Origin of the sequence: Bradyrhizobium tropiciagri, from assembly GCF_018130545.1 — a bacterium.
Classification (GTDB): domain Bacteria; phylum Pseudomonadota; class Alphaproteobacteria; order Rhizobiales; family Xanthobacteraceae; genus Bradyrhizobium; species Bradyrhizobium tropiciagri_A.
The window spans coordinates 1,008,496-1,066,166 of record NZ_JAFCKF010000001.1; the positions used below are offsets into that span (position 1 = coordinate 1,008,496).

General features: G+C 65.0%; 49 protein-coding genes (2 of these 49 only partly in view). 25 read left to right on the top strand and 24 right to left on the bottom strand.

Translation table 11 applies throughout. The features are described 5' to 3' along the window. Positions 1 to 636: the 3' portion of an acetyl-CoA C-acetyltransferase gene (locus tag JQ616_RS04935; RefSeq protein ID WP_212012641.1), read on the top strand. It extends 537 nt beyond the left edge of the window; the window shows 636 of its 1,173 coding nt (coding positions 538–1,173); its start codon lies off the left edge, out of view; its stop codon occupies positions 634 to 636. A 222-nt stretch (positions 637 to 858) separates the two neighbouring features. After that, positions 859 to 2,403, top strand: coding sequence for an acyl-CoA synthetase (locus JQ616_RS04940; RefSeq protein ID WP_212012642.1), 1,545 nt, complete (start codon positions 859 to 861; stop codon positions 2,401 to 2,403). Positions 2,404 to 2,634: 231 nt separating this feature from the next. Here the strand turns inward: JQ616_RS04940 and JQ616_RS04945 are convergent, their stop codons facing one another. Continuing rightward, entirely contained in the window at positions 2,635 to 3,141 is a 507-nt protein-coding gene (locus tag JQ616_RS04945) for a hypothetical protein (protein WP_212012643.1), read from the bottom strand. Between the two features lie 102 nt (positions 3,142 to 3,243). On the opposite strand from JQ616_RS04945, the gene JQ616_RS04950 reads away from it, so the two are divergent. Together JQ616_RS04950 and JQ616_RS04955 are read left to right on the top strand one after the other, a co-directional pair. Beyond that, complete coding sequence (locus tag JQ616_RS04950) at positions 3,244 to 4,392, top strand: alpha/beta hydrolase (RefSeq protein ID WP_212012645.1); 1,149 nt, start codon at positions 3,244 to 3,246, stop codon at positions 4,390 to 4,392. A 107-nt stretch (positions 4,393 to 4,499) separates the two neighbouring features. After that, complete coding sequence (locus tag JQ616_RS04955) at positions 4,500 to 4,877, top strand: hypothetical protein (RefSeq protein ID WP_212012647.1); 378 nt, start codon at positions 4,500 to 4,502, stop codon at positions 4,875 to 4,877. Between the two features lie 71 nt (positions 4,878 to 4,948). Here JQ616_RS04955 and JQ616_RS04960 read toward each other — a convergent pair whose 3' ends face one another. After that, entirely contained in the window at positions 4,949 to 5,671 is a 723-nt protein-coding gene (locus JQ616_RS04960; RefSeq protein WP_212012649.1) for a DUF6065 family protein, read from the bottom strand. Between the two features lie 167 nt (positions 5,672 to 5,838). On the opposite strand from JQ616_RS04960, the gene mbfA reads away from it, so the two are divergent. The 3 genes from mbfA (at position 5,839) to JQ616_RS04975 (ending at position 9,007) form a co-directional block, all read left to right on the top strand. After that, positions 5,839 to 6,810 (top strand): iron exporter MbfA, encoded by a 972-nt coding sequence (gene mbfA / locus JQ616_RS04965; protein WP_212012651.1) that lies wholly within the window; start codon positions 5,839 to 5,841, stop codon positions 6,808 to 6,810. 101 nt (positions 6,811 to 6,911) lie between these two features. Further along, positions 6,912 to 8,384 carry an amidase gene (locus tag JQ616_RS04970; RefSeq protein ID WP_212012653.1) on the top strand — a complete coding sequence of 491 codons (1,473 nt, stop codon included), beginning with the start codon at positions 6,912 to 6,914 and terminating at the stop codon, positions 8,382 to 8,384. Between the two features lie 269 nt (positions 8,385 to 8,653). Next, complete coding sequence (locus JQ616_RS04975) at positions 8,654 to 9,007, top strand: nuclear transport factor 2 family protein (RefSeq protein WP_212012655.1); 354 nt, start codon at positions 8,654 to 8,656, stop codon at positions 9,005 to 9,007. Positions 9,008 to 9,119: 112 nt separating this feature from the next. Here the strand turns inward: JQ616_RS04975 and JQ616_RS04980 are convergent, their stop codons facing one another. Then, on the bottom strand, positions 9,120 to 10,208 hold the full coding sequence (locus JQ616_RS04980; protein WP_212012657.1) for a Zn-dependent alcohol dehydrogenase: 1,089 nt from the start codon (positions 10,206 to 10,208) through the stop codon (positions 9,120 to 9,122). Between the two features lie 52 nt (positions 10,209 to 10,260). Beyond that, positions 10,261 to 12,042: an acyl-CoA dehydrogenase family protein gene (locus JQ616_RS04985; RefSeq protein WP_212013145.1), complete on the bottom strand. Its 1,782-nt coding sequence runs from the start codon at positions 12,040 to 12,042 to the stop codon at positions 10,261 to 10,263. Between the two features lie 71 nt (positions 12,043 to 12,113). On the opposite strand from JQ616_RS04985, the gene JQ616_RS04990 reads away from it, so the two are divergent. Further along, positions 12,114 to 12,815: an SDR family NAD(P)-dependent oxidoreductase gene (locus JQ616_RS04990; RefSeq protein ID WP_212012660.1), complete on the top strand. Its 702-nt coding sequence runs from the start codon at positions 12,114 to 12,116 to the stop codon at positions 12,813 to 12,815. Positions 12,816 to 12,976: 161 nt separating this feature from the next. Beyond that, the gene (locus JQ616_RS04995) at positions 12,977 to 13,807 is read left to right on the top strand and encodes an enoyl-CoA hydratase (protein ID WP_212012662.1); all 831 of its coding nucleotides are present in this window, start codon (positions 12,977 to 12,979) and stop codon (positions 13,805 to 13,807) included. Between the two features lie 153 nt (positions 13,808 to 13,960). Here JQ616_RS04995 and JQ616_RS05000 read toward each other — a convergent pair whose 3' ends face one another. Next, positions 13,961 to 14,875 carry a LysR family transcriptional regulator gene (locus JQ616_RS05000; RefSeq protein WP_212012663.1) on the bottom strand — a complete coding sequence of 305 codons (915 nt, stop codon included), beginning with the start codon at positions 14,873 to 14,875 and terminating at the stop codon, positions 13,961 to 13,963. A 119-nt stretch (positions 14,876 to 14,994) separates the two neighbouring features. On the opposite strand from JQ616_RS05000, the gene JQ616_RS05005 reads away from it, so the two are divergent. Then, complete coding sequence (locus tag JQ616_RS05005; protein WP_212012665.1) at positions 14,995 to 15,825, top strand: oxidoreductase; 831 nt, start codon at positions 14,995 to 14,997, stop codon at positions 15,823 to 15,825. Between the two features lie 126 nt (positions 15,826 to 15,951). Here JQ616_RS05005 and JQ616_RS05010 read toward each other — a convergent pair whose 3' ends face one another. Both JQ616_RS05010 and JQ616_RS05015 read right to left on the bottom strand, forming a co-directional pair. Continuing rightward, the gene (locus JQ616_RS05010; RefSeq protein ID WP_212012667.1) at positions 15,952 to 16,575 is read right to left on the bottom strand and encodes a GNAT family N-acetyltransferase; all 624 of its coding nucleotides are present in this window, start codon (positions 16,573 to 16,575) and stop codon (positions 15,952 to 15,954) included. A gap of 69 nt (positions 16,576 to 16,644) precedes the next feature. After that, entirely contained in the window at positions 16,645 to 16,848 is a 204-nt protein-coding gene (locus JQ616_RS05015; protein WP_212012669.1) for a DUF1127 domain-containing protein, read from the bottom strand. A gap of 117 nt (positions 16,849 to 16,965) precedes the next feature. On the opposite strand from JQ616_RS05015, the gene JQ616_RS05020 reads away from it, so the two are divergent. The 5 genes from JQ616_RS05020 (at position 16,966) to tcuB (ending at position 23,121) form a co-directional block, all read left to right on the top strand. Next, a complete protein-coding gene (locus JQ616_RS05020; RefSeq protein ID WP_212012670.1) occupies positions 16,966 to 17,865 on the top strand; it encodes a transcriptional regulator GcvA in 900 nt (299 codons plus the stop codon). A gap of 223 nt (positions 17,866 to 18,088) precedes the next feature. Further along, complete coding sequence (locus JQ616_RS05025; RefSeq protein WP_212012671.1) at positions 18,089 to 19,399, top strand: MFS transporter; 1,311 nt, start codon at positions 18,089 to 18,091, stop codon at positions 19,397 to 19,399. A gap of 79 nt (positions 19,400 to 19,478) precedes the next feature. Then, positions 19,479 to 20,879: an FAD-dependent tricarballylate dehydrogenase TcuA gene (gene tcuA / locus JQ616_RS05030; RefSeq protein WP_212012672.1), complete on the top strand. Its 1,401-nt coding sequence runs from the start codon at positions 19,479 to 19,481 to the stop codon at positions 20,877 to 20,879. A 24-nt stretch (positions 20,880 to 20,903) separates the two neighbouring features. Next, positions 20,904 to 21,938 carry an esterase gene (locus tag JQ616_RS05035; protein ID WP_212012673.1) on the top strand — a complete coding sequence of 345 codons (1,035 nt, stop codon included), beginning with the start codon at positions 20,904 to 20,906 and terminating at the stop codon, positions 21,936 to 21,938. A gap of 67 nt (positions 21,939 to 22,005) precedes the next feature. Then, on the top strand, positions 22,006 to 23,121 hold the full coding sequence (gene tcuB, locus JQ616_RS05040) for a tricarballylate utilization 4Fe-4S protein TcuB (protein ID WP_212012674.1): 1,116 nt from the start codon (positions 22,006 to 22,008) through the stop codon (positions 23,119 to 23,121). Between the two features lie 250 nt (positions 23,122 to 23,371). Here the strand turns inward: tcuB and JQ616_RS05045 are convergent, their stop codons facing one another. Continuing rightward, positions 23,372 to 24,559 (bottom strand): ABC transporter substrate-binding protein, encoded by a 1,188-nt coding sequence (locus JQ616_RS05045; RefSeq protein WP_433995953.1) that lies wholly within the window; start codon positions 24,557 to 24,559, stop codon positions 23,372 to 23,374. Positions 24,560 to 24,764: 205 nt separating this feature from the next. Here JQ616_RS05045 and JQ616_RS05050 point away from each other — a divergent pair, with 205 nt between their 5' ends. From JQ616_RS05050 to JQ616_RS05060, 3 genes are read left to right on the top strand one after another with little or no spacing between them, the layout of a single operon-like run. Beyond that, entirely contained in the window at positions 24,765 to 25,424 is a 660-nt protein-coding gene (locus tag JQ616_RS05050; protein ID WP_212012676.1) for a helix-turn-helix domain-containing protein, read from the top strand. Positions 25,425 to 25,427: 3 nt separating this feature from the next. Next, entirely contained in the window at positions 25,428 to 25,865 is a 438-nt protein-coding gene (locus JQ616_RS05055; RefSeq protein ID WP_212012677.1) for a cupin domain-containing protein, read from the top strand. Positions 25,866 to 25,891: 26 nt separating this feature from the next. Further along, complete coding sequence (locus tag JQ616_RS05060) at positions 25,892 to 27,019, top strand: iron-containing alcohol dehydrogenase (protein WP_212012679.1); 1,128 nt, start codon at positions 25,892 to 25,894, stop codon at positions 27,017 to 27,019. 69 nt (positions 27,020 to 27,088) lie between these two features. Here JQ616_RS05060 and JQ616_RS05065 read toward each other — a convergent pair whose 3' ends face one another. The 3 genes from JQ616_RS05065 to JQ616_RS05075 are packed head-to-tail and all read right to left on the bottom strand — an operon-like array spanning position 27,089 to position 29,685. Further along, entirely contained in the window at positions 27,089 to 27,502 is a 414-nt protein-coding gene (locus JQ616_RS05065) for a Rieske (2Fe-2S) protein (RefSeq protein WP_212012681.1), read from the bottom strand. Next, positions 27,503 to 28,612: an amidohydrolase family protein gene (locus JQ616_RS05070; protein ID WP_212012683.1), complete on the bottom strand. Its 1,110-nt coding sequence runs from the start codon at positions 28,610 to 28,612 to the stop codon at positions 27,503 to 27,505. Next, complete coding sequence (locus JQ616_RS05075; protein ID WP_212012685.1) at positions 28,609 to 29,685, bottom strand: amidohydrolase family protein; 1,077 nt, start codon at positions 29,683 to 29,685, stop codon at positions 28,609 to 28,611. Before JQ616_RS05075 ends, JQ616_RS05070 begins: the two co-directional genes overlap by 4 nt. Before the next feature lie 182 nt (positions 29,686 to 29,867). On the opposite strand from JQ616_RS05075, the gene JQ616_RS05080 reads away from it, so the two are divergent. Next, complete coding sequence (locus tag JQ616_RS05080) at positions 29,868 to 30,350, top strand: CinA family protein (protein WP_212012688.1); 483 nt, start codon at positions 29,868 to 29,870, stop codon at positions 30,348 to 30,350. A 45-nt stretch (positions 30,351 to 30,395) separates the two neighbouring features. Here the strand turns inward: JQ616_RS05080 and JQ616_RS05085 are convergent, their stop codons facing one another. Next, entirely contained in the window at positions 30,396 to 30,614 is a 219-nt protein-coding gene (locus tag JQ616_RS05085) for a hypothetical protein (protein WP_212012690.1), read from the bottom strand. A gap of 22 nt (positions 30,615 to 30,636) precedes the next feature. On the opposite strand from JQ616_RS05085, the gene JQ616_RS39210 reads away from it, so the two are divergent. The 4 genes from JQ616_RS39210 (at position 30,637) to JQ616_RS05100 (ending at position 37,620) form a co-directional block, all read left to right on the top strand. Further along, positions 30,637 to 32,466 carry a hypothetical protein gene (locus tag JQ616_RS39210; protein WP_249136392.1) on the top strand — a complete coding sequence of 610 codons (1,830 nt, stop codon included), beginning with the start codon at positions 30,637 to 30,639 and terminating at the stop codon, positions 32,464 to 32,466. 9 nt (positions 32,467 to 32,475) lie between these two features. Beyond that, positions 32,476 to 33,789 (top strand): hypothetical protein, encoded by a 1,314-nt coding sequence (locus JQ616_RS39215; protein WP_249136394.1) that lies wholly within the window; start codon positions 32,476 to 32,478, stop codon positions 33,787 to 33,789. Continuing rightward, positions 33,786 to 35,456, top strand: coding sequence for an SWIM zinc finger family protein (locus tag JQ616_RS05095; protein ID WP_212012692.1), 1,671 nt, complete (start codon positions 33,786 to 33,788; stop codon positions 35,454 to 35,456). Before JQ616_RS39215 ends, JQ616_RS05095 begins: the two co-directional genes overlap by 4 nt. Positions 35,457 to 35,808: 352 nt before the next feature. Then, complete coding sequence (locus tag JQ616_RS05100; RefSeq protein WP_212012694.1) at positions 35,809 to 37,620, top strand: reverse transcriptase family protein; 1,812 nt, start codon at positions 35,809 to 35,811, stop codon at positions 37,618 to 37,620. 150 nt (positions 37,621 to 37,770) lie between these two features. On the opposite strand, the gene JQ616_RS05105 is transcribed toward JQ616_RS05100, so the two are convergent. From JQ616_RS05105 to JQ616_RS05115, 3 genes are all read right to left on the bottom strand, one after another. After that, entirely contained in the window at positions 37,771 to 39,081 is a 1,311-nt protein-coding gene (locus tag JQ616_RS05105) for an HlyD family type I secretion periplasmic adaptor subunit (RefSeq protein ID WP_212012696.1), read from the bottom strand. An 8-nt stretch (positions 39,082 to 39,089) separates the two neighbouring features. Beyond that, the gene (locus JQ616_RS05110) at positions 39,090 to 40,841 is read right to left on the bottom strand and encodes a type I secretion system permease/ATPase (protein WP_212012697.1); all 1,752 of its coding nucleotides are present in this window, start codon (positions 40,839 to 40,841) and stop codon (positions 39,090 to 39,092) included. A 149-nt stretch (positions 40,842 to 40,990) separates the two neighbouring features. Next, positions 40,991 to 41,785 (bottom strand): acyl-CoA thioesterase domain-containing protein, encoded by a 795-nt coding sequence (locus JQ616_RS05115; protein ID WP_212012698.1) that lies wholly within the window; start codon positions 41,783 to 41,785, stop codon positions 40,991 to 40,993. Positions 41,786 to 41,894: 109 nt separating this feature from the next. On the opposite strand from JQ616_RS05115, the gene JQ616_RS05120 reads away from it, so the two are divergent. Beyond that, positions 41,895 to 42,803, top strand: coding sequence for a LysR substrate-binding domain-containing protein (locus JQ616_RS05120; RefSeq protein WP_212012699.1), 909 nt, complete (start codon positions 41,895 to 41,897; stop codon positions 42,801 to 42,803). On the opposite strand, the gene JQ616_RS05125 is transcribed toward JQ616_RS05120, so the two are convergent. The 7 genes from JQ616_RS05125 to JQ616_RS05155 form a co-directional block, all read right to left on the bottom strand. Beyond that, the gene (locus JQ616_RS05125; protein ID WP_212012700.1) at positions 42,800 to 43,777 is read right to left on the bottom strand and encodes an ABC transporter ATP-binding protein; all 978 of its coding nucleotides are present in this window, start codon (positions 43,775 to 43,777) and stop codon (positions 42,800 to 42,802) included. The genes JQ616_RS05120 and JQ616_RS05125 overlap by 4 nt on opposite strands. Further along, positions 43,774 to 45,186, bottom strand: a complete 1,413-nt coding sequence (locus tag JQ616_RS05130) for an amidase (protein WP_212012701.1) — start codon at positions 45,184 to 45,186, stop codon at positions 43,774 to 43,776. The genes JQ616_RS05125 and JQ616_RS05130 overlap by 4 nt, the downstream gene beginning before the upstream one ends. Next, positions 45,183 to 45,380 carry a hypothetical protein gene (locus JQ616_RS05135; protein WP_212012702.1) on the bottom strand — a complete coding sequence of 66 codons (198 nt, stop codon included), beginning with the start codon at positions 45,378 to 45,380 and terminating at the stop codon, positions 45,183 to 45,185. Before JQ616_RS05135 ends, JQ616_RS05130 begins: the two co-directional genes overlap by 4 nt. Further along, the gene (locus JQ616_RS05140) at positions 45,377 to 46,450 is read right to left on the bottom strand and encodes an ABC transporter ATP-binding protein (protein ID WP_212012703.1); all 1,074 of its coding nucleotides are present in this window, start codon (positions 46,448 to 46,450) and stop codon (positions 45,377 to 45,379) included. Before JQ616_RS05140 ends, JQ616_RS05135 begins: the two co-directional genes overlap by 4 nt. Before the next feature lie 4 nt (positions 46,451 to 46,454). Next, positions 46,455 to 47,342: an ABC transporter permease gene (locus JQ616_RS05145; protein WP_212012704.1), complete on the bottom strand. Its 888-nt coding sequence runs from the start codon at positions 47,340 to 47,342 to the stop codon at positions 46,455 to 46,457. 65 nt (positions 47,343 to 47,407) lie between these two features. Continuing rightward, positions 47,408 to 48,361 carry an ABC transporter permease gene (locus tag JQ616_RS05150; RefSeq protein ID WP_212012706.1) on the bottom strand — a complete coding sequence of 318 codons (954 nt, stop codon included), beginning with the start codon at positions 48,359 to 48,361 and terminating at the stop codon, positions 47,408 to 47,410. Between the two features lie 199 nt (positions 48,362 to 48,560). Then, on the bottom strand, positions 48,561 to 50,180 hold the full coding sequence (locus JQ616_RS05155) for an ABC transporter substrate-binding protein (RefSeq protein ID WP_249136518.1): 1,620 nt from the start codon (positions 50,178 to 50,180) through the stop codon (positions 48,561 to 48,563). Positions 50,181 to 50,424: 244 nt separating this feature from the next. Between JQ616_RS05155 and JQ616_RS05160 the strand changes: the two genes are divergently transcribed. Further along, a complete protein-coding gene (locus JQ616_RS05160; RefSeq protein WP_212012709.1) occupies positions 50,425 to 52,032 on the top strand; it encodes an ABC transporter substrate-binding protein in 1,608 nt (535 codons plus the stop codon). Between the two features lie 183 nt (positions 52,033 to 52,215). On the opposite strand, the gene JQ616_RS05165 is transcribed toward JQ616_RS05160, so the two are convergent. Both JQ616_RS05165 and JQ616_RS05170 read right to left on the bottom strand, forming a co-directional pair. Next, positions 52,216 to 54,450, bottom strand: a complete 2,235-nt coding sequence (locus tag JQ616_RS05165) for a CHASE2 domain-containing protein (protein WP_212012710.1) — start codon at positions 54,448 to 54,450, stop codon at positions 52,216 to 52,218. Between the two features lie 208 nt (positions 54,451 to 54,658). Continuing rightward, positions 54,659 to 57,671, bottom strand: partial view of a VCBS domain-containing protein gene (locus tag JQ616_RS05170; protein ID WP_212012711.1) — the 3' portion only. It continues 1,160 nt past the right edge of the window; only the last 3,013 of its 4,173 coding nucleotides appear in the window; its start codon lies off the right edge, out of view — the gene reads right to left on this strand; the stop codon is at positions 54,659 to 54,661.

Here is a 57,671-nt window from a genome sequence, read left to right on the forward strand (position 1 = left end):
AGCCATCAGCGCGCGATCGCGGCAACGCAAGCCGGTCGCTTCAAGGACGAGATCGTGCCGGTGCAAATCACCCGCGCCGACGGCTCGACCGACACCCACCACATCGACGAAGGCATTCGTTTCGACGCCAGCCTCGACGGCATCAAGGGCGTCAAGCTGATCGCCGAGAACGGCAAGCTGACCGCCGCCAGCGCCAGCCAGATCTGCGACGGCGCCTCCGGCGTCATGGTCGTCAACGAGAAGGGCCTCAAGGCGCTCGGCGTCAAGCCGATGGCGCGCATCCATCACCTCACCATGATCGGCGGCGACCCCGTGATCATGCTGGAAGCGCCGCTGCCGGCAACCCAGCGCGCGCTGCAGAAGGCCGGCATGAAAATCGACGACATCGACCTGTTCGAGGTCAACGAGGCGTTCGCCTCGGTGCCGACCGCGTGGCTGAAGACCACCGGCGCCGATCCGGCCCGGCTCAACGTCAATGGCGGCGCGATCGCGCTCGGCCATCCGCTCGGCGGCAGCGGCACCAAGCTGATGACGACGCTGCTGCATGCGCTGAAGCAGCGCAACAAGCGCTATGGCCTGCAGACCATGTGCGAAGGCGGCGGCATGGCCAACGTGACGATTGTCGAGCGGCTGTAAGGGGCGCTTGACCTTTAGGATGTGTTTGAGAGGCCGCAAGAGCCTCCGTACAAAGGGTGTCGTCCCGGCCTTGAGCCGGGACCCATAACCACAGGTCGATGTGGTTATGGCGAGCTGAGGCCCCAGCTCATTTCAATAAATAAGATCGGTGGTTATGGGTCCCTGCTCCCGTGCGCAATTGCGCACTAGGCAGGGACGACCACCCTGTTTGAGGAAACATCTTTGACCCATCCGTCGATCCACGCGCGTAACCATCCGAACAAGATCGCCTATCAGATGGCGGCGTCCGGCAAGGCGATCACCTATCGCGAGCTCGACGAGCTCTCGAACCAGGGCGCACACCTGTTCCGCTCGCTCGGCCTGAAGCCAGGCGACCACATCGCGCTGTTGATGGAAAACCGTCTCGCCTTCATGGAGATCTGCTGGGCCGCGCAACGCTCGGGGCTCTATTACACCGCGATCAGCCGCTATCTGACCGAAGAGGAAATCGCCTACATCATCAGGGACTGCGGAGCCAAGGTGTTCATCACCACCCCGCAATGCGCCGATAAGGTGAAAGGCCTGATCAAGGGCGAGCCGGGCGAGCCGCTGTTCTACATGATGGACGAGCCGGCACCGGGCTTCCGCTCCTATGACAAGGAAGCCGCCGCGCAGCCGACCACGCCCGTCGCCGACGAGGTGGCCGGCTACGACATGCTGTATTCCTCCGGCACCACCGGCCGGCCCAAGGGCATCAAGAAGGAGTTCGAGGGCAACCGGATCGACGTGCCGAACCCGTTCCTGCGGATTCTCACCGCCGACATGTGCGGCATGAACGCCGACTCCATCTACCTGTCGCCGGCGCCGCTCTATCACGCGGCTCCCCTGCGCTTCAACATGATGGCGACGGTGCTGGGCGGCACCTCCGTCATCATGGAGCATTTCGACGCCGAGGATTTTCTGAAGCAGGTCGAGACGCACAAGGTGACGCAGTCGCAGCTGGTGCCGACCATGTTCGTGCGCATGCTGAAGCTGCCCGACGAGGTGCGCGCCCGCTACAACGTCTCGTCGCTGAAGGGCGCGATCCACGCCGCGGCGCCCTGCCCGGTCGACGTCAAAGCCAAGATGATCGACTGGTGGGGCCCGATCCTGATCGAGTATTACGCGGGCTCCGAAGGCAACGGCGTCACGGTCTCGACCTCGCAGCAATGGCTGACCCATCGCGGCACGGTCGGCCGCGCCGTGGTCGGCAAGGTCAAGATCCTCGACGAGAACGAGGCGGAGGCGCCGACGGGGCAGATCGGCCAGGTCTATTTCGCCGACGCGCCTGTGTTCAGCTATCACAATGATCCCGAGAAGACGAAGAAGGCCTACAACGCCAAGGGCTGGTCGACGCTTGGCGACGTCGGCTATCTCGACGAAGAAGGCTTCCTCTATCTGACCGACCGCAAGAGCTACATGATCATCTCCGGCGGCGTGAACATCTACCCGCAGGAGACCGAGGACGTGCTGATCACGCATCCCGCGGTCTCCGATGTCGCGGTGTTCGGCGTGCCGAACGAGGAGATGGGCGAGGAGGTCAAGGCCGTGGTGCAGCCGCACGACATCACCAGGGCCGGCAAGGCGCTCGAGGCCGAACTGATCGCGTTCTGCCGCCAGCACTTGTCGCCGATCAAATGCCCGAAAAGCATCGATTTCGAACAGGAGCTGCCGCGAACGCCGACCGGGAAGCTCGTGAAGCGGCATCTGCGCGACAAATATTGGCCGAAGGCTCCGGCGAAGGTGTGATTCCTCTTATCCTCCCCTGGAGGGGTCGAGACGAGCGAAGCTCGCTCTGGGATCGGTTCGCATGAAATGCGAACCGAGGTGGGGTGAAGGTCTCTCATATCGGGCGCTGCCCGGGTGGAGAGATCACCCCACCCCGCCTCACATCTCGCTTCGCTCGCTGTGAGCCGACCCTCCCCCTCCAGGGGAGGGCTAAGCGCGCGAGCTCACCTCGTCCAACAAATCCAATCTGACCTACAAATCCGCGGCCGGCTCGCACGCCGCAGAAGCCGCAGCGCGCAAATGGAGTTGGCCGTGCTTGCCATTGGCCGTGGTGGTCCACTGCGCATCGATCTGCTGAAGATCGTCCGACAGCTTGCCGCGATGGCTGCCCTCGGTCTCGAACGTCCCATTGCCGTCGGGCGAGCGCTCAAAAATCTCGACCTCGAGATCGGACAGCCGGATGAACATCTCCACACCGATCTTCGTCACCACACGCCCAGCTTCATATGAGCCGCAGCCGCGCGCTTCCGCATTCTGCTCGTTCAGCGCCTTGACCTTATCGAAGGTGATGACGACGTTCTGCACCGTGGTATCGCCGTCCCACAGGAATTCGCCGATATAGGCGCGCGGCAGTTTTTCGGTGAGCTCCTTGATGTCGGCCGCACGGGCCGCAGACATCAGTAACAGGCCAGCGGCCACGATCATCACGCCGAGACGCGACATCCAGCCGGTCAGCTCTGCAATCCTCGCGTGACGCATGCGGTATGCATCCCCTGGGCAAAGTTGCTATCGTGAATCAATGGCCGCCAGCATACAGCAAAATACGCTGGTTGTGCGGCGATGCCCAACAGGTGATCTCAGATGGAAACGCTCCCCGACGTCCCGCTCCCTTCCACAATCCGCTCGCGTTATGTCGACGAGATCAACGGCCTGCGCATGCATGTGCTCGAAGCCGGCTTCGAAACATCAGGCCGTCCCTGCCTGTTGCTGCTGCACGGCTTTCCCGAACTGGCATTTTCCTGGCGCAAGGTGATGCCGAAGCTCGCTGCTTCCGGCTATCACGTGATTGCGCCAGACCAGCGCGGCTATGGCCGCACCACGGGCTGGAGCGCTGATTACGACGGCGACCTCGCATCGTTCCGGCTGCCTAACCTGGTGCGCGATGCGCTCGGGCTGGTCGCAGCGTTCGGCTACACCCATGTCGATGCGGTGATCGGGCATGATTTCGGCTCGTCGGTCGCGGCATGGTGCGCACTGATCCGGCCCGACGTGTTCCGTGCGGTGGTGATGATGAGCGCCCCGTTCTCGGGCCCGCCGTCGTTGCCGTTCAACACTGCGAACGGGCCGGCGAAGCAAGCGGGCGAAGACCCCGTACATCGCGAGCTCGCCGCACTGCCGCGACCGCGCAAGCACTACCAGTGGTACTATTCGACGCGTCCTGCCAATGACGACATGCACCGCGCACCACAGGGCGTGCACGACTTCCTCCGCGCCTACTATCATCACAAGAGCGCAGACTGGAAAGACAACAAGCCGTATCCGCTGCAATCCTGGTCCGCGGGCGAGTTGGCAAAGCTGCCGACCTACTACGTGATGGATCTCGCCAAGAACATGGCTGCGACCGTGGCCGAGGAGATGCCGTCACGCGAGGCGATCGCCGCCAATCTTTGGCTGCCGGATCGCGAGCTCGCCTATTACAGCGCCGAATATCAGCGCACGGGATTCCAGGGCGGGCTGCAATGGTACCGCTGCGGGACGTCCGGCGCGTTCACGCCGGAATTGCAGACCTGGAGCGGCCGCAGCATCGACCAGCCGTCGGCGTTCATCTCGGGCAAACAGGATTGGGGCACCCATCAGCGACCGGGCGTGTTCGAGGCGATGCAGACCAAAGCCTGCACCAACATGATCGGCTGCCACCTGGTCGATGGCGCCGGCCATTGGGTGCAGCAGGAACAGCCGGACGAGGTGAGCCGGCTGCTGCTTCAGTTCCTCGCGCGTGCGACGCAATAAGAGCGGACGCAAGATGACATGTTCCGGACATTTCAAGGAACATTCCATGGAACCCAGCGTTGCGCTCAGCCGGTCCTTTGTCCGGCGGCCTGACCTGGAGGAGGACTATGGAAAAGAAGATTGCCGGACTGTTGGGCGCGGTCGCGTCGCTCGGTGCGCTCGGAACGGTGCAAGCCGCACCGGCGCCTGCGCCGACCGACGTATTGCGGGCGAATTCCTACGCAGAACTGCTGGAGCCGATCTCGAACGCTTCGGCGAAGCTGCAAGCGCTTGACGAGACGGCGTCGCCGCAGGCACGCGAGAACGTGCAGCTCGCGCAGTTCTACCATCATCATCACCACCACCATCACCATCATCACGGTTACTATCGCGGCCATGATCGCGGCTACGGGCCTCCCGTCATCGTGGTGCCGCGCTATCGGCGATATCATCACCATCATCACCACCACCATCATCACCACAGCTTCTATCGACGCGACTACTGAGCGTCGACCGACGTGCGATACGACAACGGGGCCCGCAGGCCCCGTTGTTTTGGTTCAAAATTCTGTGCAACTCAGTCGCCGCGCGCCTTCTCCTTCGCCGCGCGGTGGAGATGGCGATAGGTGCCGTCGAACACCGTGTCGGTCGACGATGTCCATTCCGTGCCGGAGGCCAGTTTCGGCCGGCTGCTGTAGATGCGGCGCGCCTGCAGCTCGCGTTCGGCGGCCTCCTCCTCGCCCATTGGCTCAAGCTGAAAGTTCGCCTCCTCCGGGATCACGATGATCTGCGCGAACGGCTCGTTCGGCCGGAAGATGTGCGTGCGGCCTTCGGCCGGCGCCTTGAACACGCAGAAGAACATCATCGGCCACCAATTGCGGATCAGCGCCGGAACGGCGATCGGCACAGTGTCGGTGCGGTCGGTGTAAAAGCGCGGATGCGGCTCGGTGCGGACCGCCATGCCCGGTTCGACCTTGAGGTCGAGCAGGATCTGGTAGGTGTAGAACGTCGTGCCGAAGTTGCGGAACGGAGGCCACTGCACGCCGCTGTCTGGCGGCGCGCCCCAATCCGCATCGAGATGCAGCTGACCATCCCGCGTGGTGACGTGCAGTTCGAAGTCGTACGGGTAGAACAGCTCGATGCCGTATTGCGCGCCCTCCGAGAACGGCACGCAATGCCAGACCTGCTCGCGCGAGCCGTCGGCGCGCGGCTCGCGCTGACCCGCCCAGCCCGGAATCTCCAGCTTGGTCCGCCGCGGCGCCAGGCGCGGATCGTTCAGGCGATATTTGACCGTGCTCATGGAGTCCCCTGCTGATCAGCACCGGAACTCGAACGGGTGTGGCGCCGCCCGGTTCCCTTCATCGTGATCACAAACGGTGCTGGCGCGCGGCCTACCGGCTTGACCTCGGCAGGAGGGATTAATATTAGAATTATTCTAATTCTAAATTGGGTAAAGAAGGCGTTGCCGTGAAGAATTTCGCCGATCTGACCGAGCGCGAAGTGCTCGCGGTCGCGATTGCCTCCGAGGAGGAGGACAGCCGGATCTATATGTCCTTCGCCGAGGACCTCGCCGGCCGCTATCCCGATACCGCGAAGATCTTCGAGGAGATGGCCGAAGAGGAGCGCGGCCATCGCCACCGGCTGCTCGAAACCTACGAGCAGCGCTTTGGTCCGCATCTGCCGCCGATCCGGCGCGAGGACGTCAAAGGCTTTCTGCGCCGGCGCCCGATCTGGTTGACCAAGAACCTGCCGCTCGACACCATCCGCAAGGAAGTCGAGACCATGGAGCTGGAGGCCGAACGCTTCTATGCCAAGGCAGCCGAGAAGGCCGAGGATACCGGCGTACGCCGGCTGCTCGGCGATCTCGCCGAGGAGGAGAAGGGTCACGAGAAACTCGCGGTCAAGCTGACCGGCGAGATCCTCAAGCCCGACGTGCGCGCGGAGGAAGACCGCACGCGGCGAAGGATGTTCGTGCTGCAATATGTGCAGCCGGGTCTCGCCGGATTGATGGACGGCTCGGTCTCGACATTGGCGCCGCTGTTCGCCGCCGCCTTCGCCACCCATCACAATTGGCAGACCTTCCTGGTCGGCCTCGCCGCCTCGATCGGCGCCGGCATCAGCATGGGCTTTGCCGAGGCGCTGTCCGACGACGGCTCGCTGACCGGGCGCGGCTCGCCCTGGCTGCGCGGCATCACCTGCGGCTTGATGACGACACTCGGCGGCCTCGGCCACACCATTCCCTATCTGGTGCCCGATGCCTGGCCGAACGCCTTCTGGATCGCGACCGCGATCGCCGGCATCGTGGTGTTCTTCGAATTGTGGGCGATCGCTTTCATCCGCTCGCGCTACATGGACACGCCGTTCCTGCAGGCAGTGTTCCAGATCGTGCTGGGCGGCGCGATCGTACTCGCAGTCGGCATCTTGATCGGCGCGGCGTAGCAATTCCAATCAAGCATGGCGGCGGTGCCACGGTTACAGCGCTTGCGGGCGGCAGCCAAACTGCCCATCATCGCGCCAACAACCAGAACCGGGAGCACGCCGTGGCCAAATCGCAATACAGTTTCAAGACCGCCGTCGAACTGTCCGAGGCGCTGCGTAACAAGCAGGTCTCCGCCGTCGAGCTCGCGGAAGATGTGATCGGCCGCATCGAGCGCCATGACGGCAAGGTCAACGCGGTCTGCGTGCGCGATTTCGAGCGTGGCCTTGCGGCGGCCCGCGCCGCGGATGCGGCAATCGCGCGCGGCGAGCACAGACCGCTGCTCGGCATTCCCATGACGGTGAAGGAATCCTTCAACGTCGCGGGATTGCCGACCACCTGGGGCTTCCCCCCGCACAAGGATTTCGTGCCGACTGAGGACGCGCTCGCGATCACACGGGTGAAAGACGCCGGCGGCGTGATCCTCGGCAAGACCAACGTGCCGGTCGCCCTCGCCGACTGGCAGAGCTACAACGATATCTACGGCACCACCAACAATCCCTACGACCTCGGCCGCACGCCGGGCGGCTCTTCGGGCGGATCGTCCGCCGCGCTCGCTGCGGGCTATGGCGCGCTTTCGCTCGGCTCGGACATCGGCGGCTCGCTGCGCGTGCCGGGTTTCCACTGCGGCGTCTATGCACACAAGCCGACCTACGATCTGCTGGCGTCTCGCGGCCACACTGCACCGCCGGCGCCGCCCATCATCTATGAGCGCGACCTCGCGGTGATCGGCCCGATGGCACGCGGCGCAGCCGACCTGGCGCTGCTGCTCGACGTGATGGCCGGTCCCGATCCGCTCGATGTCGGCAAGGCCTACAAGCTCGACCTGCCGGCGGCACGGCATACCAACCTGAAGGATTTCCGCATCCTCGTTATCGACACCGATCCGGTGCTGCCGACCGACAGAGCGGTTCGCGGCAGCATCGACAAGCTCGCCAGCAATCTCGACAAGGCCGGCGCGAAGGTGTCGCGTTCGAGCCCGCTGCTGCCGGATTTCGCGGCGTCCACGCGGCTCTACATGCGGATGCTGCTGTCGTTCCTCGCGGCGAGCTTCCCGCCGGAGGTCTATGCCGGCGCCTGCGCAGCAGCAGCCGCGCTGCCGGCTGACAACACCAGCCTACAGGCCGAACGGCTGCGCGGCATCGCGCTCAGCCATCGCGACTGGGTGCAGGCGACCTACGCCCGCTCGCGGCTGCGCGCGCAATGGCGCGAGCTGTTCAAATCGTTCGACGCGGTAATCTGCCCGATCATGCCAACGCCGGCCTATCCGCACGATCATGCGCCCGATCAGGAGCAACGGCGGATCCTGATCGACGGTGTGCCGCATATCTACACCGACCAACTTGCCTGGCCCGGCATCGCGACGTTGCCCGGCCTGCCCTCGACCGCGATCCCGACCGGCTTCGCGCCCGACGGATTGCCGGTCGGCGTGCAGATCGTCGGCCCGTCGCTCGAGGACCGCACGCCGTTGAAGCTCGCCGAGCTGATCGAGCGCGAGTTCGGCGGGTTCGTGCCGCCGAAGATGTTTGACGACTAGGTGAATGCTGCCGTTATTGCGGATCAATGACGCGCGCCTAACTCTATCACCGTCACCCCCGCGCAACGGCTTTGCCGTTGTCGCTGGAGGAGGCCGCGAAGCGGCCGTCTCGAAGGGTCGACAGCTGTGGCCGTGCATCCTTCGAGGCTCGCAGGAGCTCGCACCTCCAGCGACAAAGGCAAAGCCTTTTGCGCGGGGATGACGGTATGAACAGCATTGCTACGGCGCTCCCGTAGCAATGACAAACAACAGAACCGGGGAGAAAACCAATGAGCAAGGATCTCGAAGAACTCACAAAGCTCAACAAGGACTACGTCGACTCGGTTCAGAACTGCGACGTCAAACGTTTCGATGAAATCCTGGCGCAGGACTTCTACGCCACCAATCCCGACAAGAGCCTGGTCGACCGCGCTGCTTTCCTGAAACAGACGGCGATCCCGGTGAAGATCAAGGGGTTGAAAGCCGAGGACGTCAAAATTCGCATCCTCGGCGATTTCGCCATCATCCACGCCCGCACCAGCTATCTCAACGCCGACGGCGAGCAGGCCTATGGCCGCTACACCGATTGCTGGGCGCGGCAGAACGGGAAATGGCTCGCGGTGTCCGCGCACGTGGCGCGGTAGTTTGAACCGTCATTGCCGGGCTTGACCCGGCAATCCATCGTCTTGGATAGACTCACTTGAGGATGGATGCCCGGGTCAAGCCCGGGCATGACGAGTAGTGCAGTGCGTCGCCTCAGCTATCGAACATGATCACGCTGCGCAGCGTCTTGCCGGCTTTCATATTGGCAAAGCCCTCGTTGATCTCGGAGAGCTTCAGCTTGGCCGAGATCCAGTCCTCCAGATGCAGCTTGCCGCGCATGTAGAAGTCGACGAGACGCGGCATGTCGACGCGGAAATGGTTCGAGCCCATCGACGAGCCCTGGATGCGGCGCTCGCGCAGGAAGTCGAAACCGTGCAGCTCGATCTTCTGGCCGAACGGGATCATGCCGACGATGGTCGCAGTGCCGCCCGCCGCCAGCATGGCGAAGGCCTGCTCGGCGGTTTCCTTGCGGCCGAGCACCTCGAAGGAATGATGCACGCCGCCTCCGGTGAGCTCGCGCACCTGCTGCACAACGTCGCCGCGGGAGGGATCGACGATGTCGGTGGCACCGAGTTTTGTGGCGAGTTGCAGCTTGGCCGGATTGGTGTCGATCGCGATGATGCGGCCGGCGCCGGCGATCTGCGCGCCGTTGATCGCGGCCATGCCGACGCCGCCGCAGCCGATCACGGCCACGGTCTCGCCGGCGGTGACCTTCGCGGTGTTCACCACGGCGCCATAGCCGGTGATGACGCCGCAGCCGATCAGCGCGGCGAGATCGAGCGGCATCTCCTTCTTGATCTTCACGATGGCGTTCTCGTGCACCAGCATCTGCTCGGCGAACGACGACAGGTTGAGAAACTGGTTCAGCTTCTCCTTCCTGCCCCAGGACAGCCGATTGGACGCGCCGGGCAGCATCTTCACCGTGGTGTCGGTGCACAGCACGGTGCGGCCGGTGGTGCAATTGTCGCAGGTGCCGCAGAACACGGAGAGACACGTCACGACGTGGTCGCCGGGCTTCACATAGTTGACGTCGGAGCCGACCTTCTCGACCACGCCGGCCGATTCATGGCCGAGCACGGCGGGCAGCGGATGCGGATAAAGGCCTTCCATGAAGTGCAGATCGGAATGGCAGAGGCCTGCGACCGCGGTGCGGATCAGGACCTCGCGCGGCCCCGGATTGGGCACGCTGACATCCTCGATCACCAGCGGCTGATTGACTTCATGCAGGACGGCGGCCTTCATCGGGGTCTCCCTTGACGTTTTTGTTTGTTTGAAAAGTTCGCTCGCACGCAGCCTACGCTGCGACGAGCAATTCGCCAACCTCGGCCATGCCGACGGCGTGATCGCCGAGCAGATGTTCGGTCATCCTGCGTTGAACGGTATTTTCCGCAAGCCGGAACGGATCGCCGGGCATCACGCGGTGATCGATCACCATCCGCGACAGCAGCAAGCGGCGTGCGTCGCCGCGCATCTCGTGGATGCGCCCGCCTTCCCACGCCAGCGCGACTGCGCTTGCGACATGATAGAGCAGGCTGGTGGCGCGCCGCGCATCGCCCTCATTGTCGATGCGGCCGGCGACCTCGCGCGCAAACGCGATCGCGCGGTCGCTGAGATCGCGCAGCCGGCTGCGCCAGGCCTCGGGCACATTCGGGCTGTCATCGAGCCGCGCGTGCAGATCGGCAGCGAGCGCGTTGTCGGCACCGTGGCGTCCGACCGCGCGCTTCAGCGCATCGATCGCGACGATGTTGCCGGTGCCTTCCCAGATCGAACCGAGATGCGCATCGCGCAGCAGCCGCGGCGTGACGAATTCCTCGATGTAGCCGATGCCGCCGCGCATCTCCATCGCATCGCCGCAGACCTTGCGGGCGTCGCGGGTGGCGCGAAATTTCAGGGTCGGCGTCAGGATGCGCAGCAGCGCTGCGGCATCCTGGCTGCCGGCCTCGGCGCGGTCGAGCGCATCAGCGGTCAGGAAGCTCATCGACAGCGCCTGCTCAGTCGGCAGCATGATCTTCATCAGCTGGCGCCGCGCCAGCGGCAAATCGATGATGCGCTGGCCGAAGACGACGCGGCCGCGCGCAACCGTAATCGCATCATGCCAGGCGCGGCGCATCAGCGCGGTCGACTTCACGCCATTGGAGAGCCGCGACGAGTTCACCATCTCGGCCATCTGCACGAAGCCGCGGTCGAGCTTGCCGACGGCATAGGCGATCGCGCCATCGAACTTGATTTCGCCCGAGGCCATCGAGCGGGTGCCGAGCTTGTCTTTCAAGCGCACGATCCGGTAGTGGTTCTGCGAGCCGTCGTCTAGGAAGCGTGGCATCAGGAACAGGCCGACGCCTTTGGTACCCGGCCCCGCGCCCTCGGGGCGCGCCAGCAGCATCACCACCTTGGCATCGGCGTTCGAGCAGAACCACTTCTCGCCATAGAGCCGCCAGCGGTCGCCCTCCTGCACGGCGCGCGTGGTCAGCGTGCCGACATCGGAGCCGCCTTCCTTCTCGGTCATGAACTGGCCGCCCTGCGTCAGTCTGCTCATGTCGGTCTGGGTCAGGCCGTCCAGATATTTCGCCTTCAACGCCTCGCTACCGAAATTTGCCAGCAACTTTGCGCAGCCGTCGGTGACGTTGATCGGGCAGCCCATGCCGAATTCGGTCTGGTTGAACAGGAAGGTGAAGGCGTGTTTTGCAACGACAGGATATTTGTCGGGCCAGCCCATGATGCCTTTGCGCAGCGACAGCGCGTGAATGCCGAACTCGCCGAACGCGGCCTTCTCGATCTCGCGATAGGCCGGATGGTATTCGATTGTTTGCACGTCGCGGCCGAACTTGTCGCGCTGGTGCAGCACCGGCGTATGCCGGTCGGCGAGCCGCGCGCATTCGTCGAGAGTGCCGCCGGCCAATCCGCCGAGTCGGTCGAGATGCGGCTCGATGTGACGGAACAACGCCTCAGGCAGATGCAGCTTCAGAATATCCGTCAGCGCCGGATCGGCCCGGTAGAAATTCATTCCGGTGGTGTCGGGCGCCAACAGGCCCGGCTGGCTGGTGGACGAGGTTTTCGGACCCTGCTTGTGCGGCTGCATTGAATTCCCGGCTGCGGTGCTCATTTGTTTGGGCACGACTATCCTCCTCCGGCCGAGCAAAGGAAAGCCCAATGGATATTCCAAAATACAAGATCGCTCTGATCGTCGGTGCCGGCGCGGGCCTCAGCGCCTCGCTGACACGGCTATTTTCGCGGGAGGGAATTCGCGTGGCACTGGGCGCCCGCAGCATCGAGAAGCTCGGCGCGCTCTGCACCGAAACCGGCGCGAAGGCCTATGCCTGCGACACCACCAAGGCCGAGGATGTCGAACGTCTCTTTGGTCTGGTCGAACGCGAGATCGGAACACCTGATCTCGTGGTCTACAATGCCAGTGGCCGCAGCCGCGGGCCGTTCGTTGAACTCGTGCCTTCAGAGGTCGAGCAGGCGATCGCGGTCTCCGCGTTCGGCGGCTTCCTGGTGGCGCAGGAGGCGGCGAAGCGCATGCTCCCCAACAAGAAGGGCGCGATCCTGTTCACCGGCGCCTCCGCCAGCGTCAAGGGCTATGCGCAATCGGCGCCGTTCGCGATGGGCAAGTTCGCGCTGCGCGGCCTGGCGCAAAGCATGGCGCGCGAATTGTCGCCACAGGGTATCCACGTCGCGCATTTCGTGATCGACGGCGGCATCCGCAGCGCCGCCCGCACCGAATCTGCCGACAAGCCGGACTCGATGCTCGATCCGGACGCGATTGCGTTGAGCTACTGGAACGTGCTGCAACAGCCGCGCAGCGCCTGGACCTGGGAGCTGGAACTGCGGCCCTGGGTTGAGAAATTTTGAGATGACGGAGATCATGTAAGCGGCGTAACGTTCAGTAAGACTGTAGAGTGGGCAAAGGTGCCGCAACGCCGTGCCCACCATCGGCACTCTGATCGCGAGGGTGGGCACGCTTCGCTTTGCCCACCCGACGAAGCCAAGAAGCAAGCAGCATGGGGAGCGAAATGACCGCTGACATCAAGATCGAGACCGGCACCGACGAACTGCTCTGCGTGATCCGCGACCGCGTCGCCGTCATCACGCTGAACCGCCCGGACGCCCGCAACTCGCTGTCGGACACGCTGACGCCGGCGCTGCGCACCATGATCCGGACCTGCGGCGAGAACCCCGAGGTCGGCGTGCTGCTCGTCACTGGCGCCGGCAAGGCGTTCTGCGCCGGCGGCAACGTCAAGGGCATGGGCGCGCATCGCGACCCGAAGAAGCTCGAAATGTCTTATGAGGACAAGGTCGCGGATTTGCAGGAACGGCAGCGTCTGCTCACCGGCGCGCTCGCCTCGGTGCGCAAGCCGACCATTGCAGCACTTCCCGGCCCCGCGGTCGGCGCCGGGCTTGCGATCGCGATGGCCTGCGACATCAGGATCGCGGCGCAATCAGCCTTCATCTCGACCGGCTATTTGCGCGTGGCGCTGAGCGGCGATTACGGCATGGCCTGGCTGCTGACACGCCTGGTCGGCACCTCGCGCGCCCGCGAATTGATGTTCACCTCGGAGAAGGTCGACGCCACCAGATGCGAGCAGATCGGCCTCGTCAACCGCGTGGTGCCGGACGAGACGCTGCACGACGAAGCCTTTGCGCTGGCGAAGTCGATCGCCGAGGGCCCGACGCTGGCGCTGCGCTACATGAAGGACAATCTCGACGAAGCGCTGCAGTTCGACTTCGCCACCGCGCGCGACCACGAGGCCGAGCGGCTGATCCGCCTCACCACGACCGCCGATCACAAGGAGGCGGTGCAGGCCTTCATCGAGAAGCGCAAGCCGGTGTTTCGGGGGAATTGAACGGAAGCTCGCGCTGCCTTGTGATTGCCGGGCTTGCCGCCTTCGCGAATGCTTCGGCGCGCCTAAGACCGTTAGCCTCGTCGAAGCCTTGGCGTAGACGTGACCCGGCAATCCATCGAGGAAGGATGCGCTTTCGCTTGATGGATGCGCGGGTCAAGCCCGCGCATGACGATCCCGTAACACGGATGGAGCGCGCGAAAAGTCCACAAACGCCCGCAGCGCGGCCGGCAATTGGCGACGGCTCGGATAATAGAGAAAAAAGCCCGGATAGGCCGGACACCAGTCCGCCAGCACACGCACCAGCTTCTTTTTCGCGATCAACGCCTCGACCTGCGCCTCGAACACGTAAGCGAGCCCTGCTCCGTCGAGCGCGGCATCGACCATCAGATCCTGGTCGTTCAGCGTCAGCGGACCCGCGACATCGATATCGACCTCGATGCCGCCGCGCTCGAACTCCCAGCGATAGATCGCGCCGGAGGTGAAGCGATAGCGGATGCAGGGCAGGCCTTTCAGGTCGTGCGGCGTAACCGGCGGCTTATGGGTCTTGAAATAGCCCGTCGAGCCGACCACGGCAAAGCGATGCCGCGGCCCGATCGGGACTGCGATCATGTCGGCGGCAATGGTCTCGCCGAAGCGCACGCCGGCATCGAAGCCCGCAGCGACCATGTCGATCAGCGCGTCATTGATCATGATCTCGACGCTGACATCGGGAAACGCCTTCAGGAAGCGCGTGACGATCGGCAGCAGCACCAGCTGCGCCGACTGGCGCGCCGCGGTGAAACGCAGCATGCCAGCGGGACGCCCGCGCAAATTGTTGAGGTCCTCCAGCGCGTCATCGATGTCGCGGAACGCCGGGCTGATCCGCGCGAACAGAAGCTCGCCGGCCTCGGTCAGCGCCACGCTGCGGGTGGTGCGGTTGACGAGGCGCAGATCGAGCCGCTCCTCGATGTTACGCAGCGCATGCGACAGCGCCGACGCCGTGACGCCAAGCTCGGTCGCCGCCGCGCGAAAGCTCCTGTGGCGGGCGATGGCGAGGAAGGTGGCGAGGTCGGAGGGATCGATCCGCATTGATGAATTCTGCTCAGTAGCTTGTGTATCTTATAGCGGGTTATCTCATCTATTGCGAGACGCTATTCCTTGCCCATCAGCCCGGCAGCACGCCGGGCCTGCCAGGAAAGGGCAAGATCATGCGTGTCTGGTTCATCACAGGAGCTTCGAGGGGATTTGGCGCTCTGATCGCGGAAGCCGCGCTCAAGGCAGGTGATGCGGTGGTTGCCACCGCCCGGGATCCCGCAACCGTCACGGCACGGCTCGGCCAGCACGAGCGGCTGCTGGCCACCCGGCTCGACGTCACCAGCGAGACCGAGGCCCACGCTGCGGCCGGCGAAGCGGTCAAGACATTCGGCCGCATCGATATCCTGCTCAACAATGCCGGCTACGGCCTGCTCGGCGCGATCGAGGAAGCCAACGCTGAGGAAACCCAGCGCCTGTTCGGCACCAATGTGTTCGGCCTGCTCGGCGTCACCCGCGCCGTGCTACCGCATATGCGCCGGCAGCGCGCCGGCCACATCATCAACATCTCCTCGGTCGGCGGCTACACCGGCTATCCCGGCTGGGGCGTCTACGGCGCGACCAAGTTTGCGGTGGAAGGCATCAGCGAGGCGCTGGCCGCCGAAGTCGCGCCGCTCGGCATCAAGGTGACGGTGGTCGAGCCCGGCTTCTTCCGCACCGATTTCCTCGACGATGCTTCGCTGTCGCGCACCGCGCATCAGATCGAAGATTATCATGCGAGCGTCGGCAAGACCCGCGCCGCTGCCGTCGACTTCAACCACGGCCAGCGCGGCGACCCGCGCAAGCTTGCGGGTGCGATGCTCAAGCTCGTCAACGCGGAGACCCCGCCGCTGCGGTTGCCGCTCGGCAGCGACACGGTGGAGCGGATCGAGGCGAAGAACGCGTTTGTCGCGAACGAACTCGCGGATTGGCGCGCGGTTGCGACATCGACGGATTTTGCAGAGTGATCGCGGCGCCGCTCGCTCCTCTCTGCCTCTCCCACGAGGGGAGAGGCAGCGGAGCAAGCTGTAACGATAGCGAGATCAAAAAGAAAAGGGCCCGGTTCTGGAGGGGCCAGAACCGGGCCTAGTCAGTCAAACCGCAAGCGAGGACATCGCGGCCAAGCGGGAAATGGCGGCAAGCCGCCAGCTGGCACAGGGAATGTCTTGCGGTTCGACGTGGATCTCCTTGGCAAAGCGCACCAGCTTCCAGTCGCCGGGGCTTGCAGCGAAAGCGTAGTCCGACTTGCGGGCGAGGCCGATCATCGCCGCATTCGACCGCAGCGTATCGCCGAAGATGCGCTCGGCTCCAAAGGACGCCGCGCGGCATTCGAGATTCTTCAGCAGCGCCTTGCCAATGCCGTGGCCCTGCCACCGGTCATCGATCGACAGGCCGAACTCGACGCTCGACGTATCGGCATGGAAAGCGTAGCGGGCTTCGCCGACGATGGTCTCAAAACCATCGACCAGCATCGTCGCGACCACCGTGAACCGGTCAGCCTCGCCGACATGGATGAAACGCTCGAGCTCAGTCTTCGGCAGCTCGCTCAGTGCGCCCAGAAAGCGGTTGTAACGAGATGCCGCGGAGAGCGAGCGGATGTAGTTCTGCAGCTCCTCGCGGTCGCGCGGCTCGACGAAGCGCACCTTGATCTCGCTGCCGCTCTTGGCGCGCAGCACGTCAGAGTATTGCTTGAGATCGTCGAGACGCAGCGCCGTCATGACACGCTCCCCGGGTGAAGAAATTGGCCGGCGCCCCTCGATCGAGGCGGCGCCGGCGACGGCGGCCCATCAGGCCCGCCAGAACGGCTTCTCGGTCTCGAAAACGATGTCGCTGCGGGACATGCCGATGTCGTGCAGGTCGCGCTCGGTCCACTGCGACAGTTCGCGGCGGCGCTCGTAGCGGTCCCACCACACATGCAGGGTCTCGCCGACCTGGTGCATAAGGCCCGGCGTATGATGATTTGTCATCGATTCATGGGTGAAAATGGACATTTGCGGCTCCTATCGGTAACCTGTTGGCGGTAATATCTGCGCCATTCGGCCTGTTCACAAACGACACTTTGTACCGTTTCGCATGAATTAAAGTCATGCATTGGAGGCAAATCAGGGATGACCAGCCGGCTGCCTTCGCTGAACGGCCTCAGGGCTTTTGAGGCCGCCGCGCGGCACATGAGCTTCACGCTGGCGGCGTCCGAACTGAACGTGACGCAGACCGCGATCAGCCATCAGATCAGACGACTCGAGGAGGAACTCGGCGTCCGCCTGTTCATCCGCCAGAACCGCTCCCTGAGCCTGACGCCGGAGGCTACCGAATACCTTCCCGGCGTCCGCGCCGCCTTCAACGACCTGAGACTCGCGACCGATCGCCTGCTGCGGCGGGACGACGATCACGTGCTGACGGTCTCGACCTTGGCATCACTCGCAGCGAAATGGCTGCTGCCTCGGCTGTCGGCATTCCAGGAGGCACATTCCGGTATCGACGTCCGCATCACCACCTCGACCAGCCTGGTCGACTTCCAGCGCGACAAGGTCGACGCGGCGATCCGCTATGGCCGCGGCCAATGGGCGGGCCTGCGCGCCGACTGGTTGATGGCGGACGAGCTGTTTCCGGTATGCAGCCCGTCGCTGCTGCAGGGAAACAAGCCACTCAAATGCCCCGAGGATCTCAGGGATCACGTGCTGCTGCACACCAGCAACGCCAATAGCGACGATTGGCGGCTGTGGCTGACCGCGGCGGGATTGCCGACCGATATCTCCAAACAGCCGGGCGTGACCTTCGACCTGCTGTTCGTGACGATCCAGGCCGCGATCGACGGCATCGGCATTGCGATGGGTCGCACCTCCTATGTGCAGGACGACGTCGCCAAGGGCCGCCTTGTGGTTCCCTTCAAGATCGCCCTGCCGGCCGATGCGGGCTTCTATCTGGTCTCGCCACAGGGACGCGCCGATTCACCCAAACTCTCGGCGTTCCGATCCTGGCTTGGCGCTACCGCGCATACGACGCCTTGATGCGGCGCACGCAGCTCTTGGTTTTGAAGCGTTTTCTTCACGCGAACCGGCCTCCACTTCGCTCGAAAACGCTCTCGCCTACGGCTTTTTTCCGATAGCAGCGGCGCGATTTCGGGTTGGTCGCGCCGGACGGCCGTGCCAAATTGCCGCATATGGCAGTTAACTGCCTTGGCCGGCGAGGCAATTTGCGCCGGCCGTTTTGCCACGGGGAGGAAAGGGCGTTATGTCGCAGTCGAGTTCATCGCAAGTCCCGCAAATCAAATCGCGCCTCGGCGCCATTCTGCGCGCGACCAGCGGCAATTTCCTCGAGCAGTTCGATTTCTTCCTGTTCGGCTTCTATGCGCCCCTGATCGCCAAGGCCTTCTTTCCCTCCGAGAACGAGACCGCCGCACTGCTCAACGCGTTCGGCGTGTTCTGGCTCGGCGCCCTGATGCGCCCGGTCGGCGCGATCGTGCTTGGCGCCTATATCGACCGCATCGGCCGCCGCCAGGGCCTGATCGTGACGCTCGCAATCATGGCGGTCGGCACCGTGGTGATCGCGATTTGCCCGACCTATGCGTCGATCGGCATTGCCGCGCCGATCATCGTGCTGCTCGCACGCCTGCTGCAGGGCTTCTCCGCCGGCGTCGAGCTCGGCGGCGTCTCGGTTTATCTCGCTGAAATCGCTACGCCCGGCAATCGTGGATTCTACACCTCGTTCCAGTCGGCCAGCCAGCAGGTGGCGATTTTCGTCGCCTCGATCCTCGGCTACATCCTGAACGAGAGCATGCCGGCCGCAACCGTTGCGGCCTGGGGTTGGCGCATTCCGTTCTTCGTCGGCTGCATGATCATTCCGGTGATCTTCTTCCTGCGCCGTACGCTGGAGGAAACCCCGGCATTCCTGGCGATGAAGAAGCATCCAACCGCAAGCGAGGTGTTTGCGTCGGCGATTGCCAACTGGCGCATCGTCATCCTCGGAATGATGATCGCCGTGCTGACCACCACCACGTTCTACTTCGTCACCGTCTACACGCCGACCTTCGGCAAGACCGTGCTGAAGCTCTCGACCCACGATGCACTGCTGGTGACGCTGCTGGTGGCGGTGACCAACTTCATCTGGAATCCGGTCGGCGGCGCGCTGTCCGACCGGGTTGGCCGCAAGCCGGTGCTGCTCGCGATCGCCGGCCTGTCGCTGGTGACGGCCTATCCGGCGCTGCACTGGCTGGTCACCAATCCTACGTTCGGAAAGATGCTCGCGGTCGAGATGATGTTCTCGTTCTATTTCGGCGTCTACAGCGGCACCATGCTGGGCTGCCTGGTCGAGATCGTGCCGGCGCATGTCCGCACCACGTGCTTCTCGCTGGCCTTTGCGCTGGCGGCCGGACTGTTCGGCACCTTCACGCCGTTCGCCTCGACCTGGCTGATCCAGCACACCGGCGACAAGGCCTCGCCCGGCTACTGGCTGATGTGCGCCGCGGTCCTCGGCATCGTCGCAGCGCTGATCGTCTATCGTGGCGGCCAGACCATCGAACAGCGCGAGACCGTCGCAGCCTGATATCGCGCATGCAATCGGGGCAGGCCGATGGCCTGTCCCGGCATGTTGCTTTCCATGCCAACAACGATAACAAGAGCGCATGGTTGATCTGACGCGCAGGTTCGACGTCTTGGTGATCGGCGGCGGCAACGCCGCGCTTTGCGCTGCGATCAGCGCACGGCGCGCCGGCGCCTCCGTGCTGGTGCTGGAAGGCGCCCCGAAATTCTACCGCGGCGGCAACACTCGCCACACCCGCAATATGCGCTGCGCCCATGACGCAGCGACCGAGATCCTTACCGGTCCCTATACCGAGGAGGAGTTCTGGAAGGATTTGCTGCTGGTGACCGGCGGCCAGACCGACGAGGAACTGGCCCGCTTCATGATCCACGAGTCCAAGGACATCCTGAACTGGATCGTCGAGCAAGGCGTGCGCTGGCAGCCCTCGCTCGGCGGCACGCTGAGCCTCGGCCGCACCAACTCGTTCTTCCTCGGCGGCGGCCGCGCGATGCTGAATGCGCTCTATCGCACCGCCGAGGAGCTCGGCGTCGACATCCTCTACGATGCCGAAGTGATCGACCTCAACATCGAGGACGGCATGTTCCTCTCGGCGCAGCTGAAGCAGCCGGTCGGCGGCCGGACCGAAGTGCGCGCCTCGACGCTGGTCGCGGCGGCCGGCGGCTTCGAGGCCAATATCGAGTGGCTGAAGGAGTATTGGGGCGAGGCCGCCGACAATTTCCTGATCCGCGGCACGCCCTTTAATCGCGGCGCGATCCTGAAAATGCTGCTGGCCAAGGGCGTGCAGGAGATCGGCGATCCGACGCAATGCCATGCGGTAGCGATCGACGCCCGCGCGCCGAAATTCGACGGCGGCATCATCACCCGCCACGACTCGGTCGTGTTCGGCATCGTCGTCAACAAGCATGCCGCACGCTTCTACGACGAGGGCGAGGACATCTGGCCGAAACGCTACGCGATCTGGGGCCGCCTGGTCGCCGCCCAGCCGGACCAGATCGCCTACATCATCTTCGACTCCACCGTCGTAACCAGCTTCATGCCGACGTTGTTTCCGCCGATCGCGGGCGCGACCATTGCCGAACTCGCCGGCAAGCTCGAGCTCGATGCCACCGCGCTGGAAAAGACCATCACCGACTTCAACGCCGCGGTGCAGCCGGGGACGTTCGACCACACCATCCTCGACGACTGCCGAACCGAAGGCATCACGCCGGCGAAGACCCATTGGGCGCGCAGGATCGAGACGCCGCCCTATCTCGCCTATCCGGTACGACCCGGTATCACCTTCACCTATCTCGGCACCCGCGTGAACAAGCAGTCGCGGATGCTGATGAAGGACGGCAGGCCATCCGCCAACATGTTCGCCGCCGGCGAGATCATGGCCGGCAACGTGCTCGGCAAGGGCTACGCCGCCGGCATCGGCATGACCATCGGCAGCGTGTTCGGCCGCGTCGCCGGGCGGGAAGCGGCAAAGAATGCGCGGAACTGAACCGAGCGCGCTTCGGGAGGAGCGATGTCACGTCTTGCGATGTTCGCCGCAGCCGCTGCGCTGATGGCATCGACCACGGGCCACGCCGCCGAGCCGATCGCCCTGCGCGACATGGGCTCGTTCCATGTCGGCGGCCGCTTGGTCGAGATCACGGGCAAGCCGGTCAAGGACGTCACCTTCACGCCCGGCGGCGTGCCCGCCAAAGTCGACCCGAACGGCACCTATCAGGTCGAGCAGATGTACGTGCAGTACTTCCTGCCGCAAAACGAGAAGGGCGCCTATCCGCTGCTGCTGTGGCACGGCGGCGGCCTGACCGGCGTCACCTACGAGACGACGCCGGACGGCCGCGAAGGCTGGCTCAACTATTTCCTCCGCAAGGGCTGGAGCGTCTACAATTCGGACGCGGTCGAGCGCGGCCGTGCCGGCTGGGCGCAATACCCTGACATCTTCAAGGGCGAGCCGGTGTTTCTCACCACGTCGAATCCGTTCCAACGGTTTCGCATCGGCGACGGTCCGGACTCCTACGATCCGGATCCGGCCAAGCGCAAGCTGATGCCAGGCAGCCAGTTCCCGAACGAGGGCTACGAGAACTTCGTCAAGCAGAACGTGCCGCGCTGGACCACCACTGACGATGCGACGATCGCGGCCTACATTGCCGAGATCGACCGGGTCGGTCCCTGCATCATCCTGTTCCACAGCCAGGCCGGCACATTCGGCTTCAAGGTCGCGCAGGCGCGGCCCGACAAGGTCAAGGCGCTGATCGCGATCGAGCCGGCCGGCGTCGGCGATCCCGCCAAGGTCGACGCGTTGAAGAACATCCCGACGCTGATGGTGTATGGCGACTATATCGAGCGCGACACGCGCTGGCCGAAGATCCGCGCCACCGGTGGCGCCTTCGCCGACGCCATTCGCGCGGCAGGCGGCAGCGTCGATGTGGTCGATCTGCCCAAGGTCGGGATCAAGGGCAATTCGCACATGATGATGATGGACAAGAACAATGCCGAGGTCGCCGGCCTGATCCAGACATGGCTGGAAGGCAAGGGACTGACGAAGAAGTAGCGTAGCGTTTTCAGGCGAAGTGGGAACCGGTTCGCGTCAAGACAACGCGTCAAGAGAGTAGAGAGCGATGCACGGGACGAGGACATTGCAGGAAGCCGACCGTCTGATGACGGTGTGCAATTCCTGCCGCTATTGCGAGGGCCTGTGCGCGGTGTTTCCCGCGATGGAGATGCGCCGCGCCTTCTCCGACGGCGACCTCAACTATCTCGCCAACCTCTGCCATTCCTGCGGTGCCTGCTACACCGACTGCCAGTTCTCGCCGCCGCACGAATTCAACGTCAATGTGCCGAAGACGCTCGCGGTGGCGCGCGCAGAATCCTATGCCGCCTATGCTTGGCCGCGCGCCTTTGCCGGCGCGTTCGCGCGCAACGGCCTCGTCATCAGCCTGATCGCGGCGCTGAGCGTCGCCGCCTTCATCTTCGGCTTTGCCGCGATCAACGACCGCGGCGTGCTCACCGGCATCCACACCGGGCCCGGTGCGTTCTACAAACTGATGCCGCACAATGCGATGGCGCTGTTGTTCGGCCTGGCCCTGCTCTACGCCATCCTGGCGCTGGTGATGGGCGTGCGCGCGTTCTGGCGCGATATCGGCGAGCCCGTCGGCATGACAACGGATGCGAAATCGCTGTTGCAGGCGGTCCGCGATGCCGGCGAGCTGCGCTATCTCGACGGCGGCGGCGTCGGCTGCTTCAACGAGGACGATCATCCGACCGACCGCCGCAAGCTGTATCACCATTTCACGTTCTACGGCTTCCTGCTGTGTTTCGCCGCGACCTGCGTCGGCACGCTGTATCACTACCTGCTGGCGCGCGAGGCGCCCTATGCGTGGTGGGACCTGCCGGTGGTGCTCGGCACGCTCGGCGGCATCGGCCTCGTGGTCGGCCCGATCGGGCTGCTCAGCGAGAAATGGAAGCGCGACCGTGTGCTGGTCGATGAGCAGGCCATGGGCATGGACACGGCGTTTATCCTGATGCTGTTCCTGACCAGCATCACCGGCCTTGCCCTGCTGCTGTGGCGCGAGACCGCCGCGATGGGCCCGCTGCTGGCGCTGCATCTCGGCGTGGTGTTCGCGTTGTTCATCACCATGCCCTACGGAAAATTCGTGCACGGCATCTACCGCTTCGTCGCCCTGGTGCGCTATGCGCGCGAACGGCGGATGATGGCGCAGGGGAAAGCGGAGTAGCAACAGCGTAAAGTGGGCAAAGACGCGGAGCGTCGTGCCCACCATTCGCGCCGTGCTCATGAGGGTGGGCACGCTGACGCTTTGCCTACCCTTGAACTGCCAGCCTTCGTCATTGCGAGCGAAGCGAAGCAATCCATCCTACGGCATATGCGGAGGCATGGATTGCTTCGTCGCTATCGCTCCTCGCAATGACGGGGCCCAAGCTTCACAAGCTCTCAGGGTGAGGGGAAATAGCGGCAGCGCCGCATCGTCACTGCGAGACCAGTTCGCAACCGCCCTCACTGAGCGGACGGAACGCTTGCTCGGCTGGAACCGTCGCGACGATGTCGTAATAGTCCCAACGCCGGCTTGAGGCCGCCGGCTTCTTGACGCGAGCAAGATACATGTCGTGGACGAACTGGCCATCGGCACGGACCGTGCCGTGGGCGAATGCGTCCGACACCGGCAGCTCGCGGATCTTGGCGGCGACGCTGAGGCCATCGTCGGTGTTCGCCGCCTGCGCCGCACGCAAATAGTGACGCACGGCGGAATAGACCCCGGCCTGCGTCATGGTCGGCATCCGCCCGTATTTCTCGAAGAACTTGTTCGCCCAGGCTCGCGACTCCGCGTCGCGATCCCAGTAGAACGCCGTCATGAATTGCAGGTTCTGCGCGGCCGCAAGGCCCATCGCATCGACGTCGGTGAGGAACACGGTCGGTGCCACCAACGTCTGCCCGCGGGTTATGCCGAATTCAGCCGCCTGCTTCACCGAGTTGGCCATGTCGGCGCCGGCGTTGGCCAGCGCGATCACTTTGGCGCCGGACGCCTGCGCCTGCAGCAGCACTGAACTGAAGTCGGCGGTATTGAGCGGATGGCGCACCTCGCCGATCACCTTGCCGCCGCCGTTCTCGACCGCGCGGCGCATGTCGGCGGCGAAGGCGTGGCCGAACGAATAGTCCACCGTGATCAGGAACCAGCTGTCGAGCTTCTCCGCCGTGAGCGCCCGCGCGAGGCCGTAGCCGTTGGTATAGCTCGTGTAGACCCACTGGAACGAGGTCCGGGTGCAGGCCTTGCCGGTGAAGTCCGAGGACGCCGACGCGTTCAGCACGATCTTGTTGCGTTCCTTGGCGAGAGCGGTCACCGCGAAGCCGACGCCGGAATTGGAAATGTCGGCAACGGCATCGACTTTCTCCGTGTCGAACCAGCGTCGCACGATGCCAAGTCCGATATCCGGCTTGTTCTGGTGATCGGCCGAGACGATCTCGACCGGCACGCCGCCGATGCTGTTGCCGAATTCCTCCGCCGCCATCTTCGCTGCGATGACCGAGCCTTCGCCGCCGAGGTCGGCATAGGCGCCGGAGCGGTCGTTGAGGACCCCGATGCGGATCACATTGTCGGACATCGTGGCGTGCGCAACGTGAATGTGCAGCAATGTCGCGGTCATTGCCGCGCATAGGATCCTGAGAGTGGTCGTCATGGTCGGGTACTCCTCCGGAGGTCGTGTTGTTTGCGGTTTGGTTTTGTTGCGTGATACGCAATTCACTTGTGCATCGATGCGGAGATCCACCGGAATTTCCTGCGATCTCAACATCAGGCAGCAATAGAAATTGCTTATAGAGCAATTTTTATTGACAAGGAAGCAAATTAAGGAGAGGGTTGAGGCAATGAAGACGCAGGACGAGACGCTGGCGAGGCTTGGAGCGCGCATTCGCCTGCTGCGGGAGGAGCGTGGCATGAAGCTGAAGGATCTGGCCGACACCACCGGGCTGTCCGACGCCTTCGTGTCGCGCCTCGAGCGCGGGCAGGTGTCCAGCTCGGTTGCCAATCTGATCCAGATCGCGCAGGCGCTCGACATTGGCGTCAGCGAATTGTTCGCCGCGCCGCAGGACCAGTCGCGCAGCCACGTCACCGTGCATCGCCATGGCGACGGTGGTGAAGACCAGAGCATCCCGAGCACCGGTTATCGCTGGCGATTGTTCGCGGGCGGCATGCCGAACGACGATCTGGAGGTGTTTCACCTGGCGTTCCCGCGCAAGAACCGGATGGACCTGATGGTGTCGCATCCGGGACAGGAATATTGCTACGTGATCAGCGGGCGCATCCGCTTCCATGTCGGCGCCGAGGTGTTCGATCTCGCGCCCGGTGAAGGCATTTTCCTCAATTCCGAGCTGCCGCACCGCGCCGACAACATCAGCGAGGACGAAGCGCGCATCCTAATGGTGGTCGCGAAGTCGCCGCAGAAGGCCGAGCATTTCGACTGGTGGCGCGTGCCGAGCGCCGCCGCTCCACCGCGATCAACCAAGAGCAAACCCCAAGGAGACTGATCCATGCAGACCGCAACCGAGACCGGCAAGCACCTGCCCTATGAGGCGAAGCACATTGACGATGTGGAGTGGGAGACTATCCGCTGGCCTGGTGAGACCGGCAAGATGCTGTTCCACCCGCGGCCGGAGCGGCCGACCGAGCCGAACGCGGGCATCCTGCGGCTCGAGCCGGGCGCGCATCATCCGATCCACAACCACGAGTTCGCGCAGGTCTGGTACATCCTCAGCGGCGAATTCAGGATCGACGACAATGTCTATACGCCGGGTACGATGATCTTTCATCCGGACCCGCATTTCGAAGGCAAGTTCGAGACCGCGACCGGCGGCGATATCCTGATCGTGCAATATCCCGGTCCGACCACGGGCGGGCGGCCGATCTATGCGGGGCGCTTCAACATGGAGCAGCGTCGCGACATCGCCGAAGAACGCACTGATCTCTGATCGATCGGGGCAACGGACGATAGGCCATGGCGCTGATCACCTATCTCACCACCATTCGCTTCGGCTTCGGCGAGGCGGACGCGCTCGGCGATGAGATCGCAGCGCTCGGTATCCGCCGGCCGATTGTCGTCACCGACCGCGGCATTGTCGCGGCAGGCCTGGCGGAGCGTGTGACCGCCCCGCTGGGCATTGCGCCGGTGGTCTTCGACGCGACGCCGCCGAATCCGACCGAGCGGGCGACGCTGCAGGCGCTCGCGCGCTATCGCGAGGCCGGATGCGACGGAATCATCGCGCTCGGTGGCGGCTCGCCGATCGACCTCGCCAAGGCGGTGGCGCTGCTCGCCACCCATGCCGGCCCGCTGGCGCGATATGCCGCGATCGATGGCGGCGTCGCACGGATCACCGCCGCGGTCGCGCCGGTGATCGCGATTCCGACCACTTCCGGCACCGGAAGCGAGGTTGGCCGCGCTGCCCTCATCACGCTCGAGGACGGCCGCAAGGTTGGCCTGATCAGTCCGCATCTCATCCCGGCGCGGGCCATCTGCGATCCGCTACTGACGCTCGACCTTCCACCGGCGTTGACGGCCGCGACCGGCATGGACGCACTGTCGCATTGCGTCGAGACCTATCTGTCGCCGCGCTTCAATCCACCGGCGGATGCGATCGCCCTTGATGGCGCGGCGCGCATCGTCGGCCATCTCAAACGGGCCGTGATGCGCGGTGATGACCGTGAGGCCCGCGCGGAATTGATGATGGGCGCGCTGCAGGGCGGCCTGTGCTTCCAGAAAGGCCTTGGCGCGGTGCACGGGCTGTCCCATGCGCTCGGCAGCCTTGCGTCGCCGAGCCTGCATCACGGCACGCTCAACGCCGTGCTGATGCCTGCGGTGATCCGTTACAATGCCCCGGCGATCGGCGACAAGCTGCCGCGGCTGAGGCAGGCGCTCGGCCTGCCCGCCGCCGCCGATGTCGCGGCGTTCTTCGATGCGCTCAATGCCGAACTCGGCCTGCCGCAGGGCTTGCGCGCGATGGGCGTGCCGGCAACCGTGCTGGATGAGATGGCGGAGAAGGCCGCGAAAGATCACTCGACCGCGACCAATCCGCGTCCGGTGGATGCAGACGGCTATCGCGCCATCTTCCGCGCCGGCTGGGAGTGAGCGGCCGGGTCGATACCATTATTCCGTCATTCCGGGGCCCGCGCAGCGAGAGCCCGGAATGACGAGCGGCTACAACTCCACCACCACGTAATCGCTCTCCACCGCGACCTTGATGGTCTCGGCGACATACGGCCCCTTCACCACATTGGTGCCCGGCTCGACGCTGACCGGATAGGCGCGCACGCGGAAGCGGCGCGGGTCGCAATAGGACTGGCCGGTGCGGATGTCGAACTCCCAGCCGTGCCAGGGGCAGCGCAGGATCTCGCCGAGCTTGGTGTATTCGATCTCGCCGGGGTCCGACGACGAGGCGAGCCCGATCAGCGGCCCCTCGCACAGCGCCGCGCCCTGATGCGGGCAGCGGTTCAACAGACCGAAGAACTCGCCCTTGACGTTGAAGATCGCGATCGGCCGCCCGTCGATCTCGAGGAATTTTCGCGACCCCGGCGGCAACTCATCCACCGGAGCGATCACATGGCGCGCCATCTAGGAGATACCGTAGAGCTGCTTGGCATTGTCTAGATAGAACGCCTGGCGATTGGCGTCGCTGACGCCGGCCGGCAGCACGCGCGACGGCTCGTCATAGTCCCAATGCGGATAGTCGGTCGCGAACAGCAGCTTGTCCCAGCCGATCCATTCGATGGTCTGGAATAGATGGTCGCGGCTCTCCGGATCCTCCATCGGCTGCGTCGTCCACCAGATGTGGTCGCGGATGTACTCCGACGGTTTGCGCTTCAGATACGGCACCTCGGCGTGCAGCCGTGTAAACACCTTGTCGAGCCGCCACGCCAGCGACGGCGCCCAGCCGAAGCCCGCCTCGACCATCACCATCTTCAGTTTCGGGAAGCGTTCGAACACGCCTTCGAGCACAAGGCTCGCCAGCGCGGTCTGCTGGCACTGCGAATGGCCGACCATCTCTTCGATGTAATGGCTCGGCCAGCCCGACGCGGTGATCGGGTTACCGCCGAAGCCGAAGGCGTGCACGCCGATCGGAAGTCCGACCTCCTGCGCCGCCTCATAGATCGGCCAGTAACGGCGCTGGCCGAGCGGCTCGACATTACGGCTCAACAGCAGCACCTGGACAAAGCTCCTGTCGCCCGCACGCTTGCGGATTTCCGCCGCGGCCGACACACCGTCCTCATTGGCGACGACGACCGAGCCTTTCAGCCGCGAATCCTTGCTGGTCCATTTCTCGATCTGCCAATCGTTGATCGCCGAGCAGACAGCACCGGCGAGGTCCTGATTGCGCAAGCCCTGCCCGGTGGCGAGCGGGTTGAGCACGCCGAGCGCGACATTGTTCGGATCGAGATGCTGCTTCTGCATGAAGGACAGCGACGAGCCCTGCGGGCCGCCTTCCGGCGGATAGGCATCGCGGCGCGACGCGTTGGGCTGCGCCTTCGGATAGGGCGGGCCTTCCATCATGCCCTGATAGGCTTGGATGCCGAAGGTCTCGAGATGCGCGTGCCAGCGCTTGGCGAGATAGGGATACAGCTCGTCCTTGGTCGCACGTGCCGGATGGATATCGCAATCGGCGATCGCGGTCTTGATGCTGGTTGACGATGCCGCTTCCGGGCGTTCACGAATCTGCACGTTCATCGCGTCGTCTCCTTCAACTTGAGGCGCGGATAGGTCGCATGCGGATTGTCGATCATGATCTTGCGGACCAGAGCCTGCGACAATCCCTGCGGCAGCACCTCGTCACCGTCGAACTGCCAGTGCGGATAGTCTGACGAGAATAGGATCAATTCGTCCGACTGCATATGGTCGAACAGCCGGTTCAGCGTGTCTCCTTCCGGCGGCGCGTCGACCGGCTGCAGCGAAAAGCGGATGTTGCTCCGCACAATTTCCAGCGGCGCGCGATCGACCCACGGCGTCTCCATGCGTATGCCGCGCCAGAACTTGTGCAGCCGCCACAGGAACGGCGGCAGCCAGGTGAAGCCGGACTCCAGCATCACCATCTTCAGGTTCGGATGGCGGGCGAACACGCCCTCGACAATCAGGCTGGTGAGCTGGGTCTGGAACGCCTGCGCCTGCGCGACATAGTCCTCGATGTGATAAGAACCCCAGCCGACCGAGCTCGGCGGGTTGTGATAGGCGCTGCCGGCATGAATGCCGATCGGCAGGCCGAGCCGTTCCGCCGCGGCATAGATCGGCCAGTAGTGCCGCTTGCCGAGCGGCATGTCGCCCATGACAAGCATCAGCACCTGCACGAAGCGCTTGTCCTGCGCGCAGCGCTCGATCTCGGCGACCGCCTTCTCGATGCTCTGCACCGGGATCACGATCGAGCCGCGCAGGCGATCGTCCCTGTCGAGCCATTCCTTGACCAGCCAGTCGTTCAGCGCGCGGCAGAAGGCGTCGGCCATGTCCTCGGAGAACACCATCTGCACGCCGTAGAGCGGATTGCAGATGCCGTACGCTGCGCCGAACCGATCGAGCGCCTGGCTTTGCATGTCGGCGAGACTCGAGCCCGGCTTGCCCTGCGCGGGCCGCCAGTCCGGCCGCGACGAGATCGGCGAATTGGTTGGGTAGGATTGCGAGATCAGGTCGGTCATGCCGCGCGTCGTCACCTGGTCGCGCCAGTAGTCGTTCATATACGGCAGCAGGCTGGTGAGGTGAGGCACGGCGGGATGCAGGTCGCAATCCACACCGCCCGCGATCGGCGACGTCATAAGATTTCCTCGCGAGTTTCCTCCGCGCGCGCTCGCGACAATCTGCCGGGCGGCGCTTGGTTCTTGTCCGGCATTCAAGCAGCCTGGGCCGCGCTTCGCAACTCGGCAGAAGCCAATGTGGTGTGCTAGGAAGGCAGAACGCCCCACGGGATTTTCATGGCAGATAACGAGAAAGAGCGCCGATGAACGCACTCACATCCATCGCCGAACAGGTCGCCGCAAAACTGATCGCCAATAAGCAGACCATTGCGGTCGCCGAATCGTCAACCGGCGGACTGATCTCGGCATCACTGCTGGCCGTGCCCGGCGCATCGGCCTATTTCCTCGGCGGCGGCGTGATCTACACCCGCGATGCACGGCGCGCGCTGATGGATATTTCCGACGACGCCATGCGCGGCTTCCGTTCGTCGTCGGAACCCTACGCACAGCTGCTGGCGCGGCAGATCCGCGCGCGCCTTTCGACCGACTGGGGATTGTCGGAAACCGGAGCCGCCGGCCCGACCGGCAACCGCTACGGCGACGCCGCCGGCCACAGCTGCATGGCGGTCGAAGGTCCCCAGCAACAAGTGATCACGCTCGAGACCGCCAGCAGTGATCGACAGGCTAACATGCAGGCGTTCGCAAAGGCGGCGCTGGAACTGTTGCTGAAGAATTTGGCGCGGTAATTCGATAGCCATCGTCCCAGCCAGGCGAGGCGCGGCCCGGATCCATCACCGCAACTGCCGGCGACGCCGCGATGGCTGTACCAACCAGCTCACCAATTGGAGCGGCGCCACCACTCCGGAATATTCGCCGATCGAGCCTGCGACATCGTGCCCAGAGTTTGCAAGCAAGAGGGCTTCGTAGACAACACCGCTTGCGGGATCGCTATATTCGGCCGCGCCGGTCGCCCCATTGACGCGGCGCGGCCAGCTTGCCATGTAGGTCAACCCGGACATCCTAGGGTGGTCAATGCAAGTCGTTCGTTCCGTTCGCCTCTGGATGAAGGAGGGCAGATCCGACAAGCTCTATGAAGTCGATCTGGTCGATCTGGAACGCGCAGATAACGACGCACGGTATCTCGTCAATTTTAGATACGGCCGTCGCGGCACCTCGTTGAGGGACGGAACCAAGACTCCATCGCCGGTCACCCGCCCGAACGCCGAGAAGCTGTTCGATAGTGTCGTGGTGTCCAAGATCAACGATGGCTATCGCCGCATCGACGGCGACGCGCCTCCGCAGCCGCTTCGCGATCTCGATGCCGAGGGACGCGATGCGGAAATGCTGAGGAAGCTCGCGCTCTGTGCGCGAAGCGCGTGGCCCGAAAAGGATCGCGACCGCCTGTTCTGGCGCCTCGGCGTGATCCGCCTGGCCGCCGCCTATCCTCAGCTCGCCGTCTTCGCCGAGAAGATGGGCGCGGCAAATGTGAGTTACAGCCTCGTCTATGCGCTGGCGCGCTGTGGCGGTGCGGACGCCGCCGATCTGCTGCGCGACAGCGCCGACCATAATGTCAGTCTTGTGACACGTGACTATGCTGCCTACGCACTCGCCAGTGACCTGATGGGTGCGCGGCGGCTGCCGCCGCGCCTGTCACTGCCGCGATCGACGGACGCTGCCGTGACCCGCGACATCGAGATGGCGCTGGCCAACGGCAATGGCGCAGGCTTGACGCAGGCCCTGCTCGCGGCGAACTCGACGCATCCAGGCTTCACCAATCAGTTCGTCGTTGCTCTCGCCCACCATGCGCTCGCGGACGGCGCCGCGCGCAAGACCCTGCTCGCGGCCGTGCACGCGATGAGCCCACGCCCACCCTACGTGCAGGTGCTGCGGCGCCTGTTCAAGTATGCCGATCTCACCGACGACGGCCCGCTGTTCGCCGCAACCGCGCGACAGTTCGAGCTGGCGACGCCGATGTATTATCGTGGCCGGGTCTACAATGACCGCGTCTGGTTGCCCGGCTCGCGCCAGCCGCTGAAGCTCAGCGAGGAGCGGCAGAGCGCGGCTCCACGCCTCGCGCTGTCCGACCAGACCCTGCTCTACTTCAAACGGCGCGCCTGGCGCATGCTGCGCAAGCGCGCCGAGCTCGGACAGGACGCCTTCACGGCGATGGCCAGCGAGCTCCTCCTCGTCTTCACCGACGCCGACGGCATCAAGCCGGCGACGTGGACCGAGCATATCCGCATCGACGGCAGCTACCGTGCCGTCCCCCATACCACAGAGACGCTGAGCCGGGTTTGGAGCGTCAGCCACCTGCTGCATGCCACGGCCGCGGCCAGCCGATTCAATGACAAGGGGCTGACCCATCGTTATGTCGGCCCGCGGGCGGCTGCGCAGCGGGAAGAGGCCTTCCCGGCGCTGTGGGATGCCCAGCCGGAGCGGCTGCTGCGCATTGCGGCCTTCGCGCGCAATCACGCGGCGGCGCGGTTCGCGGCAGAAGCATTGCGGCAAGGGCCGTCACGCCCCGATGCGATGGACGTGGCCGCGATCGGTGGCCTGCTGGCCTCCCCGTATTCGGAGGTCACCTCGCTCGCAACCGACATCGCGCGGCGCTTGATCGATGCCGGCCGTGCCGATGCGACCTTGATCGCCGCGCTGCTCGAGGCGAGTGCGCCGGACAATCGCGATCTCGCCATCCGCGCCATCGACGACCGCGCCGACTGGCCGTGGGCGGATCCCGGCCTTGCGCGCGCGGTGCTGACGAGCCCGCATGACCACGTGCAGCGCCGCGCGCGCGGCTGGCTGCGCGACCGCGCATCCTCACGGGACCAGCGCGCCCGCGCGACGGAAGCGTTCGCGGCCTAGCTCGCGCAGTTGCCGTCCGCACTCGACGACGCACAACGCACCGGCCTTGCCGCGGCCCTCGCGCTGCTGCCGGAGCTCTGGCCCGATCACGACTGTCCGCTGCAGCCGGAGGTGATCGAAAGCCTGACCGGCCATGCCAGCCCCAGCGTTCAGGCGGCGAGCATCCAGCTCATCGCCGTGACCCCGACGCGGCCAAGCGACCTGCCGGCCGCATTCTGGCAGGCGATCCTGCGGGCCGATGCGCCGGAAATCCGGATCGCCTCGATGAGGATGCTGGCGCGGCTCGAGGACGCCGCGCTCGCCGATCATCGCGACAGCATCGTGCTTGCAGCCACCGGCGCCCATGCCGGTCTGCGCGCGGCAGCGCGGCCGCTGGTCACTCGCCTCGCGGCGAGCGATGAGGCTTTCGCCATCCGGTTGCGCGACATGCTGATGGCCGGCTTCTTCCGCACCGAGCCGGTCGAAGGTCACGCCGCCGACATGGTCGCGCTGTTCGCGGAAGCCCTGCCGCAATCGGCGGCCGCGATCGACGACGGCACGTTGTGGCGCTTGCTGCAGGCACGCGCCACCGGAGCCCGCATGCTGGGGGCAAAGCTGCTGGAGAGCCGCGACGCGTCGCACTTCTCCGTCCGCCAGCTCGCGCGTCTCGGCAACCATTCGTTCGCCACTGTCCGGCGCTTCGCGCTTCATGCGTTTGCGACCGATGAGGCCCGCTTCCGTGCCGATCCGCAGAATGCCGTGCTGCTGGTCGAGAGCGAGTGGGACGATGTCCGGACGATCGCTGTGAACCGCCTCACCGCATGGCCCAGCGATGCGCTGCCAGCCCCGGCCCTGGCTGTGATGGCGGACTCAACCGTGCCGGCTGTGCAGGACGGCGCCCGCCTGCTGCTGCGGCGCAGCCTTGCCGATGGCGATATCGCCGAGGTGCTGGGACGCGTGCTGGAACACCCCTCGGGCAGCTTCCATCTCTTTGTCACCGAGCTGATAACTGGCGGTTCGCTGGCCGATCCGGCGATCTTCGCCAAGTTCCTCACCCAGGCCCGCATCATCCTGATGCAGATCAACCGCGGGCGCATAGCCAAGGACCGCATCTTCACGGCGCTGCGCAACGAGGCGCTGGCACAGCGCCACCGCGCCGAGCCCATCGCGCAGTTGCTGTACGACTTCACCCTCAGCGTGACGCTTCGCGACAAGGCACCGGCGCTAATGATCCTGCGCGATATCGCCCATGCCTGGCCGGATCTGCCGCTCAACTTCACCGTGGCCCGCGCCGGGCGCACGCCGTCGGACGCCGGCTCACAGACCAGCGGAAGCGCTGCATGAATTTCGCATATCGCTTTCTCGGCAGCACCAGTGCCTCGTCCGACGCTGCGTCGTCGTCGTTCGCCTTCGCGCCCGACACGCTGCGCCAGCCGACATTCTTCACCGGCAAGGTCGCGCGACATCTTGCGTTTCGCGAGGCGATCTCCGCGCTGCATCATGTCGTCGTGTCGGACCTGCGCTTCAAGCCGCGTGACCGCACCGCCTATTTCGAGTGGCTGAAGCAGAACGAAGCCAACTTCCTCGCCGAGGCAACGGCGCAGTCCGTGGCGCTCAGGCCGCGCATCGCGGAATTGCAGGACCGCATCCGCGGCTTCGACCGCGAGCGCGATCGGCTGATGAAGCCGTTCTGGGCGGCGCGTCAGTCTTACTTCAACTACATCTACAAGCAGAATCGCGACGCCTGGATCGTGCTTGATCCGGTGATCACCGTGCATCCGGACGAAATCTTCTTCGAATGCTTCAGCCTCGACGAATCGAGCTACGGGCGCCTGTCCTGCGACCACGACGTGTTCGAGGGTCTTGGCGAAATGGCGTACGGCACCACCAATATCGACTACAGCCACGCCCTCTACGACGAATTCCAGAAGATCCGCTCCTACCGCGACACCACGCTGACCATTGATCCGTCCGGGTTCGAGGTCCAGACCGACGACGACCTCGACTTCCGCGAGGAGAAGATCGACCTGCCGGACAGCTGGGTGCGCGGCTTCCTGCAAGTGTCGAGCGCCATGACCCTGCCGGCGCATGTATTCGACCTGCATCCGGTGGATATGGCCAACATACTGACCCGCCTCGCGCAGCGGAAGGAACAGGCCGGCCCGCGGTCGCTGCGTTTCGAGCTCAAGCCGGATGCGCCCGTGCAGGTGGTCATCGAGCCGTGGGGCGACAGGCTGACCTTCCGCCGCTCGATCTATCGCGGCAAATCCCCCGCCGAGATTCGCATCTGGGGCCGGCGGCGGCTTGCGATCCTCGGGCGCGCGCTGCCGCTGGCGCGGTCGGTGCGGGTGCATCTGACCGGGAGCGGCCTGCCGTCGTTCTTCGTCGTCGACTTCGGTGGCCTGCGCTTCACGCTCGGCCTGTCCGGCTGGACCGCGAACGACTGGTCGTCCGCCGGGCAATTCGACCTGCTCGCGCCGCGCCACAAGATCGACCACGACACCGCTCAGCGCATTCTCGCAGCCCTCGGCAAATCCCATGCGGCGACCGCCGCCGAGCTGGCGCGGCAAACCAGCGTCGACGAGGTGCTCGTGCATGCGGCGCTCACCGCCTACACCCAGGCCGGGCGCGTCATGTTCGACCTCGACAAGTCACTCTACCGGCTGCGCGAGCTGACGCGCGAACCGCTGTCGCCGGCCCAGTTGCGCTTCGCCAGCGCGCAGGAGGAGAAGGCGGACCGCCTGATCAACGCGAACCTCGTGACGATCGGCAGCATCGATCGCAACCAGGGCGTTCGCGCTGTCGGCGGCAGCGTGCTCGACAACGCCCGCACCGAGCAGGTGAGCCTCGTCCTCGACGATGACGACCGCCTCGTCGAGGCGCGATGCAGCTGTCATTTCTACGCACACAACAAGCTGATGCGTGGCCCTTGCGAGCACATGCTGGCGCTGCGCCGGATTTTCCATGCGCAAGTCGAGGGCGTCGTCCAGGATGGAGGCGCCGTCGCATGAGTGACATGAAGACCGCCATCGGCAGATCCGGCTTGTGCCGGAGACGGCAATTCGCGTATCACAGCATTCGGAAGGGCGCAGGTTGGTCAGGACCTTGCAATCCGGGCGGCGCATCGCCGTCCTTGTACCATGACCATGCATGCGTCACTGGCCCGATCTTCACTGGGCCGGGGCAGTCCACCCGTACGCAATCGCAGAATGGGTTCCTTGAACCCAATTGCGTACGGGTGGACGCCCCGGCGTCGAGTGGATCGATCCAGTTCTTAGATGAGACGAAGGCAATCCGGCCTGCGCCCTTTCCGATCTCCTTCTGCGAGGCAGCAGCCACACTCCTGACCGGAGGACCGGCCGCGTGACCGAGACTGTTTCTCCCGGCACGCTGACGCGCCAGGAACTCTACGACCGCATCCGCCAGTCGTCGAAGGACGAGGTCATTCTCGAGGAGATGATCCGCCTTGGCTTCTGGCCTGATGGCGAAGCCGCACCCGCGCCTGCCGCGGAAATGATCCGCGGCCGCGGCGAGGCGATGCGTGAGCTCACCGAGCTGCAGCGCCAGCATGCCGCACTGGGCGATCCCGAACGCGCGCTCAAGGACATGCACAAGCGCCGCAAGGCTGAAGCGATGGCGCGGCGGCAGGAGACCAAGCGGCGTAACGCCGAGGCACGACAAGCCCGCGCTTTTGCCTGGCACGAACGGCGAAAGCGCGACGTGCTCTACCTCGGCGAGGACGTCTCGCCGGGCCTTCACAGCCGCACGACCACCACGCCGCTGCGCGGCGGGTTGCCTCCGCTCGCCGATGCCAAGGCGCTGGCCGACGCGATGGGCGTGCCGCTTGGCGAGCTGCGCTTTCTGGCCTTCAACAGAAAGGTCTCCTCGGTCAATCACTACCAGCGCTTCACGATCCCCAAGAAGAGCGGCGGCGAGCGGTTGATCTCAGCGCCGATGCCGCGCCTCAAACGCGCGCAATACTGGGTGCTGGACAATATCCTCGCGCATGTGCCGCTGCATGAAGCGGCACACGGCTTTGCGCCGCAGCGCTCCATCCTGAGCAATGCGCGCAATCATGTCGGCCGCGACGTGGTGATCAATCTCGACCTCAAGGATTTCTTCCCGACCCTGACCTATGCGCGCGTCAAGGGCCTGTTCGAGGCGCTGGGCTACGCGGAGGCGGTCGCGATCCCGCTGGCGCTGTTGTGCACCGAGCCGATGGTCGATGAGATGACGCTCGACGGCGAGCGCTACTTCATCGCGGACGGACCGCGGCTGCTGCCGCAGGGCGCGCCGACGAGCCCGGCGATCACCAATCTGATCTGCCGCAAGCTCGACCGGCGCCTCATCGGGCTCGCGCGCACACTTGGCTTCGTCTACAGCCGCTACGCCGACGATCTCACCTTCTCCGGCTCGGGCGAAGCGATGAAAAAGATCGGCACCTTGCTCAAGGCCGTGCACGGCATCGTCGAGGCCGAAGGGTTCATGGTCCATCCCGACAAGACGCGCGTGATGCGTCGCTCGACGCGCCAGGAGGTCACCGGCCTCACCGTGAACGAGGCCGTGGCCGTGCCGCGCGACCTGCTGCGCCGTTGCCGCGCCGTGCTGCAGCAGGTCGAACGCCACGGGCCGGCAGGCAGGCACTTCGGCCCCGGCAAGGACGTGATCCGGTCGCTGCTCGGCTTCGGCCATTTCGCCGTCATGGTCGATCCGGAGGGCGGCGCGCCGTTACTGCAGCGAGCACAGCGCCTCGCCGCCCGATATGCGCCCGCCCGCTCCGCGCGGCAGCCGAGCCGCGCCGCATTCCGCAAGGCTGCCGCCGCCGGCCAGACGCCGCCCGGCCGACAATGGAATCCCGCGCAGCGGCCGCCGCCGCCCCCGGACCCGGTGCTGGTCGCGCTGGCGCGCCAGGACGAAAAGAAGCAGGCCGCGCAAGCGCGCACCGCGGCGCCCAACCCGTCGCGCATGCCGCATGTTCCGCCACCGCCGACGAGCGTAACACGCGAAACCGGCCCGTCGTCGGCTGCCGCGACAGCACCAGCCCGGAAGAGGCCACCGTGGTTCGTCACGGCACTGGTGATCCTGATGGCGCTCGCCTTGCTGGCGCTCCCTGGCGGGCCTGCGATCGCCGGCGCGGTGCTGTATCTTTACTTCAGGCGATGGTGGAAGCGGTAAGCCAGCGCATTGTCTCATCGGGCGTCAGGACGACACCCGAGCGTTCAGCGGGCTGTTGGAATGCATCGAAACCGCGATCGATGCCCCGGTTGGCCGGATACACAAATGCCGTGTCCTGACCGGACACGGCAAGATGTCTTTCGCGCGTCCTCACTTCTCGCGGAACGAGCGCATGAACTGGTCGCTCATCGGCTTCATCAGATACGACAGCATGGTGCGGTCGCCGGTCTGGACGAAGGCTTCCACCGGCATGCCCGGGATGATCTTCACCTCGCTGCCGAGCCGCGCGACCTCTTCCGGCGGCATCGAGACGCGGATGGTGTAGTAGCTCTGCCCGGTGCGTTGATCGGTATTGACGTCGGCGGAGACGCGGGTGACGACGCCGTTCAGCTCGGGCGTGGTGCGCTGGTTGAAGGCGGAGAGCCGCAGCACAGTCTTCTGTCCGACCTGCAACTTGTCGATGTCCTGCGGATTGACCTTGGCCTCGACCGACAGGTCGTCGGCCTTCGGCACGATCATCATGATCGCATCGCCCGCGGTGATGACGCCGCCGACGGTGTGCACCGTCGATTGCAGCACCACGCCGTCCTGCGGCGCACGGATATCGACGCGGCGAAGCTGGTCTTCGGCGGTGACCTTGCGCTCGACGAACTCGCCGATCTTGTCGTTGGTCTCGCGCAAATCCTTCGAGACCTCGGAGAGCATGTCCTTGTCGACCTGGATGATCTGCAGCTCGGTCTCGGTGATCTTGCCCTTGGCCTGGGCACGAGAGGCGATGTACTGCGCGCGCTCACCGGAGAGCCGCGCCGCGTCACGCTCGAGCGTGGTCAGGCGGGTGAGCTGCACCAGATGCTGCTCATAGAGCTGGCGGACGCCGACCAGCTCCTGCTGCACCAGTGCGATCTCCTTGTCCTTGGCGGTCTCCTGCGCCTGCAGGCCGGAGATTTCCTCGTTGAGCTGGGTGACGCGCTCGCGCAGCTGCGCCTTCTGGCCGGTGCGGCCGTTGACGCGCACCTCGAACAGCTTGGTTTCGCTCGACATGATATCGCGGACGTCGGGATCGTTGGCCTGCTCCATCAGCTGCGGCGGAAACGCGACCTTGTCACGGCCCTGCTGCTCGGCCTCGAGCCGCGCCGCGCGCGCGTAGAGACCGTTGAGCGTCTTGACCACGATCGCAAGGCTCGCCTTCACGACGGTCTCGTCGAGCCGCACCACGATATCGCCAGCCTTGACCACGTCGCCGTCGCGCACTCGCACCTCACCGACCACGCCACCGGTCGGATGCTGCACCTTCTTGACGTTGGATTCGACCACCACCGAGCCCGGTGCGATCAGCGCACCGGAGATCGGCACCGTCGCAGCCCAGCCGCCGACGCCGCCGCCGAGAACAAGAATCACGACGAGGCCGACGACGAGGTGCCTTCTGATCGAGGCATGTGCATTGCGCGGTTGATCGGTCATGCGGTCGCTCATGGCTTGGCCACCCCCGCATCGGCAACGATCTTGATCGGCGTCGGCACCGGCGGCGCGACGCGTTGCAGCACCTGCGCCAGCACGGTCTCCTTCGGGCCGAAAGTCTGCATCCGACCGTCCTTCAGCACCAGCAGCTGGTCGACGCCCTCGATCCCGATCGGCCGGTGCGCGACCACGATCACGATGGCGCCACGCTCACGAGCGCCACGCACTGCGCGGGTCAGCGCCTCGTCGCCCTCGCTGTCGAGGTTGGAGTTCGGCTCATCCAGCACGATCAGGAACGGATTGCCGTAGAGCGCGCGCGCCAGCGCGACGCGCTGCGCCTGGCCGGCCGAGAGCGCCGTGCCCTGCTCGCCGACCTGGGTGTCGTAACCCTCGCGCATCTTGATGATCATCTCGTGCACCCCGGCTTCCTTGGCGGCCGCGATGATGCCGTCGGACTTGGCCTCGGGATCGAACCGGCAGATATTCTGCGCGACGGTGCCGGCGAACAATTCGACGTCCTGCGGCAGATAGCCGATATGGCGCCCGAGCTCGTCCGACGACCACTGATCGAGCGCGGCGCCGTCGAGCCGCACTTTGCCGCGCGCCGGCACCCAGACCCCGACCAGCGCCCGGATCAGCGACGACTTGCCCGAACCGCTCGGGCCGATCACGCCGACGCCGCTGCCGGCTTCGACCGTGAAGCTGACGTCCTGCACGATGACGCGCTGGTCGCCCGGCGCGACCATGGTCACGGCCTCGACCGTGAGCTTCTTCTCCGGCGCCTGCAGCAAGGTCTGCTGAGGCCGTGCTGGAATCTGCTGCAGCAGGCGGTTGAGGCGCTGCCAGCTTTGCCGCGCCGCGACGAAGCTCTTCCAATGCGCGATCGCGAGATCGACCGGCGCCAGCGCCCGCGCGCTGAGGATCGAACCGGCGATGATGATGCCGCCGGTGGCCTCCTGGTGGATCACGAGCCATGCACCGACCGCGAGCACGGCGGATTGCAGCATCATGCGCAGCACCTTGGCGACCGCACCGAGCCCGCCGGTGACGTCGCTTGCATGCTGGTTGCCAGACAGATATTCCTCGTTGGCCTCGTTCCAGCGCTTGTTCATGCGCCCGGCCATGCCCATCGCCACCAGCACTTCGGCGTTGCGGCGGCTGGACGCGGCGAGATCGTTGCGGCGCGCCGCAAGCGACATCGCTTCCTTGGCCGGCCGGCGCGACATGTATTCGGTGATCAGCGTCAGCGTCACCAGGATGACGGCGCCGATCAGCGCCGTGACGCCGAGCAGCCAATGGAACGCGAAGCAGATCAGCATGTAGAACGGCAGCCAGGGCAGATCGAAGAACGCGCCGGGGCCCATGCTGCCGAGGAACGAGCGCACATTGTCGAGGTCGCGCAGCGGCTGCAGGCCCTCGCTGCGATTGCCGGCCATCAGCGGCAGCCGCACGATGGTGTCGAACACCCGCGCATTGAGCGCCTCGTCGAGCGAGGTGCCGACGCGGCCGAGGATCCGTCCGCGCAGCAGATCCAGCACGCCCTGCGCCATGTAGAGGACGGCGGCAATGACCACGAGGCCGACCAGGGTCGGAACGCTGCGGCTCGGCAGCACCCGGTCGTAGACCTGCAGCATGAACATCGAACCTGTCAGGTACAGCAGGTTGATCATGCAACTGATAAGGCCGACGCCGATGAAGGCGCTGCGGCATGCGCGCAGCGCCTCAGCCAGTTCGGAACGCCGGACAGCGGGCGCGGCTGCCATAGAAACTGATCTCTGCAAAATAAAAGAGTTACGTGATCACTACGTTGTACAGACGTTTGCGATCATCGTCCATTTCAAGTCGCGCCGACCAGAGCACGGTTCGCGTCCTATTTTTGTGATCCTACAGACAGTTGACGGAATAATTAGGGTTAACCGGTCGCGGAACCCGGCGCCGGTGCAGGTGCGCTTCTCGGGAAGGGCACGAGAATGACCGACATCGAGACCCGGCCGATCTCCCCGTCGACATCGAGCAATACCCCGCTGCCGACGCCAAGCCCGGCCTTCGCCCGCCAGCGCGCCTCGGCGCGAACGCCGATCCAGGCGCCCCGCGGCGGCCTGAACAACTGCACCGCGAGGTTCGGATTGGGGTCGGCCACCACGTTCTGCACCGGGCGCGCGATGCCGTGGGTCCAGTCGGCCGGACCGAGCACCCGCGCCAGCGGGCCGGCGTCCCCGATCACGCTGTGATGCATCCGAAACCAGGCGACATCGCCGCCGGCGCGGGCTTCCATCGCGTCCATGAACCAGCTGCGGCCATGGACGGCGTGCGGGCTGCGCAGCGGAAACACCGTGGGATCCGCAGGCTCGGCTACTGCTTCGTGAAGGCCCGGGACCTCGACCGCGCGTTCGCGCGACAGCGTCACCCGCACCGTCGCACTGGGCTGCTCCTCGCCCGCCGGCCAGAGCGTGTTGTCGACGACGCTGACCCGGCCACCTTCGGTCACGACGGAGATTTGCGTGCGCAATTCCGCCATCGGCGTCGGCCGCAGGAACCAGGCTGAAGCCGCGATCGCGGTGCCCCAGTTGCGCGTGCCGGCCATAGCCTCGATTTCGCCGGTCAGCAGGCTTGCGACCGCGCCGCCTTGCAGGCCGGCGAACGGCCCCGCCGCCAGCGCCGCGGGTTTCCAGTGATGAGGCGTGGCTGTCGGTTCGAAGATGGCCAAGGCGGGCAGTCCCAGGGATGAGCAGGATTGAGCGTTCGGGCAATTTGATCCAAGAATAACGTCTATGACAAAAGGCCATTCATCACCTGAGGTGAGCGGGATTCACCCATTGGATGCCCCCGATCCGCGGGCAATCCCGCCGCTGACGGCGCTGCTCGCCTTCGAGCGCGCGGCGACGCAGCTCAGCTTCCGGCGCGCCGCCCGCGACCTGTCGCTGAGCCCGTCCGCGATCAGCCACCAGATCCGCGGGTTGGAGCAGCAGTTCGGCACCAAGCTGTTCGTCCGCGGCGCGCGCTCGGTGCGACTGACCGACGACGGCGAGCGCTACCTCGCAAAGGTGTCGGCGGCGCTGGCGACGCTGCAGGAAGCGAGCCGCGAGATGATGCGGCAACGCGGCGAGACCAGCGACGAACTCTGGATCAGCTCACTGCCGTTCTTCACCAGCGCCGTGCTGCTGCCGGCGCTGCCGGAGTTCAAGCGGCGCCATCCGCAACTGACGCTGCGGATCGAGGCCACACATCAATATGCCGACTTCAACGGCTCACGCGTCGATGTCGCGATCCGCTACGGGCGGGAACATGCCGCCGGACTGAAGGTCGAGCCGCTGGTCAAGGTCAAGGGATTGCCGGTCTGCACGTCGGCGCTGGTCAAGGCGGGGCTGCGGACCCCGGCGGACCTGTCGCGCGAGGTGCTGATCCATGTCACGACACAGCCGCGGGCCTGGCCGGCCTGGCTGAAGGAGGCCGGGCTGCCGCATCTGGCGCCGCGCGGGCATCTGTGGCTCGACAGCGTGCCGGCGATGTTGGAGGCAGCCGAGCACGGGCTCGGCGTGGCGCTCGCCATGGCGCCCCTGATCAAGGCGCGGCCGGGCTTCGGCAAGAAGCTGGTGGCGCCGTTTTCGTTCGAGCCGGCGCACAGCGAGACGATCTATCTGGTCTCCCGCACCGAGCAGGCCCGCGACCGCCGGATATCAGCGGTACGGCGCTGGATCGCCGACGCGGTGGCGCGCGCGAGCTAGATCGTGGCGGGCACGGGCTCTGCCAGGACACAGCGCGCCTGATGGCTGGGCGCGACCTGCACATTCGGCGGCAGACTTTCACTGCAGCGCGGCTCGGCGAACTTGCAGCGCGGGGCAAAGGAGCAGCTCGCCGGCGTGTGGTCGAGCGACGGCGGCGTGCCCGGGATGGTCTCCAGCCGCTGGCCGCGCATCGCGCCGTGAATGGTCGAGGCCAGCAAACCCTTCGCGTAAGGGTGCACCGGTGTGCGCACGATATCCCGCAGCGCGCCCTGCTCCACGACCTGGCCGGCATACATCACCGCGACGCGGTCGCAGATCTCGATCGCGACGCCGATGTCGTGGGTGACGAAGATGACCGACATGCCGAATTCGCGCTGCAACTCGCGCAGCAGCAGCAGGATCTGGATCTGCACGGTGGCATCGAGCGCGGTGGTCGGTTCGTCCGCGAGCAGGATCTTCGGCTTGCAGGCCAACGCCAGCGCGATCATCGCGCGCTGGCGCATGCCGCCCGACATCTCGTGCGGATAGGACTCCAGCCGCCGCTTGGCGGAGGGGATCCGCACCACCTCGAGCATCTCGAGCGCGCGCGCCGTGGCGTCGCGCTCGCTCTTGCCCTCGTGGCGCATTACCGTCTCCGCAATCTGGCGGCCGATGGTGTAGACCGGATCGAGCGCCAGCGCCGGCTCCTGGAAGATCATCGAGACGGTCTGGCCGCGGAATGCGGACAGCGCCTCGTCATCCATCGCCAGCACCTCCTGGCCCAGCACCTTGACGCTGCCGGATATCTGCGTGCGCTTCCGCGGCAACAGCCGCATCAGCGCCCGCAAGGTCACGCTCTTGCCGGAGCCGGACTCGCCGAGCAGCCCCAACACTTCACCCTCGCCGAGCGACAGGCTGAGATCGTTCACGGCATGGACCGTGCGATCGCCGGTGAAGCGGATGCTGAGGTTGTTGATCTCGACGAGGTTGGTCATGCGAGCTTGGGTACCCTGGCGTGGAAATCGGTCGCGCGCTGGAACGCCGCGCCGATTCGAAGCAGTGCAGCTTCCTCGAAGGAGCGGCCGATCAGCTGCATGCCGACTGGCAGGCCCGCTTTGGTGAAGCCTGAGGGAATCGAGAGCGACGGCAGGCCGAGATAGTTCACCGGACGGGTGAACCGCGTCAGCCGCTGCAGTACCGCGTCGGCGCCTGGACCGTTGCCGACATCGCTCTCGGCAATCGTCGGCGCCGGCACCGGCGACGACGGCGCGATGACGGCATCGACGCCATTGACCGCTGCATTGTGCGCAGCGAGCGCCGGGCCACGCCAGCGCATCGCTTCCAGATAGGTCACGGCCGGAATGGTCAGGCCGTTCTGCAACCGCATCAAGACCTGCGCGCCGTAATCCTGCGGCCGCTCGATCATCCAGCGCTTGTGGAAGGCGGCGGCCTCGACCGCGAGCACCAGTTGCGACGCCGAGGAGAGCTGGCGCTGATCGGGCAGCTCGACCTTGACGATCTCGGCGCCCTCCTTCTTCAAGGTGGCCAACGTCTCATCGAGGATGCGCGCGACTTCAGGATCGAGATCGTCGACATAGAACGCAGTCGGCACGCCGATCTTCATTCCCTTCAGCGACTGTTTGGTCGCGGCCATGTAGTCCGGCACCGGCTGCGCCGACGCGGTGAGATCCTCGGGGTCGGCGCCGGCCATCAGGCCAAGCAGCAGCGCGCAATCCTCCGCAGTCTGCGCCAACGGGCCCACCGTGTCGAGCGACTGCGACAACGGCATCGCGCCGGCACGGCTGACGCGGCCGACCGTCGTCTTCAGGCCGGTGACGCCGCAGAAATGCGCCGGCATGCGGATCGAGCCGCCGGTGTCGGAGCCGAGCGCGGCAAAAGTGAGCCGCGCGGCGACCGCCGAGCCCGAGCCCGACGACGAGCCGCCGGTGATGTGCTCGGTGTTCCAGGGATTTCGCACCGGACCGTAATGCACGTTGTGGCCGGTCGGCCCATAGGCGAACTCGACCATCTGCAACGAGCCGAGCCGGATCTGCCCTGCGTCCTTCAGCCGCTGCAACGCCGTCGACGTCGTCTTCGGCACGAAGTCACGGCGGATCAGCGAGCCACAGGTCACGACCCTGCCGGCCTCGTAATACATATCCTTGTGCGCCAGCGGCACGCCGTGCAATGGACCGCGGCTTCCACCCTTGGCGAGCGCAGCGTCAGCCTCGCTCGCGGCGGCCAGCGCCTGTTCGGATTCGATCGCCATATAGGCATTGAGGCGCGGTTGCCATTCTGCGATGCGATGCAGCACGGCGCGGGTCACCTCATGCGAGGAAACTTTCTTGTCGGCAATCGCCTTGGCGACCGCAGTCAGCGTCATCAGGGCCGGATCAGAGCTCATTTCGACACCTTTGCGATCTGGGCCAGCAGGAAACTCGCGGGTTCGAGATCGAATGGCAGCGTGCCGGAGATCGGTGCGAAGCCGTCGAAGGCCGGTCCGATCGAATTGGCAATACGGGTTGCGACCTCGTCGTCGGCGGGCACATCGGCGACCTGCGCGATCACCTTGACGTCCTTTGGAGTGGGTCTTGTCATGCCGCGTTTTCTCCTTTTGCTTTTGCCGGCGCGCGGCTGTGCCCCGAGCCAGGAATGGCCATGTAGCACGCCGCTTGATGGCCCATTGTATCGAGATCGCTGAGTTTTGGCGTGACGTTTGCGCAGAGCGGCTCCGCAAACGGACAACGGGTGTGAAACCGGCAGCCCGACGGCGGATCGATCGGATTGGGTGGATCGCCCGAGATCGGCGGCACCTCGGTGCGCTTGTCGGGATCGGACGACGGCATCGCCGCCAGCAGCGCGCGGGTATAGGGATGCGCCGGCGCGTCCCACACCGCATCGACGGGGCCGAGCTCGACGACCTCGCCGAGATACATCACCAGCACGCGGTCGGAGATATAGCGCACGACGTTGAGATCGTGGCTGATGAATAGGTAGGTCAGGCCGAATTCGCGCTTGAGGTCGGCGAGCAGATTGAGCACCTGTGCCTCGACCGATTTGTCGAGCGCGGACACCGCCTCGTCGAGGATCACGAGCCGCGGCGACAGCGCGAGCGCACGGGCGATATTGACGCGCTGGCGCTGGCCGCCGGACACCTCATGCGGATAGCGGTTGGCGAAAATCTCGGGCCGCAGGCCTACCTTGCCGAGCAGCTCGCGCGCCAGCGTCCGCGCCGTGTCGTCGGCCATGCCGTGGACCTTCGGTCCGAAGGCGATCGATTCCTCGATGGTGAGGCGCGGATTGAGCGAGGCGTAGCTGTCCTGGAACACCATCTGCACGCCGCGCCGCAAGTCGCGCAGCGAGAGCGCCGGGCCGACCTGCCTTCCGTCGTAGATGATGTCACCGGCATCGCGCGTCATCAGATGCATCAATAGCCGCGCGGTGGTCGACTTGCCGCAACCGGATTCACCGACGATGCCGACGGTCTCGCCCTTCATGACCGCGAACGTGACATCGTCGACGGCACGCACGGTCTTGCGCGGGCTGAACAGCCCGCCACGCACCGGGAAATGCTTGGTCAGGCCCGTGACCTGCAGCAGCGGCTGCGCGGCACCGCCGATATCGGCGACCGGCTCCAGCATGTCGGCCGAGAGTTTGGCTTCGGTCATCGCACTAGTTCCTGATATCCATGGCGCTGCGCATGCCGTCACTGAACAGATTGAAGCAGATCGAGACCGCGAAGATCATCGCGCCCGGCAGCGCCGCGACCCAAGGATTGACGTAGATCGCGGTGCGCAGCGTGTTCAGCATCAAGCCCCATTCCGGCTCCGGCGGTTTTGTACCCAGCCCGAGGAACGAGAGACCGGCGGCGAGGATCATCGACACCGAGATCAGGCCCGTGGCATAGACGAAGATCGGGCCGAGCACATTGCCGAGCATGTGCACGCGCATGACGGTGAAGGGACCGGCGCCGGACGCCCGCGCCGCCTCGACGAAATCCATGTTACGAACGCCGGTGGTGACGCTTTCGGCGACGCGGGTGATCTGCGGCACGAACACGATGGTCAGCGACACGATCGAGTTGGTGATGCCGGCGCCGAGCGCACCCGAGATCGCGATCGCCAGCAGCACCGACGGGAAGGCATAGAACACGTCGACGGTACGCATGATCGCGGTGTTGAGCTTGCCGCCGACATAGCCGGCGACGAGGCCGAGCGAGGTGCCGATCACGAAGGCCAGGATCACCGGCAGGATGCCGATCACCAGCGACAGCCGTCCGCCATAGATCAGCCGCGCCAGCATGTCGCGCCCGAGCTCGTCGGTGCCGAGCGGGAATCCCGGCGTACCGACATGGCGGAGGCGACGGATCATCGAGCCCTGGTACGGATCGGCAAGATGTAGCCACGGTGCCAGCAGCGCCGAGGCGAAGATCAGCACCAGAATGATGGCGCAGGCCATGCTGACCTTGTCGCGCCGGATACGGCGGCCGACCGTTGCCCAATAGCCGCGGGCCTTGCTCGCTGGCGCGGCCTGCAATGCAGTGTCTGACATCGCACTCATGGGAAGGCTCTATGTTGGAGCATGATCTCCGCGGAAAACCGGTCTCCACTTTTCCGGATCATGCTCTAACTCCGCTTGATACGCGGATCGATCGCGGCCTGCGCGATGTCGACCAGGAGGTTGAGCAGCACGAAGAACAGCGCCAGCACCAGGATCGTGCCCTGCAGCAGCGGCAGATCGCGCTGGAAGATCGCGGAGTTCAGCAACAACCCCGATCCGGGCCAGGAGAACACCGTCTCGATCAGGATCGAGCCGCCGAGCATATAACCAAGCTGAAGTCCCATCACCGCGAGCGCGGTCGGCGCCGCGTTCTTGATGACGTGACGGAACACCTCGGTTTCGCGCAGCCCCTTGGCGCGCAGCGCCTCGACGAAATCCTGGCTCAGGATGTCGCCGGTCAGCGCGCGGACCGTGCGGGTGACGATACCCATCGGAATCACCGAAGTGGTGATCGCGGGCAGTACGAGATAGCGCAGATGCTCCCAATCCCACGCCCAGGCACTGGAGCCGCCGGGACCCGCGCCGACCGCGGGCAGCCAGTTGAGCTGCACCGAGAAGATGATGACCAGCACCATGCCGAGCCAGTAATGCGGCAGCGAGACCCCGGCGATGGCAAAGGAGGTCGCGACCTTGTCGACCCAAGTATCGCGGAAATAGCCGGCGATCAGGCCGAACAGCAGGCCGAGCGTGAAGCCGATCATCGCGGCTGCGATCGCCAGCATCACGGTGTTGCCGACCGCGCGCATCACCTCGCTCAGGACCGGACGCCCGGTTGCGATCGAATTGCCGAGATCGCCATGGATCGCGCGCCACAGCCACAGGCCGAATTGCACCGGCAGCGGGCGATCGAAGCCGTAGGCCGAGCGCAATTGCGCGGCGAGCTCCTGCGAGGCATCGGCCGGCAGCACCGCGACCAGGGGATCGCCGGGCGTGATGTGCACCAGCAGGAAGCACACCAGCGCAACGCTGAGCACGATCGGAATGACGTAGACGATTCGTCTGGACGTATAGGCGAGCACGTTGCGTTCTCTCTTCCTTCTCCCCTTTTTGGGAGAAGGTGGCGCGCGTAGCGCGCCGGATGAGGGGTTCAATCCGCGGATACAGTCATTTCAGATCGAGAAAGGAGCGTCCGCGGAGACAACCCCTCACCCGGCTCCGCTTCCAGCGAAGCCACCCTCTCCCACAAGGGGAGAGGGTGCACGAGTTACGCGGCCGGCCTCACGGCACAACCGACACCGGCGAGAAGTCGACGAACCAGCTCTTCGGCTGCACGAAGCCCTTGACCTTCGGGCTCATCGCACGCGGTGCGACGTCGTGCGCGACGTAGAGGAACGCCGCGTCATCGACCGAAGCGGCGTGCAGCTCGGCGAGCGCGGCGTCGCGCGCCGCGGGATCGAAGGTCTGGCGGGCCTTCTTCACCAGCTCGTCGAACTTCGGATTGTTGATGAAGCCCCAATTGTTCGAGACCGGCGGCGCCATGCCCGATTGCAGGAAGCGCACCAGCGCGAAGAACGGATCCATCGCCGCATAGGTGACGTTGGTCGCGTTCGATCCGTTGGCCGACGGATCCTTGGCGCCGCGGCGCCAGTTGGTGAACAGCGTATTCCACTCGATGACATCGAGCTGCACATCGAAATAGCACTCGGCCAAGGCCTGCTGCAGATACTCGTTCATCGGCAGCGGCAGCATCTGGCCAGAGCCCGACGCCGAGGTCTGGACCTTGACCGTCAGCTTCTTGTTCGGACCGTAGCCCGCCTCCTGCATCAGCTTCTGCGCGGCCGGCTTGTCGTATTTGATCTGGAAGGTCGGGTTACCGCGCCAGGGATGGCCGGGCTCAAAGGTACCGGTCGCCGGCACCATCAGACCCGCGAGCAGGCCGTCACGCAGCCCTTCGCGATCGACGCAGAGATTGGCGGCCTTGCGGACGCGGATGTCGTTCCACGGCGAGCCCTCGACGCGGGAGAACTGCCAGGGCCAGACATGCGGCTCCTCGTTGGAATAGAGATTGAAGCCACGCTGCTTGATCTCGGGCAACGCATCGGGCGCCGGCGCTTCGATCCAGTTGACCTGCCCGGACAGCAGCGCTGCGGTGCGGGCGTTGGCCTCCGGCATCGGCAGCAGCACCATCTTGTCGGTCTTCGGCACCCTCGCCTTGTCCCAGTAGTTCTCGTTCTTCACCAGCTCGAGCCGCTCGCGCGGGGTGAAGCTCGACATCTTCCAGGGACCGGTGCCGGACGCGTCCTTGGCGAACGCAGCCCATGCCGCCTGCGACTTCGCCTTGGCGTCGGCGCCTTCAGCCTTGTCGTAGAATTTCTGCCACTTCGCCGGGCTCGCCATGAACAGATTGGTGAGGTTGATCGGCAGGAAGCTATCCGGCTCCTTGGTGGTCAGCTCCACCGTCATGTCGTCGATCTTGCGCGCCGAGACCAAGGTCGGCATGCGCGAGGCGGTGACACCGACCTGACTCGGATCGAATTGCGGCGCGTCCTGCTTCAGAACCTTGTCGACATTCCAGACCACGGCGTCGGCGTTGAACGGCGAGCCGTCGTGAAAGCTGACGCCTGGACGCAGCTTGAAGATCCACTTGGTCTTGTCGGCGTCGTCGACCTTCCACTCGGTGGCGAGGCCCGGGATCACCGTGCTCGCCTTGTCCGACGACGACAGGTCCCACATCGTCAGCGCATCATACATCGTCAGACCGGTGAAGCGATTGCCCTCAAAACCCTGGTCGGGCTGACCGAGCGTGCGCGGAATATCGGCAGCCGTCATGCCAATGCGCAGCACGGTCTCGGCGCCGGCGATCGCCGGCACGCCGGCAGCCATCGCGAGCGCCAGCATGAATGCCGTCGCGTTGGTCGTCTTGTTACGCATCTCAGCAACCCCTTCGAAGTCTGGTGACGTTTTGGTGATTATTTCTTGGGCAAGCGTATGCAATGCCTGTGCCAAGGGGAATAGTTCTTCAGCAAATACCCGCCGGGCGCGTCAATTCTTCCCACCTTAGGCTAAGACGGGGCAAGAGTGCCTATTCTGGCATCAGGCTTGCAAGTTTTGGCTCCGACTTCCCACCAACGGAGCCTTCAATATGCGTGCGCGCAATTCGATCCTGATGGCGGCAATGGCGCTTGCCCTGACCGCGGGCTGGCCGGCCTTGTCCGCGCGGGCGGAGTCCATTGTGCGCTACGGCATTTCGATGGCCGACATTCCGCTGACGACCGGCCAGCCGGATCGCGGCGCCGGCGCCTATCAATTCACGGCCTACACGATCTACGATCCGCTGGTGGCCTGGGAGATGGACGTTGCCGACCGGCCGGGCAAACTGGTGCCCGGACTTGCGACCGAGTGGAAGGTCGACGACGCCGACAAGACCAAATGGCGCTTCACGCTGCGCAAGGGTGTCAAATTCCACGACGGCAGCGACTTCAATGCCGATGCCGTGATCTGGAATCTCGACAAGGTGCTGAACGACAAGGCGCCGCAATTCGACAAGCGGCAGAGCGCCCAGGTCAAGACCCGCCTGCCCTCGGTTGCGAGCTACGCCAAGGTCGACGATTTCACCGTCGAGATCACCACCAAGACGGTCGATTCCTTCTTCCCCTACCAGATGCTCTGGTTCCTGGTCTCGAGCCCCGCGCAATATGAAAAGCTCGGCAAGGACTGGGACAAGTTCGCGAGCCAGCCTTCGGGCACCGGCCCGTTCAAGCTGACCAAGCTCGTGCCGCGCGAGCTCGCCGAGCTGACGAAGAACCCGGACTACTGGGACAAAAAGCGGCTTGCGAAGGTCGACAAGCTGATCCTGATCCCGATGCCGGAAGCGCTGACCCGCACCAATGCCCTGCTCGCCGGCCAGGTCGACCTGATCGAAACGCCGGCGCCCGACGCCGTGCCGCAACTCAAGGCCGCCGGCATGCGGATCGTCGACAACGTGACGCCGCATGTCTGGAATTATCATTTGAGCGTGCTGCCCGGCTCGCCCTGGACCGATATCCGCCTGCGCAAGGCGCTCAACCTCGCGATCGACCGCGATGCGGTGGTCGGCCTGATGAACGGCCTCGCCAAGCCGGCCAAGGGTCAGGTCGACCCGTCGAGCCCATGGTTCGGCAAGCCGACCTTCGAACTGAAGTACGACCTCGCGGCCGCCAAGAAGCTGGTGGAGGAAGCCGGCTATTCAAAGGACAAGCCGCTGAAGACGACCTTCATCATCGCCCAGGGCGGCACCGGGCAGATGCTGTCGCTGCCGATGAACGAGTTCCTGCAGCAGAGCTTCAAGGAGATCGGCATCGATGTCGACTTCAAGGTGGTCGAGCTCGAGACGTTATACGCGCACTGGCGCAAGGGCGCGGCCGACGAGATGAACGCCGGCATCACCGCCAACAACATCGCCTACGTCACCTCGGATCCGCTCTACGCCATCGTGCGGTTCTTCCATTCCGGCCAGGTGGCGCCGACCGGCGTCAACTGGGGCGGCTACAAGAATCCGAAGGTCGATGCGCTGATCGACGAGGCCAAGCAGACCTTCGACACCGCCAAGCAGGATGCACTGCTGGCGCAGGCGCACGCGCTGATCGTCGACGATGCCGCGCTGGTGTGGGTGGTGCACGACACCAATCCGCACGCGCTGTCGCCGAAGGTGAAGACCTTCGTGCAGGCGCAGCACTGGTTCCAGGATCTGACGCAGATCGGGGTGGAGTAGTTCTCTCGGCTGTTGTCCGAATCTCTCCATCGTCGTCCCGGCGAAGGCCGGGACCCATAACCACGAATGGGTGTTGTTAAAAAGTCGTCTGGCCGTTTGCCTATTGCCACCGCCGCCGCGTATGGGTCCCGGCTCCCGTGCGCAATTGCGCACTAGGCCGGGACGACACCTGAGTTGTGCCGCCTATTTCGTCGTCAACGCGAACGCGCCGTTCCAGTCGGCCGGCGGCGGCTGCTTCTCGAAATTGCGGATGCGCGCCTCGTAGAGATTGTAGAGCGACTGCAGCGCGCGGGCGTCGTCGGTCTTGCGGCCGCGATCGATTGCGGCCAGCGCGCCGTCCCAGTCACGGCCGCGGTAGCAGGCAAGCATCTCGATGGTCAGGTTGCGCAGCCGCTGGAAGCGGCCGGAATTCGCCACGTCCTCGCGGCCGGCAATCGCGTAGATCACCTCGGGCTCCTTCTTGCCCTTGACCATGATGAAGTCGAGCTCGAGGATCGCAAACTTCTCCTTCACCGCGAGCGCGGTCTTCGATCCCACGATGATCGGGAAACCGTATTCTTTGGACTGCCCCTCCAGCCGCGACGCCAAATTGACGCTGTCGCCGAACACCGAATAGTCGAAGCGCACGTCGGAGCCCATATTACCGACCACACAGGTGCCGGTGTTGAGACCGACGCCGATATTGAGCGGCACATAGATATGGCCGCCGTCCTTGGCCTCCTGCTCGCGCGCGCGGTTGAGGTCTCCGACACGCTCCAGCATATCGAGCGCCGCGTCGCAGGCGTTGAGCTGATGCTGCTTGTCGTCGAGTGGCGCGTTCCAGAACGCCATGATGGCGTCGCCCATATATTTGTCGATGGTGCCCTTGCGGGCCAGGATCGCGTTCGACAGCGGCGTCAGGAAACGGTTCATCAGCGCCGTGAGGCCCTGCGGATCGCTCTTGTAGGTTTCCGAGATCGAGGTGAACCCGCGCATGTCCGAGAACATGATGGTCATCTCGCGCTCCTCGCCGCCGAGCACGAGCCGCTCCGGCGATTGCGCCAGCTGCTCGACCAGCGCCGGCGACATATACTGCACGAATTGCGACCTGATCTGCCGGCGCTGCTGCTGCTCGCGCACGAAGGCGGAGAAGATCAGCGTCAGGTAGATCGCCGTGGTCGACATCAGCGGATAGGTGAAATCGATCAGGAGCCGGTGCTGGGAGTAGAAATACCAGGACGTGCCGGTCAGCACCGAGGCGAACATGCCGCCGACCACGACCAGCGTGATCGGCCCGAACTTCGGCGCGAAGGCGATGACCAGCAGCCCCATGATCATCGCAGCGAAGAACTCGATACCGATACCGTAATTCGGCTGCGAAACCACATCGCCGGTGAGCGCACTCTCCAGCACCTGGGCATGAACCTCGACCCCGGGCATGGCCGGCGTCACCGGTGTGGTCTTGATGTCGTTCAACCCGACCGAGGAGGTGCCGATCAGGATCAGCTTGCCGGCGATCCGGTCCGGCGGCACCCGGCCATCCAGCACATCGACGGCCGAGACATAGATCGAGGGGTCACGGCGGGCGTAGTGGATCCAGAGCTGGCCGTGGAGGTCGGTCGGAATCGCAAAGCCCTTGATGCCGAGACTCTGGATGCCGCCCTTGTCGGCCTTGATCAGGATGGTGCCGGAGCCGCTCGCCACCCGCAGCATTTCGAATGTCAGCGACGGCATGGTGATGCCCTGCGCGACCATCATCATCGGCACCCGCCTGACGATGCCGTCGCGTTCCGGCCTGATCGTGAACAGGCCTCGCCCGGCCGCGGCCTCCTCGAGCACCGGCACGTTGCGCAACAGTCCCGGAAACTGGAACATGAAGCGCTGCGGCTCCTCGCCGAGCATCGCAAGCCCGGTCACCGGCAGCTTTTCGTTGAGGTCGGCGCGCACATTGGGCCCGCCGGACTCGCCGAGCACCACGCGCGAGTTCTTGATCGCCTCGGCAAAGATGCTGTCGTTGCTGGGCAGCTGCCGCAGCCTGGCACGCATCTCCTCGTCGAGATTGCTGAACGTATCGGCCGCGATATCCGGGTTGAGACGGTCCGGCTCGGAGAACACCGCGTCGAACGCGATCACCACGGCACCGAGCCGGGTGAGATTGACGACGATGTCGGCGAGCCGCGTTCGCGGCCAGGGCCATTGCCCGAGCCGGGGATCGGCGAGGCTCTTCTCGTCGATATCGACGATGGTGACGGGCCGCGCGGCCTTCTGGCGGGGCTCGATCACCTGGAATGTGTCGAACGTCCTGACCCGAAGCTCCTGCACCGGCGCCGGATCAACGACTCGCAGGGCGGCGATGCCGATCAGCAGCGCCACGCAGGCCAGCCGCGCATAACCGAAGCGCCGTCCGAACCACCTTCGTATCGCCTTCAGCCGTTTCATGCCGTCTGGATATCACGCGCGGAGGGTTGTTCCAATCGAGCAAGCATGCGCGGTGCACAATCCGCCCGGCCAACCGCGCCGCTGACGCGCGGCGAGATGAGGATGGATCGTCATCGCGCTTTAGCTCGTTGTTTAAGCATGATCTTTCCGGAAAGCCGTTTCGCACTTTTCCGGATCATGCCTTGGTGGCGGCACGGCGGTCCGTCGATCACGTCACGTGAAGCAGGAAATCATTGTGGGTGAGCGAGGCGGACATCACGTTGCGAAGCGTAATGGTGTCTGCGCTATCGACGGTGATCAGCGTATCCGCCGGATTCGTTGGCGATTGGGCAACGTGCTCGCTGATCCAGGTATCGGGATCGATACCGCCGGTCGACTGGATCGCCGAAAGGTCGATCTGGTCGACGCCAACCTTGAAGTTCATGATCATGTCGTGGTTGAAGTTCGCCGCGAACACGAACTGGTCCTGGTGGCCTGCGGTTCCGAACAGCACGTCCTTGCCACTGGTGCTCGCTAACGTCACCGGCCCGCTTGGATTCTGCTGGACGTCGAAGATCAGGTTGACCGTATCGCTCGCACCATTGCCATCGGTCACGGTGAGCGCGATCTTGTCGGTCGCTGGAGGCGTCGCGCCGGGATTATAGGTGAGGCCCGGCGCCCCGAGCGCCGTGTTGATACTTGTGAGGTTGCCGAGCAGCGCCGGCGGCTCGACGCTGCTGCCAACACCGGGAGTTGTCGCCGCCGCCATGGAGAAGGCCTCGTTGGCGCCCGCATCGACGTCCGTCACGGTCAGGCCGGAGAAGGTTTCGGTCCCGTTGGGATTCTCCGTGATGCTGACGTTATCGGTATGAATCACGGGCGCGTCATTGGCGCCGACGACATCGACTGTCAGCGTCGCAGAGCCGGTGGCACCATGCGCATCGATCGTCTCGACGGTGAACGTGTCGGCATAGGTCCCCTTGGCCAACGCGTTGATCGCGGCATCATTGGGAACATAGCTGTAGGTGCCGTCCGCATTGACCGTGAGCGAGCCGTAGAGGCCGGTGATCGCCGAATTGACCGCGACATGGTCCGAATTGAGAGCGGCATAGCTCAGCGTCGCGGTCTCACCGTCGTCGACGTCGTGGCCGTGGAGCGTGCCGGTGAGCGGGCTGAACGTATCGTAGGCCGTGGTATCGGTCAGCGTGCCGGCATTGACGTCGGCCAGCGTCGGCACGTCGTTGGCACCGGTGATCGTGATCGTCACCGGCGTGGTGATGATGCCGCCATGATGATCGTCGATCTGGATCGTGTAGGTCAGCGTCAGCGTCTCGCCAACGGCGAGGTAGTCGAAGTTCTGGTCGGCGGCCGAGAACGTCCAGGTGGACGATCCGGTCACCCCGCCGGTCGCGTCCGTCAACGTGCCCAACGACAGCCAGTTCAGGATGGTGGACTCATCCTCGGGCAGGCCCGCGGTCGCGCCGGTTTCGGCCACACCGGTAATGCTCAGCGTGTGGGTGTCGCTGAGATCCGCATCGGTGAACGTCACGGCACCCGATGCCGTATCCGGCTTGGATGACCCGGTCGTGTCGGGCTGCTCGGGAATGGTGGCCGCCTGTGCTTCGGAGGTGACGACCGGCGTGTCGTTGCTGCCGACAACCGTGATGGTCACCGGTTCGCTGATCACGCCACCATGGTGATCGTCGACCTGGATCGTGTAGGTCAGCGTCAGCGTCTCGCCGGCCGCGAGATAATCGAAACTCTTGTCAGCGGCCGAGAAGGTCCAGGCCTGCGATCCCGTCACATGGCCGGTCGAATCGGTCAGCGTCCCCAGCGAGAGCCAGTTCAGGACTGTCGACTCGTCCTCGGGCAGGCCCGTGGTCGTTCCGGATTCGCTCACGCCGGTGATGGATACGGTGTGGGTATCGCTGAGATCGACATCGGCAAATGCCACCACGCCGACCGCCATGTCCGGCTTGGGTGAACCCGTCGTGTCGGGTTGCTCAGCAACCGTCGCGGTCGGCGGCTCCGACGTGAAGGTCGGGACGTCGTTGGTGCCCGTGATCGTGATCGTGACGGGCTGGGTGACGAGGCCACCATGATGGTCGTCGACCTGGATCAGGTAGGTCAGCGTCAGCTTCTCGCCGGCCGCGAGATAATCGAAATTCGCGTCGGCGGCCGAGAACGTCCAGTGGCTGGATCCGGTGACGCCGCCGGTCGAATCCGCCAGCGTGCCGAGCGACAGCCAGCTCAGGATCGTGGCCTGATCGGGCAGCCCCGTGGTCACGCCGGTTTCGGTGACGCTGGCCACGGTGACGCTATGGGTGTCGCTGAGATCGACATCGGTGAAGGTCACGGTCCCGGACGCGGTATCCGGCTTCTGCGAACCGGTCACCCCCTCGGCCTCGGTGATCGCGGCTGCCTGGGTCGGCGACGTGATCACCGGCCTGTCGTCGGTGCCGACGATCGTGATGGTGACCGGAAGCGTGACGACGCCGCCATGATGATCGTCGATCTCGATCGTATAGGTCAGCGTCAACGTCTCGCCCGCGGCGAGATAGTCGAAACTCTTGTCGGCAGCCGAGAACGTCCAGGCGCGCGATCCCGTGACGCCATCGGTCGAATCGGTCAGCGCGCCCAGCGACAGCCAGCTCAGCACGGTGGCTTGGTTGGCAAGGCCCGTGGTGACGCCGGCTTCGGTGACGCCGGCGATGGTGACCGTGTGCGTGTCGGTCAGGTCAGCATCGGTGAAGGTCAGCGTGCCGTGCGCGGTGTCAGGCGCGGCGGAGTTCGTCGTCCATGGCAGCTCGGTGATCGAGGCGACCTGCGCCGAGGACGTCACCACCGGCGTATCGTTGGTGCCGGTGATCGTGATGGTGATGGTCTTGAAGGCGGTCTCGTTGCTCGGCGCGTAGTTGTTGTCGACGCGCACCAGATAGGTCAGCGTCAGGGTTTCGCCGGCGGCCAGGAAGTCGAAGGCGCCGTCGGCAAGGCTGTAGGTCCAGGTCGCCGAGCCGATGTTGGTGTTCTGCGGATTGGGGTCGAGCTGCAACGGAATCTCGACCGCCTGGATCGCCGCCAGTTGCGCCGCCGTCAACGACGAGGTGACGTCGTTGCCGCTGGCGTCGCGATAGCTGAACGCGCTGAAATTGACCACGGCAGTCGGCTTGTCGCCGAGATTGACGTCGACCCATGTGATCTGGCCGGTCGCCGTGTCGAGCTGGTCGCTATGGGTCTGCCCG

What these genes read in the sequence shown, in the direction of transcription:
- JQ616_RS04990 (WP_212012660.1), top strand. Translation starts at nt 12,114, where the DNA reads ATGGATATTCCAAAATACAAGATCGCTCTGATCGTCGGTGCCGGCGCG.
- JQ616_RS05155 (WP_249136518.1), bottom strand. Translation starts at nt 50,180, where the DNA reads ATGCTGGCGCTCGCGATGGCTGCCGGCGTGCCGGCGATCGCCGGCGCC.
- JQ616_RS04995 (WP_212012662.1), top strand. Translation starts at nt 12,977, where the DNA reads ATGACCGCTGACATCAAGATCGAGACCGGCACCGACGAACTGCTCTGC.
- JQ616_RS05020 (WP_212012670.1), top strand. Translation starts at nt 16,966, where the DNA reads ATGACCAGCCGGCTGCCTTCGCTGAACGGCCTCAGGGCTTTTGAGGCC.
- tcuA (WP_212012672.1), top strand. Translation starts at nt 19,479, where the DNA reads ATGGTTGATCTGACGCGCAGGTTCGACGTCTTGGTGATCGGCGGCGGC.
- JQ616_RS05060 (WP_212012679.1), top strand. Translation starts at nt 25,892, where the DNA reads ATGGCGCTGATCACCTATCTCACCACCATTCGCTTCGGCTTCGGCGAG.
- JQ616_RS05130 (WP_212012701.1), bottom strand. Translation starts at nt 45,186, where the DNA reads ATGAGCTCTGATCCGGCCCTGATGACGCTGACTGCGGTCGCCAAGGCG.
- JQ616_RS05050 (WP_212012676.1), top strand. Translation starts at nt 24,765, where the DNA reads ATGAAGACGCAGGACGAGACGCTGGCGAGGCTTGGAGCGCGCATTCGC.
- JQ616_RS04945 (WP_212012643.1), bottom strand. Translation starts at nt 3,141, where the DNA reads ATGCGTCACGCGAGGATTGCAGAGCTGACCGGCTGGATGTCGCGTCTC.
- JQ616_RS05055 (WP_212012677.1), top strand. Translation starts at nt 25,428, where the DNA reads ATGCAGACCGCAACCGAGACCGGCAAGCACCTGCCCTATGAGGCGAAG.
- JQ616_RS04960 (WP_212012649.1), bottom strand. Translation starts at nt 5,671, where the DNA reads ATGAGCACGGTCAAATATCGCCTGAACGATCCGCGCCTGGCGCCGCGG.
- JQ616_RS05140 (WP_212012703.1), bottom strand. Translation starts at nt 46,450, where the DNA reads ATGACCGAAGCCAAACTCTCGGCCGACATGCTGGAGCCGGTCGCCGAT.
- JQ616_RS05070 (WP_212012683.1), bottom strand. Translation starts at nt 28,612, where the DNA reads ATGAACGTGCAGATTCGTGAACGCCCGGAAGCGGCATCGTCAACCAGC.
- JQ616_RS05105 (WP_212012696.1), bottom strand. Translation starts at nt 39,081, where the DNA reads ATGACCGATCAACCGCGCAATGCACATGCCTCGATCAGAAGGCACCTC.
- JQ616_RS39210 (WP_249136392.1), top strand. Translation starts at nt 30,637, where the DNA reads ATGCAAGTCGTTCGTTCCGTTCGCCTCTGGATGAAGGAGGGCAGATCC.
- JQ616_RS05065 (WP_212012681.1), bottom strand. Translation starts at nt 27,502, where the DNA reads ATGGCGCGCCATGTGATCGCTCCGGTGGATGAGTTGCCGCCGGGGTCG.
- JQ616_RS05000 (WP_212012663.1), bottom strand. Translation starts at nt 14,875, where the DNA reads ATGCGGATCGATCCCTCCGACCTCGCCACCTTCCTCGCCATCGCCCGC.
- tcuB (WP_212012674.1), top strand. Translation starts at nt 22,006, where the DNA reads ATGCACGGGACGAGGACATTGCAGGAAGCCGACCGTCTGATGACGGTG.
- JQ616_RS05095 (WP_212012692.1), top strand. Translation starts at nt 33,786, where the DNA reads ATGAATTTCGCATATCGCTTTCTCGGCAGCACCAGTGCCTCGTCCGAC.
- JQ616_RS04980 (WP_212012657.1), bottom strand. Translation starts at nt 10,208, where the DNA reads ATGAAGGCCGCCGTCCTGCATGAAGTCAATCAGCCGCTGGTGATCGAG.
- JQ616_RS05005 (WP_212012665.1), top strand. Translation starts at nt 14,995, where the DNA reads ATGCGTGTCTGGTTCATCACAGGAGCTTCGAGGGGATTTGGCGCTCTG.
- JQ616_RS05135 (WP_212012702.1), bottom strand. Translation starts at nt 45,380, where the DNA reads ATGACAAGACCCACTCCAAAGGACGTCAAGGTGATCGCGCAGGTCGCC.
- JQ616_RS04985 (WP_212013145.1), bottom strand. Translation starts at nt 12,042, where the DNA reads ATGCAGCCGCACAAGCAGGGTCCGAAAACCTCGTCCACCAGCCAGCCG.
- JQ616_RS04950 (WP_212012645.1), top strand. Translation starts at nt 3,244, where the DNA reads ATGGAAACGCTCCCCGACGTCCCGCTCCCTTCCACAATCCGCTCGCGT.
- JQ616_RS05165 (WP_212012710.1), bottom strand. Translation starts at nt 54,450, where the DNA reads ATGAAACGGCTGAAGGCGATACGAAGGTGGTTCGGACGGCGCTTCGGT.
- JQ616_RS05110 (WP_212012697.1), bottom strand. Translation starts at nt 40,841, where the DNA reads ATGGCAGCCGCGCCCGCTGTCCGGCGTTCCGAACTGGCTGAGGCGCTG.
- JQ616_RS05080 (WP_212012688.1), top strand. Translation starts at nt 29,868, where the DNA reads ATGAACGCACTCACATCCATCGCCGAACAGGTCGCCGCAAAACTGATC.
- JQ616_RS05145 (WP_212012704.1), bottom strand. Translation starts at nt 47,342, where the DNA reads ATGAGTGCGATGTCAGACACTGCATTGCAGGCCGCGCCAGCGAGCAAG.
- JQ616_RS05160 (WP_212012709.1), top strand. Translation starts at nt 50,425, where the DNA reads ATGCGTGCGCGCAATTCGATCCTGATGGCGGCAATGGCGCTTGCCCTG.
- JQ616_RS05010 (WP_212012667.1), bottom strand. Translation starts at nt 16,575, where the DNA reads ATGACGGCGCTGCGTCTCGACGATCTCAAGCAATACTCTGACGTGCTG.
- JQ616_RS05125 (WP_212012700.1), bottom strand. Translation starts at nt 43,777, where the DNA reads ATGACCAACCTCGTCGAGATCAACAACCTCAGCATCCGCTTCACCGGC.
- JQ616_RS05075 (WP_212012685.1), bottom strand. Translation starts at nt 29,685, where the DNA reads ATGACGTCGCCGATCGCGGGCGGTGTGGATTGCGACCTGCATCCCGCC.
- JQ616_RS05015 (WP_212012669.1), bottom strand. Translation starts at nt 16,848, where the DNA reads ATGTCCATTTTCACCCATGAATCGATGACAAATCATCATACGCCGGGC.
- JQ616_RS05025 (WP_212012671.1), top strand. Translation starts at nt 18,089, where the DNA reads ATGTCGCAGTCGAGTTCATCGCAAGTCCCGCAAATCAAATCGCGCCTC.
- JQ616_RS04975 (WP_212012655.1), top strand. Translation starts at nt 8,654, where the DNA reads ATGAGCAAGGATCTCGAAGAACTCACAAAGCTCAACAAGGACTACGTC.
- JQ616_RS05035 (WP_212012673.1), top strand. Translation starts at nt 20,904, where the DNA reads ATGTCACGTCTTGCGATGTTCGCCGCAGCCGCTGCGCTGATGGCATCG.
- JQ616_RS04955 (WP_212012647.1), top strand. Translation starts at nt 4,500, where the DNA reads ATGGAAAAGAAGATTGCCGGACTGTTGGGCGCGGTCGCGTCGCTCGGT.